This is a genomic window from Mycolicibacterium neoaurum ATCC 25795, from assembly GCF_000691525.1.
In the GTDB taxonomy this organism is placed as follows: Bacteria; Actinomycetota; Actinomycetes; order Mycobacteriales; family Mycobacteriaceae; genus Mycobacterium; species Mycobacterium neoaurum.
This window is the reverse complement of record NZ_JMDW01000010.1, coordinates 54,755-110,588: the sequence shown is the minus strand read 5'-3', so window position 1 is coordinate 110,588 and position 55,834 is coordinate 54,755. Positions and strand designations below refer to the sequence as shown.

The window sequence follows — 55,834 nt, the reverse complement described above, 5'->3', positions numbered from 1 at the left end:
CAGGTCTTGAAACCCGGATATCGGCGCCCGACGGAAAGTTCAGGGGGTGTCGTGGGCCGCCGGGTCAGGCTGCGGGCGCGAGCGAGAGGATGGGTTGCATGTCCCAGCCGTGGCCCTGCAAGCAGTCAGTCATCGACGTGCGGAGACGCGGGCGATGAGACGACGCAGTGCGCTGCATCTGTTGTGGACGGTTCCGCTTGCGACGGTGTTGTCAGCCGGTCCGCTTTACTGGGGCACGTTGGCCGTGTGCGGTGTCAGCGGATGTGGCGGTGGCGGTTTCGGTCCGTCATACGGTCCGAATCACCAGTGGGTCATCGCGTTCGTCGTGGTCGGCCTCCTCTACGCGGCAGCAGTCATTGCGGTGCCATGGGGGCGGTTCGGCATACGGCTCCTCACCGGGCTGGCCGTCGGCACAGTGATCGCTGGATACCTGATCGCGCACGCCTGGACCATGAAGTACTCACCGTGAATTACTCGCTCGTCTGACAAGGATCCCGCTTCAGATGCGCTCCAGGACGGCATCGTCGGTCCGCACCGCACCGAGGGTGGCGTGCACCGTGATCCGTTGGGTAGCGGGGGAGACCGTGGCGCAGACGATGCCGGCCTCGTGCCGATCGATCTTGCGGGCGAGAACCGGGGACCTCTGCACCAATGCCGTTGCGGTGTCGATGATGTGTGCCGAGGTCACTGACGCCACACAATCGGCCGCCGCGCCACGCCGCACCACCGACAGTAGTGCGTTCTCCACCGCACTGCGCATCGCACCGTCGGGCAATTGCGCGTTCTTCCACGCCTGCAGCGCGGCCTGCATGGCTGGGCAGTCGTCATGGCCGAGGACCACCACCAGGGGTATGCCGAGTGCGTCGACCGCGTACTCGATGCTGGCGAGCACGCTCGTATCCACCGTGTGGCCCCAGGTACTGATATCGACGAGCGATCCGGCAGATTGCCCGAACAAGGTCTCACTACTGATGCCCGCATCGGCACAACGGAAAACCGCTGCCACCGGTCCGGCTCCGTCCTGCAGCCGGCCGGCCCGTAGCCCCTGCCAGATCGCCGTCGCGCCGTTCGCGTCCATGGTCACGTCACTGCTCATCTCGGTCATTCCTTTCGTGGTGGGTTTTCAGCTGAAGTACTCGGGGCGGCTGACGAAGGTCTCTGTCACGAACAGCACGCCGGGTGAGGCGTCGAGAAGCCTGCGCAGTCCGGCCAGCAGTGCCTCGACCTTGTCATCGGGCACCACGGTGATGATCAGTTCGAGGGCCGCCTGCTGGTTGAAAAGCAGGCGTCCCTGGTGGTAGCCGTGGTGGCCCAGACCGGACACCCCGGACACACTGGTGAAACCGGTGGCGCCGACTCCGGTGATCACGTCGCGGACCGCTGCGGCGTCCTGGCCGGATACGACAACCTCGATCTTCGTCATCCGGGCGAGGGTGGTTGTCATCGAATCATCTCCTTGTCGAAAGTGGTTGCCGCGAGGGCGGTGTCATTCCAGGACCGCCAGCCGTTGCGGGTCCGGCGATGCCAGCTGTGGCGGGCGTCCTCGCGGGCAGCGAGGCACACCCAGTCGTTGTCGAACAACTGCTTCAACGACGGGTTTCGGTTGATGATCGTGTCGATCCGTGACAGCGGTGCCTGGACGACGGCGAGCAACCGCTGCGGTTCGTGGATCAGTCGGTCCGCGAATTGCACCGACTGCCGCGGCAACCCCAGCCGCAGATCACCCACATGCCCGGCCAGCACTCCGGCATCACCCACGACATTGTGGATCGTCTTGCTGCCCGCACCGAAGGTGTCGGGGGCCACCGTCGAGAAGTAGTACTGGCAGTTGATCCACTGTGCCACCACCAGGGGTGCAGTCATGATGTTCTCCAAAGCGGTCCCGTCGGCGTCGACTTCGGCCTCATAGGAATGCAGGAATACCCGGCGCTGCAGGTCGATTCCGGTAGTGATGGTCCGCGGGCCGATGATGAAGGCCGCGTTGCCTGCCAGACCCCATTCCGGATACACCTGGGCCCAGTCCAACGACCGCTTGACGACGTGCCGGGCAGCCCTGGCCGGTGAACGCCGCCGGGGTGCGCCCGGCAGACCGGCACACCGCTCAGCGGCAAAGGCCTCTCCGGCGTTCGCGAGATGTGTTTTGAGCCGGTCGATGTCGGATCGGTGCCCGGCCGGTATCAGATGCTCGTCGAGTATCGTGACGCGGTCGGTGGTGGTGTCGTGCACCGCAGCGATGACGAGAGTGTCGTCGGGGACGGTGATCCCCGACTTGCGCAACTCGGCACGAACGTCGGGATCGTTGAGGATCAGCGCGGCCGTGCGCGCGTTAGGGCCGCCGCCCTGCCCGCCGCACGCCCCGCAATCCAGCGACGCCTGATAGGGGTTGTTCTCGGTGGTGCTGTGATGACCACAGAGCACCAGCAGTCGAGCGAAGTCACCGGTCAGTCCGATCGACTGGAAGAGGGCCTGCGCGAACAGGACCCGTTCGGACAGTGGCATATCGTCGACCGCCACCATGGTCGGCGGTGTCGGCGCAACCCACTCACGCAACCGCCTGCGGATTGTGCCGCTGGCGGCCGGGGTAGCGGTTTTGGCCGCGGCAAGGGGGGCGGCCAGAAAGCCGGCGGCTTCGGCGAGGGTGAAGGACCCTGTGTGCGAGTACTTTGCGGTGTGGAAAGACGATTCGGCCGCTGCCAGGCTGGTGGCACCGGTGATATGCCGCCGCGCATCGCCTGCCGACTTCTCGGATACCTGGTGACTGGGGGAGATCAGCACCGGGCAGAGATCCATCGGGTCACCGCCGAGCAGACTCGTGAAACGGATCGCGACGGCGAAGAAGCCGGCGAAGCCGAAGGTCTGATAGCCGCCCTGGCTTTCCAGATGTCTGCGCAGCCCTTCCGAACGGGTGTCGATGCACGCGACCACCTGGGCGTGCACCGGCACGGGAGTGCCGGTCTTGGGATCATCATCATCGGCATCGATGTCGGCCAGCGTGCGCAGGAGCTGATCCTGGTAGTGGCCTTCGAAGGCCTGCTGCCACAGCATCTCTCGAGCGCCGACCGGGACCGTGGCCAGAATCCTTGCCACGGTCGACTGTTCGCCCTCGTCGACCGCCCCGGCGTGCCAGATCGCCAGCAGATGCTGCGCGCGTTCGCGCGCAGTGGGTGCCGGAGAGCGAGGTGCCTCGGCCACCGCAGTTTGCGGCAGCTGCTGCACCCACGCGGCCTCCAGGTGCAACCGGACGGCCAGATACTGCAGCAGGTCGATGCCCGATGCTCGGTCGGCTCCCCACTGGATGTGGGCCGCCCATCCCGGCAATCGGGTGAGATGTGCCTGCAGATAGATGACGCGATCCTCATCGTGGATACGCAGAACCTCCAGGGCGTTCAGGACGGCGTCGTCTGCCCGTTCCGGTGCCGCGCGTAGCTTCCGGCGCACCGCGCGGGGCAGAGTCCAGTCGTGGCGTGCCGATTTCCGCCAGGCGGTATAGAACCCGTCCGCATGGTCTGGCATGGACCAACTGCCGCCACCGAGGAAGGCCGCGCACCAGGTGGCAATGTGTGCGTCGATATCAGCAGCCAGCTCATCGGAGGTCTGCTCGGCACGGGTTGTGAAGCGCCGCTGCGGTTCCGGTGCGACGTGGCCGTGCAGCAGATCCGCCCGCAGGATGTCGATGGCTGTGAGGTTGCGTTCGGCCAGGCGGATGTCCGGTTCATCCGCCAGATTGGGGTGCCGCCTGAGCAGTACCGCGTCGAGGTCGGCGTCGCTGATCCGGCCCTGCCGATACAGCGCTCGAAAGACGTCTTCCGGCAGGTTTCCGCGCGTCCCGTACACGTCGCTCGCGCGCCGGATGGCCTGTTCGAAGGGCATGTTCTGCAGACCGGCCAGCGGATTGACCGCGATGAAGGTGCCCAGGGGATGATGGGTGGGCAGTGCCCGCGCAGCGATCCTGATGTCACTGCGGAGCTGGGCCCGCCGCGTGGCGATATCGGTCGTTGTCATCGATGTGCTCCTGTCGGATGAAGGGTTCCGGCGCTGATCGCGTGGGCGTAAAGGGCCCGTTGTATGCCGCGGGCGGGGCGCCAGGTCCGCACCGATGCCAGTGTTCCGAGCAGCGCCAGTCCGGCGACGATCACCACCCAGACCGTCATCGGTGGCGCGGTCGATTCCGGTAGCGCGGGCCCCAGATATCTGCTGACCATGCTGATCATCGCCACGTAGGCGACAGCTGCGGGGAACAGCACCGCTGTCACGCCGAGCACACCGAGCGCGGTGGGTTGCCTGTGCAGCCAACCCCACGTGGCGGCGGCGCCGGCCAGCCAGGCGAAGACCAACAGCGCGAGTTCGGCGGCATGACCTTCCTGCCAGGGCGGTACCAGCGCGACCCCGGTGGTCAACGCGCTCAGCGGGAGCAGCGCAGCGGCCGCGGCGACACCCCACGTGGCGTGGCCGGAGATCTGCGCCGGGCTTGCGAGCAGATGGTGTCGCCGATGCCGTGCGATTGCCGTGCCGGAGGACAAAAACAATGTGGCCTTGTAGAACCCGTGCCCGATCAGGTGGATCACCGCGGCTGCCCAGAGACCCAGACCGCAGGTGAGCATCATGAAACCCATCTGCGCCATGGTCGAATAGGTCAGCGCCCCTTTGATATCCGGCCGCGCGAGCATCATCAGGACGCCGTACGCCATGGACGCGATGCCGGCGGCGATGATGATCCCGGCGGCCAACGGCGTCGACAGGCCGGCGAGCTTGACCAGTAGGACTCCGCCGCCGTTGACCACTCCGGCGTGCAGAAGAGCCGACACCGGAGTGGGTGCTGCGAGAGTCGCGGGCAGCCAGCGGTGGAAGGGTATCTGGGCAGTGCGGGAGAGTGCGGCGATGGCGATCAATACCGCGGCAGCGGGTGCGAAACGGTCGGCGTCGAGATGATGCAGTCCGACAGCGCCCCATAGCGCGCTGTCGCCGAGGGCGAATGCCAATGCGGTGCGGCGAACACCGTCGCGTGCGGCGGGCAGCTCGCGATAAGTGGCCAACAGCAGGCACAGTGCCAGCCCGACTGCGGTCCATCCGATCGCCAACGCCACCATCGTGGTGGCCGTCGCCATGACCACCGACGCTGCTGTGAGAAGCGTTGCGCCGCAGGTGAACCAGTATGACCGATCATCACCTGCCAAGTAGCGTACGCCGTAACCCTGCGCGATGGCGCTCACACCGAAGACCAGTACCAACAGTGCTGCCGCGAGGTGATCGGGCGCCACCGCCACTCCCACGATGGCCCCGAGTGCACCGATGACTGCAATCGATGTACCCAACCGTGCGACGAGTGCCGGTGCGCGTCGGCCGACGGTTGCCGCCAGCGCGGCCACCGCCAGCAGCGCGATGAGCAGTGCGAGTAACGGTGGTTTCGAGGCGAGCTCCAACATGCGAAGGAAATTACGTGTATTCCATCTCGCGTGTCAAGGTTCGTAAAAAGCGGAGATTGCGCCCGCTCGGTCGCAAGTCGCCACCAGCAGGGGATATGACCGACACGAAACATGCCGATTACCGAAGTGCGTTACGCGAATCACATATGCTGTCCGGGATGCCCGTGTCCCGGAAGAGCACAGAGAAGGCGGCGGCCCCGCGCAAGGCGTCCGCCCGCGCCACCGCGCAACCCGCGGTGGCGCCGCCGCGTACCTGGACGTTTCTGACCAACCACGCCCATGTGCTGCTGTGCCTGGCGCAGGGGGAGTCGCTGACAGCGCGGGAACTGAGCGTGCTGATCGGCATCACCGAGCGCTCGGTGCAGGCAATCCTTGCCGATCTGATTGCCGACGGCTATCTGAAGAAGTCCAAGGTAGGACGACGAAATCGCTACACCGTCAACCGGGCCGGGCGCCTGCGTCACCCGCTGGAATCGGCGCACAGCGTGGGTCAGCTGATCGACGCACTCAGCTGACTCTTGCGCGCTCGATGTGCGACATCTCGACGAGGCGGCCCGCTCGACACTCCACGATTCGATGGCCGATATCCCTGGCGACGTCAAGGTCATGGGTGATGAACACCATCGCCGTGCCGTAGCGCTCCTGCAGCGCGATCAACGTGTCCAAAACGGCCGCCTGTGAGACCACGTCCAGCGCCGAGACGGCTTCGTCGAGCACCACGATGTCCGGCCTCGGAGCCAGCGCGCGGGCGATCGCGACGCGCTGACTTTGGCCCCCGGAGAGCTGACCTGGCTTTCGCGTCAGGAACTGCTCGCCGAGTCCGACCTCGGAGAGCACCTGCCGAACACGCTCCCGACGGGTGCAGGCATCCATATCGACGGCACGCCAGAGGGATTCCGCGACGATCCGCTCGACGGTCCACCGCGGGTCGAGTGCGGTGAAAGGATTCTGAGCAACCAGCTGGATCCGGCCAGTGCGTACCGAACCGCCATCGGCGCCCGCCAGCGTCAGCCTGCCGTCGTCATGAGTGGTCAGACCCACCAGAACACGGGCCAGAGTGGACTTCCCGGAGCCCGACTCACCGACGACCGCGACGGTTTCACCTCGACGCACCGTCAGTTCGGCCTCGGCCAGCGCATGGACTGCCCCGAAGCGCTTGGTCAGACCGGTGGCGTGCAGGGCGATATCGGCGCCGGACGCCAGCGGGGAACGGCGCCGCCTGCCGGGCAGGGCCGCGGCCAGTTCGCGGGCCGCATCGCTGCGCGGCGACACCAGCACCGTGTCCGCACCGCCATCCTCGACCACGCGACCACCGTCGAGGACCACGATGCGGTCAGCCCTGCTGGCCGCCACGGCGAGGTCGTGGGTGATCAGCAGCAGTCCGGCGCCGTCACGGCTGCGTCCGACGAGGGTATCCAGTACCCGCGTCGCCACGGTGGCGTCGAGCGCGCTCGTCGGTTCATCGGCCACGATCAGGGCCGGTCGGCCGGCCAGGGCGATCGCGATCAGCACCCGCTGGCGCTGTCCACCCGAGAGCTCGTGCGGATAGCGTCGAGCCAGCGAGGCGGCCGGGGCCCGCTGAGTGTCGAGTCCGACCTCGCGCAGCCTTTGCACGATCAGATCGTGGTGCGGACGGATGCCGTGCGCGCGCAAGGCCTCGGCCAACTGACTGCCCACCCGATAGACCGGGTTCAGCGAGTTCCCGGGATCCTGTGGCACGTATCCCACCCGGGGTCCGTCCGGGCGCCGGCGCCGTAAGGGTTCGCCCGCGACCTCGAGCCGGTCGGCATCGACCCGGATGTGATGTCGATGCAGACCTACCAGCGCCCGCGCGAGGGTGGTCTTCCCGCTGCCCGAACTTCCCACCACGGCGACGGTCTCACCCGCCCGCACGATCAGCGACACCCCATGCAAGACCTCAGTACCGGCGATCGTGACCCGCAGCCCCTCGATCCGCAGACTGTCTTGGCGCTCAACCGACATCATCGCCTCCAGCGCCGAACAGGTGTGAGATTCGGTATGCCGCGGTCACGACGATCGTCACCACTGCGGCCGGAACCAAAGTCAGCCACCACGAGTCGGCCAGGAACGCGCGACCGTCGGCAATCATCGCGCCCCATTCCGGAGCCGGCGGCGGGGGCCCGAAACCGAGAAAGCCCAGTGCCGCGACGGCCAGCACGGCCTGGCCGAACTCCACCGCAGCCACCGCGGCGGCCGTGGGCCACAGGTGAGGGACCAGGTGGCGGGTCACGACCAGCGGCGCGGGTAGTCCGCTGACAGTCGCCGCTTCCACGAACGGACTGGACCGCAGCTGCAGCGTCCGGGCGCGAATCACCCGCGCCACTCCGGCGACACCCGCGATCCCCACGGCGGCCCCGACCTCGACGACGCCTCCGCCGGTCGCGGCGATAACCGTCAGAGAGAGCAGCAGGCTGGGAACGGCAAGCAGCATGTCGACCAATCGCATGCCCGCCTGGTCCACCCATCGCCCGCAATAGCCCGTTGCGACACCGAGCAGACCACCGACGACGAGAGCAACGACGACCGCGATACCGGCCGATGTCATCGACGCCGCGGTCGCGTGGACCACCCGGGCATACACGTCACGGCCGAGGTTGTCGGTGCCGAACGGATGCGCCGGCCCGGGTGCCTGCAAGCGCTGGGTCGGCGACACCGCGTACGGGTCACGTGTGGTGAGCACTGAAGGGATTGTTGCGGCGACGAGCACCACGGCCACGACGACAGCGCTGGGCCACGGTCTCGACCGTCCTGCCCGGAGTCTGGACGGCGTGTCGAGGATGCTCACGAGATCTGCTGCCGTGCACGAGGATCCAGCAATGGCCCTACCACGTCAACGGCCAGAGTCAAGATCACGAAGATCGCGGCCGAGCCGACAACGGCCGCCAACAGCACCGGACCATCGTGAGCGGCCACAGCCTGCTGGGTCAGCCGCCCCACTCCGCTGCGGGAGAAGACCGTCTCCACCACGACCGCCCCGGCCAGCGCCGAACCGACCAGGACACCGGCGGCCGAAAACGCCGGCAGGGCCGCGGCACGGGTGACGTGACGCAGATGTACCACGGCGTCGGACAGACCCTTCGCCCGCGCTACATCGACGTAGGGCGCCGCGGCCGCATCGCGCATCCCCGTCGCCAAAACCTGTGCGAGGTAGCCGGCGATGGGGACTGCCAACGTGATCGCGGGCAGGATCGCCGCCTGCGGCGAGCGGTCGCCGAAACCTGGCACGAGGTGCAGTGTGAACGCAAATACCTGCAGTAGCAGCAGACCGATGGCGAAGGTCGGCATCGATACCAGTAGAGACGGAGCAGTGCCCAACAGTCGCGCGGTCCTGGTACCCGGGCGCAGGGTGGCCGCGAACGCGATGCCGAACGCGGCAGGGATGCCGATCGCGAGCGCAAGCCCCGCCAGCACCGCCGTCGACGGTAACGCCTGCCACAGTGTCGTGGTGACCGGTTGCCCGGTGACCAGTGACGTGCCCCAATTGCCCGTGATGAAGTCACCTAGCGTCGACAGATACTGCCGCCACAACGGGTCGTCCAACCGGTACTGGGCGCGCAATGCGGCAATGGTGGCCGGTGATGGCGGCGCACCGCCGCCGTCGGCATTGGCCGCCAGAGCGACGGGATCGCCGGGCAGCACCCGAAGGATCCCGAAAACCACGGTGAACACCGCCCAGACCACCACCGCACCTGCGCCCACCCGTCGAACCAGGTTCATCGGGCGGTCTCCTCGTCGAACTGCAGCCGGAGCACCCCCGAGGCGTCGAACCCGACGCCTGGATGACCCGGTGCGACCGCCGCGACCTGTGAGAGCTCTACGATCGGGATGGCGTAATCGACGCTGAGCAGCCGTGATTGGATCCGATCGACGAGCGCGAGGCGCTCCCTCCGGTCCGCGATCCCGGCCTGCGCCTCCAGCAGAGGGTCCGTCGCGGGGTCAACGGCGCGGCGTGAGAAGTTGGTTCCTTGGACACCGATGCGTGAGCGCAGGATGTCCGGGTCGGCGCGGGTGACGTTGTAGTAGACGGCGTCGAATCGGCCGTCGGCGCGACGGGTCAGGAAGTCGTCGTTGGACAGCGCCGTGATCGTCATGTCGATGCCGGAGTCACGCAACTGTTGTTGTGCGAGTTCCAGAATCGGTTTGTTGGCGTAGAACTCGGGTGAATAGATCACGTCGAACGACAGCCGCTGACCGGCCCTGATGCGGATACCGTCAGACCCCACCGCCCACCCGGCCCGGTCGAGGCCTGAGCGGGCAACGTCTGGATCGAACCCGAGCTCTGGATCCGCGCGGTATCCGGGGGTTGTCGAGGCCAGGACGCTGGTGGCCGGACGGAAACCAGCACCGAGCGCCGTGTCGACCAGGACCTGTCGGTTGAGCGATGACGAGACCGCCTGCCGAACAACGGGATCTGCCAGTACCCCGTGCGAGAGGTTGGCCTGCAGGATGTACGGCAGTCCGGGATTGGGGCGGGAAACGAACCGTGCCCCGACCGATTCCAGCGCGGCCCGGTCCTGCGGTTGCGGGTCGGCTATCGCGTCGAGTTGGCCACCGCTGATGCTGCCGGACCGTACTCCGGACTCTGGCACCACACTGAATTCGACTGTCCGGTAGCGCACTTCGGGCGAGAATCCGATCTCTGGTGCCCACCGATAGTCCTGCCGAGCTGCCAACGTGATGGACCGGTTCTGATCCCAGGCCTGGTAGGTGTAGGGGCCGCTCCCTATCACGGTTTCACCCCGGCATCGTTCGTCGAAGGTTTTCGACACGGTCGCGGCGGCGAGGATGCCCAGCTGCGTGGTGGCGGCCGCTTGCAGGAACTGCACATTGGGCTGTTTGAAGTGCACGACAGCGGTATGCGGATCCGGCGTGTCCGTGCGGTCGTATCCGAGCAGGAACCCCGATGCCTGCAGTGTGCGCGTCGAGGACGCCTGTGTGGTCAGTGCGTCGAAGTTCTGCTTCACCACCGTCGACGTGAGGGGCGTACCGTCACTGAACGTCACATCGGGCCGCAAGGTGAACGTGAAGCTACGGCCGTCGTCGGAGATGGCGTACTGCTGCGCCAACCAGCCGGTGATTTCGCCGGTACCCGGGTTCTGGTCGACGAGTGAGTCCACGACCTGTCGCGCCACGTTCACCGTTTGGTTGGTGCTGGCCTGCGCGGGATCGGCGCAACTGGGCGCCGAGGACAGGCCGTAACGCAGAGTGTCGGACGTTGTCGTCTCCGAACTGCAGGCGGTGAGGGCCAGGGTGGCGGCGGCAACCGTCGCCATGGCCGCGGCCCCCCGGAGCCCCGTCATCGCTCGGCCCCACGAGGAATCAACGCGTTGGCGATCAACCCGATGACGGCCGACACCACCAGCAGAACCGTTACCCGCAACAGTCCGGTCTGCGGATCGGCCGTGGCGAAGAGCCCGGCCGCCACCGCCGCCCCCAGGGCGCCGCCGAGGTTGTGGAAGGTCCACGATGCACCTACGGCGAAACCCGCCTCTTGCCGGTCGACCGCCGACAGGGCCGCCAGCGTGGCAGGGGCCAGGATCAGCGCCCACCCCAATCCGAAGGTCACGAAACCGACGAGCAGAACCGGCAGCGACCCCACGACTGCGCCGACGAACAGCAGAACCGCCGTTGCAGTGAATGCGGTGAAACCGCTCACCAGCGGACGGACCGGACCCGAATGATCCACCCACCGACCGACCCGCGGCGAGCTCAGTGCCATGGTGGCACTCACCAGCAACAGTGCCAGACCGGTGGAGCGGACATCGAGACCATGGCGGTATGCCAGATAGGGCGGCAGCACCAACAGCGCCGACGCGTAGAACGCGGCCAAGAGGAAATCCGAGGTCAGCGCCGCGCGGAAGCGCGGGTGCCGGAAGAGATCCAGCCTGATCAGCGGCGCGGCCGCGCGGCGCTCCACGATCACGGTGCCGACCGCTCCGACGATCACCGCGAGCACCGCCACCGCGATCGGTACGCTGACCCATCCCGTGGTCTCGGGCAGCGACGCCACCGCGGCGAGACCACCGACCGCCAGAGCGAGGAACGCCTGGCCGGGGATATCGATGGGAAGTCCGCGGCTGCGTGGGGGCGACGGAACCGCAACCCAGATCGCCAGCAGCGCAACGATTCCGAACGGCACGTTGATCCAGAAGACGGCCGCCCACCCGAAGGCGGGCACGAGCAGACCACCCAGCACGGGTCCGAGCGCCAAACCCACACCATTGACCGCATAGAGCAATCCGACGGCGCGGCCGCGACTGCCTTCCGGGAACAGTGTTTCCACCAGCGTCGTGGTACCCGTGTAGAGGATCGCGCACGCTGCGCCCTGCACGAACCGCGCGACCACCAGCCAGCCGATCGACGGGGCCAGCGCAGCGCCCACGGAAGCGAGGACGAATACTGCAATTCCCAGTACCAGGACCGGTTTTCGACCCAGTAGGTCGCCGAGACGACCCGCGGTGACCATGAACACGGCCAGTGCCGTGAGAAAGGCGCTCAAGACCAGCTGCGAGACGACCAGTGACGAGTCCAGACTGCTGGTGATCGAGGGCAGCGCCGTGGTGACGATGGTCAGGTCGACGCACCCGAGGAATGAAGCGATGGCCAGCCCGGTGAACCCGAGCGTTCGGCGACCCGTACCCGTCGATGCCGCGGTGGTGGGCGGCTTGTCGGTGACGGCGCTCATCGGGCCGACTTCCGCTTCTTGAAACGCAACGGAAGCCATGCCACATGATCGTCGTCGACGAAGAGATCCCGAGTGGCCTGCATCGCCGTCGAGATCTGCTGGGGGTAGATGACGAAGTCGTATCCCTGACTGGCCCAGAGAGGTTGGATGATGGGGCACTCTTCCAGCAGATAGGTCAGGCACCCGTGGCGCACGGCCGCTGCGTTCTCGAGGGGACCGCCACCTTCGCGGCGTGCCATGAAGCGATCGATGGTGCTGTTTATGGCGTTCCGGTACGCGGCGTCGTCGGCGTAGGCCGCTTGAACCCTGTGCAGGAAACCTGGATAGTCGGCGTGGCTGAGCGCATCGTCCCAGCGCAGGACGTCGACATCGGAACCGATGCGGTCCAGCAGCGGCCGATTGCGGTCGATCCATTGGTCACCACGGCGTCGTGAGAGCTCATAGGCGCGACCGGCGGGCAGGTCCAGATTGTGTCGCTGCAGCGTGTCTGCTACGGCGACGGTGATCTGTCCGAAGTTGCTTCGGTTGATGAGATCGATGGTGGCACCCAACTTTTCGCCCTCGTGATAATCGGCGCCGACACTGACGAGCAGAATCGCCGATGTGCCCGCGTATTCGTACTGCAGGCCTTTGAGGTCGAATGCGGCCTTGTGTGAGTGCGACGCCAGTTCGAGGTCGGGGGACAGGAGTGTCGTGGTCATATCAGCTCCACACCGCCAACGGCTCGTTTGTCCGCACGCCGATGAACAGGCCGACGGTGACACGGGGACGGTCGGCAGAAGGACGCACCGCGTGGACCCGGCGGGGGTCGATGACGATGGCCTCGCCGGTCTCGGGGGACAGCGTCAGCGCGGGTTCGCCCACCAGGTGACGATCGATACCCCAAGTTCGATCACCCGAGAGTTGTTGGTAATCGCTCTCGTCCGGGTAGGCCTCCCACAGCTCGAGTTCGCCCCCGCGGTTGGGTAAGTCGAGGTAGACGTTGACCGACAGCTGACGTGCGATGCCCAGGGTCTGGTCCGCCGGCAGGTTCCTTGCGACGTTGTCGGTGTGAGGTTCGAGGTCGACGCCGGGTTGCTGATAGCGCACGACGCCGGGCAGGAACTTTCGACTCTCCCAGGTCAGCACGGTCGCACCGGCCGGCCACACCTCGTCGAGCAGGAGTCGCAGGGTGTCGGCGGGATAGGGGTGTGGCGCGCACACCTCTCGGATATAGGCGAGATGTTCTGCCGCGGAACGGAAGTACTCTTCTTGGTCATCGACGGAGGTGGTCTCCGAGAAAGCATGCCCGATGCGGCGGAATTGTGGGTCGGTACCCAGCGGACCGTGGTCGTCGCGGTCCAGCAGCCGGTCGCGGAGCCCGGCAAGGGTGTCACCGGAGAGGACGTCGCGGATTCGAATCGCATACACCTCTCCTTTGAGGAGTCGCAGCAGGTCGTTGGCCGAGAAGTCTCGGCGGGTGGTGGTGGCGACCAGCGACGACGTTGTCGTCGTGTCGGCCAGGCTGGTGGTCATGTGGTGCCATACCTCTTCTGTCATCGTCGTATGTCGGAGAGAACGAAAGCCCGGTCAGCGGGCCATGAAGGCGGGTTTTCTCACGGGCGTCGACATGGCATGATGCGTACCTCTTTCATCGTCACTGGCATTAGCACCTTGAGGGAATCCCACGGTTGCTGCGGCGTCGTCGAGCCAATCTCTCAGCCGCTCTTGATGAAGTCGTGCCAGGCGAATGTAACGCGGAAATCGAGGGTTCAGGCCACAGGAAGATCCGCGGACCTGCAGGTGCGCAGCGTGTGGGTTTAAATCCCGGTGGCGCGATTATGCAGTGCCCGTCGCGTTCAGCGCGTGCTCGCGCTCGGGCGTCGACGCTGCCTCGTATGCTCACGATTGAAGGGCGAAGGCAAAGCCATCAAGATCGCATACGCACCGAGGAGGATCGGCACTGTGCCGTTGGACCGAACCCGACCCAGCGTCACCGTGTGCCGGGGGTGCTGCTGTGGCACGGCCAAGAAGCACCCGCGTATCGACCACGAGGCCCAGCTTGCCGAGCTTCGCGATTTGGTTCGAGACGTCGCCGACATGCGGGTGACGGATTGCCTTGGCCCGTGCGAGCGTTCGAACGTCGTAGTGGTTTCGCCGTCTAGCGGTGGACGCCGACGGGGTGGACGGGCGACCTGGCTCGGGCAGGTATTGGACGAGCAGACGGGATCGGCTATTGCCGGTTGGCTGCGCGACGGCGGGCCCGGTGTCGTCGATCTCCCACCCGGCCTGCGACGTCATCGCTTCGACAGGCCGAAGAACGCTTGAGATATCGTGTTTGACGCGCACCTAGTGTGAACCAGAGTGCCACCTGTCCCGTGAGCTAGCGAGCTTCCGCTGCCTCGGCCGCCGTCGATTGTTGATGCGGCCTCATCGCCACGCAGCTTCAGATTGCAAAAACCTGCGGTGGCCCGGCCAGGGTTGCCTTGGCCTGAAGCCCGATCGCATCGGCGATTTCGACCTCGCCGGCCTCGAGCCCGTCGAGGGCCAGCGTGACGAGGTCGGCCGGTTCGGTGACCGTTCCTTCGGGGAACTCGATCCCAGCCGAGCGGGCGAAGTCGAACAAGGTCTCGGTACCGATGAGACCGGGCATCAGTCCGACGACTTGCGTTCCCTGGCCGGCCAATTCGAGCCGTGCACCGTTGGTGAGCCCCCACTCGGCGGATTTGGCCGCGGCATAGGCGGTGTTGCCCTCGACCGTGAGCCAGGCGGCCGCCGACAGCACATTGAGGATGGCACCGCCTCCGTTTCGGGCCAGCACCGGCGCGAATGCCCGGATGACGTTCAACGTCCCGAAATAGTTCGACTCCATCACCCGCCGGATCGCATGCATATCGCCGGTCACCAGGCTGCCGCCATCGGTTTCGGCAGCATTGTTGATGAGAATGTCGACATCGCCGGCCATGGCGGCGGCCGCCTGGACCGAGTCCGGGTCGGTGATGTCCAAGCGCAACACTTCCGCTCCCGGAATATTGACGCGCTCAGGCCGTCGTGCCGTCGCGTACACCTTGGCGCCGCGACGCAGGAGTTCGGTCGCGAACGAGGTGCCGATGCCGCGGTTGGAACCGGTGACCAAAGCCGTTGCGCCTGCCAATTTCATCTGTCCTCCAAGACAATCCGAGTCAGCACCAAAATGACCGATTGGTCATCTTGTGACTGCACGATAGCCATAAAATGACCGATCGGTCAACTTGCTACGATGTGGAAATGACCTCACCTGCGCGCGCTCTACGGGCCGACGCTGCGCGCAACCGTGAGTCGCTGTTGGCCGCTGCCGAGGAAGTGTTTGCCGAGCGTGGCGCCGAGGCCTCGATCGCGGATATTGCCCAGCGCGCAGGGGTGGCCAAAGGCACGGTGTTTCGACACTTCTCCTCGAAAGAGGATCTGATGGCCTCGCTTGTCTGCGAGCACATGGTCACCCTCACCGATGCCGCAGCGCGGCTGGGGGAGGCGCACGATCCTGGTGCGGCCCTTCTGGAGTTTCTCACCATCGCCGCCGATCAACGTCGGCAGCATGATCTGACGTACCTGCAGACGTCCAGCGCCAACGATGCCAGGGTGGTGGCCATCCGCGACGATGTGCTCGCAGGCGTGGAGAACCTCGTCGCCAAAGCTCGCGCTGCGGGCGCGATCCGCCCGGACGTCACCGGGACGGATGTCTTCCTGCTGATGTGCGCACCCGTGCACGTGGCCGAAGGATTGCCCGACGCACCGCCCGACCTGTGGCGGCGCTATCTGGCGATCATCTTCGACGGGCTCCGTCCGGAAGGGGCGAGCGCCCTGCCGGAGCCCGAGCCCGAGATTCCCGGGCGCTGACTCGGACGGTCCGCGTCTCGATTCTCCCGGTATCAGACTGCTGCGTTCGCACCTTTCGGCAGGTACGGCCGCAGAGCCGCGGAGAGGGCACGGTCGACGAGGCGGTCGGGAAGCAGTCGGCTGAGCGTGAGCAGCGCGGCTTCGCGGCCGACGGTGTATCGCGTTCGTGGCTTACGGGCGGTGATTGCTTTGGCGATCACGGCGGCCGCGGCCGCGGCGGGCTGCCCGGACTTGGTCGACGCGTCGGCTTGCGCTTGCACCGCCCGGACGAGCCCGCCATATCGGCGGCGCTGCTCTGCCGTCATTGCCGAGACCGTATCGGGCGCGGCGGCGATCGCCCTTCCGAGCATCTCGGTGCGTACAGCGCCGGGTTCGATCACGATTACCTCGACCCCGTGCGGACCTACCTCGCGGCGCAGCGAGTCGCTCACGGCTTCGAGCGCGAACTTCGTACCCGCGTACGGACCGTAGGTGGCCATCGCAATTTTTCCTCCCACCGAGCTGATGTTCACCACACGCCCGCGACTGTCGATCAGGGATGGCAGCAGCGCCTGGATCACCGCGACGTGGCCGAAGAGGTTGACTTCGAACATGTCTCGCCACCGATCGATCGCAAAGGCTTCAACCGGAACGTTGGCCTGCACGGCAGCGTTGTTGACCACCGCGCGCAGTGGACGGTGGTGCGGATCCTCACGCACCCTCTCGGCGAGCGCCTGGACGTGTTCAGGATGGGTGATGTCGAGAATCAGCGGTTCGATATTCGCCGCTCGGATCTCGTCGGCATCGCGTTCCTGTCGCACCCCGGCGAGTACGTGAAACCCTCGTTGCGCCATCTCTCGGGCGGTGGCCGCGCCGATACCGGTTGAGGCGCCGGTGATCACGATGAGCTCTTTTTGAGTTGACAATGTCATCTTTTCAATCGTACGGATCGTGTTGACGTTGTCAACTAGAGTGGTCGTGTCATGAAACGCAGAGAATCGGCCGCCGCCACCCGTGGCGCCTTGATCGATCAGGCCGCCCAGCTGCTCGACGGTGGGGGCCTGGACGCGGTGACGCTTCGTGAGGTCGGCGCCCGCGCGGGTGTGAGTCGAGGTGCCCCATATCGGCACTTCGCCGACAAGGACGGCCTACTCGCGGCGGTGGCCGCCGACGGCTGGGAGCGCCTCGCGGACGAGATGGCGCAGTTGCGCGCCGATGCCGGTCTTTCACCCCTCGAGAAGATGCAGGCCGCGCTGGCCACGGTCGTCACGATGAGCCGACGCCAGCCTCACCTGTACCGCCTGATGTTCCGCCCGCCAGAGGGCGATCCGTCGGCTGTGTTCATTGCCGCGCAACGCATGTGCGACGAGTTCCAGAGCATCGTCGACGGCATTGCAGGTCGCGACCACTCCGAGCGCTACGCCGCCATGCTCCTGACGGGTGTTCATGGTGCGGTGGGAGTGGAGATGGGCGGCCTTCTGCAGACCGACAAGTGGCAGACCACGGCCGACGAACTCGTCGAGAGCCTGCTTGCCCTCGTGTATGACGCGGCTCGCCGCGGTCGCGATTGAGCCGGTCGACGCGCGCCGCCGGCTGTGCCTGGAATCCAAGTCCGGGGGAGCGGGAGGTCCCTGTGAGTCACTGGATGCACACTTGACTCGATGAGCCCCCACGAACCTCTGCTGACCCCGACCCTCGTAGCCGTCTGCGTGGTGATGGCGGTGTTGGCTGCCCTGGTGAATCGCGTGGTCTTACACGGATCGCCGTGGGCGGCACCTGTCGCGGCGCTGCGGGCTGCGGTGCAATTGGCCGCTGTGTCAGCCGTCTTGGTGGTTGCTTTGCAAAAGCTGTGGTCCTCGGTAGTGGTGCTCGCAGTGATGTTCACCGTCGCATCGTTCACCGCCGCTAGGCGCAGCCAGGCGCGGCACGGCGCGGGGTGGTTGGCCGTCGCCGTGGCAGCAGGAATGGTCGCCGTCATTCCGCTGCTACTGCTCACCGGCATGCTCCCACTTGCCGGTGTCGCCCTGGTTCCAGTGTTCGGCATCGTGCTCGGTGGCACCATGACCGCAACGGCAGTCGCGGCTCGACGTGCTCTGGATGCCTTGGGGGAGCACCACGGCGAGATCGAGGCAGCCCTCAGTCTCGGCTTCTCGGAACGCTTCTCGCGGATGATGGTGATACAACGACCCCTCTCGGATGCGCTCATCCCCAATCTCGACCAGGCCCGCACGGCCGGGTTGGTAACCCTCCCTGGCGCATTCGTCGGTGTTCTCCTGGCGACGGGGTCCGCCGCCCAGGCCGGCGCAGTACAAGTCCTCGTTCTGATTGCGCTACTGCTGGCGCAGGTCTGTGGAGTGGCAGTAGCGGGTGAGCTCGTCGCCCGCGGATCGATCACGCGATAGGACCCTGCGCCGGATGAGTGTGGCGGCCGCAATGACGCGCGGCGCATGACCGTCGTGCGTGGCATTCGAAGGTCCACGAAGGCACAGGGCATTGAGGAGCCGTCGCTTGTATAGCCAGGTCCTAATACGGCAGACGAAGAGACTTGCCAACGCGGCGAACGCGGTCACATCAGCCCAGGCGTGCACGCCGGCACCAGGCCAGGGTCACGCCCACGTCCGAGGCCACTGTCGTTCGCTGACTGGATAATCGGCGCCGCAACGGCCGGTCTTGTCTGTGAGCGCCCATCTTGACCACAAGGCTTGCCGGAAGCTACCGTTTCAATTAATACATATTAGAAACGGTGTGGGCACTGGCCTCTCACATGATTTTCGAAGGGTAGGGGCTCGTGAATAGTCGCGTGCTGAATCTGTGCGCACTCGGCGGGCCGGCCGCGGTCGTCGTCACGCTGATCGGCTGGTTGATCGCGGGCGTGCTGCCGTCGCCCCTCGGGCCAGGTGCTCCCATGCCGGAGGTGCGCGCGTTCTACCTCGAGCATCCGACCCAGACCGGTGCGGGATTCGTCATCGCATCCATGGGCATCGTTCTCTACGCCCCACTCGTTGCCACCATCAGCGTCCATCTGTTTCGGATGGAGGGGCGACGGCCAGTGCTCGCGTTTACCCAGCTGGCGACCGGAGCCGCGACGCTCCTGCTCAACCTGTTACCGATGTTGTTGTGGGCGATGGCCACTTTCCGCACCGACAGGTCCGACGACACCGTGCTATTGCTCCACGACATGGGCTGGCTCATTCTGTTCCCCGCCATCATGCTGTTCTGTTTGCAAAATATATCCATTGGTATCGCGGTGCTCAGCGATCAAACGGTCTTCCCGCGCTGGGTCGGATATGTGAACTTGTTCGTCGCCGTGTCGTTCATCCCGGATGTCTTCGCGTTCTTCTTCCATAGCGGCCCCCTCGCCTGGAACGGCGTTCTGGTGTTCTGGCTGGCGTTGACGACTTACTGCATCTTCCAGTTCACGATGGCGTGGGCATGCTTGTGCGCCAACAAATCTGACGCACGCGAGCTCATTCCCTCCTAGAATCAGCCTTGGCAACCTTGGCAACAGGGGACTAGGGGAGGGCGGCCAGGAATGAGCTCGCGGCACCCCGTGTGAGTTACGGCGTGGCCGCATATGGACGTCTTCGTATTTCTAGCTCGCTCATTCCACCTGCAAGCGAGTCTCACGAAGTTGCCCCCGCCACCGGATCCAATGCGTCCATAGGCTGTTCACAGCCGAGACCCGTGGACCGCACAGGATCGCCGGGAAGCATGAACAAGTGCCGCCCTCTCCGACGCCCACTCCGACGCCAAGTCCCGTCGAGCTCCCCAAAGATCTACTGGCGGCGAGGAACGGCATCTCGTTGCTGGAGGGTTGGTTGCCGCTGACCATCGAGATCGTCGTCGTCGTAGTACTGATCGTGGCGATCGGGTGGCGGACCAGGCGGTGGCGGTTGGTGTGGCTTCCCATGTGTGCCGCGGTGGGCGTGCTGGTGGCGCTGGCGGCCCGCAGTTATATGAACGATCAGGGCCTGGCTTCGGACCCGGCGCCGTTTGCACTGTGGGTGTGGATCGCGGTCTTCGGTCTGGCTGTCGCGGTCGGTGTGGTCGGCTGGCGTAGTGCACGATGGTGGCGACGAATCATCTCGGTGCTGGCGGTCCCGCTGACTCTGCTGACCTCAGCGATGGCCCTCAACGGGTGGGTCGGCTACTACCCGTCGCTACAGTCCGCGTGGGGTGCCCTCACCGCGGGCCCACTGCCCAACGAGGTCCAGGCTTCGGATCTGCCGTCGTTGCGCAACACCGCACCGACCACCGGCAAGCTGGTCAAGGTCGATATCTCTGACACTGCCAGTGGGTTCACACACCGAAGCGAATACGTCTACCTGCCGCCAGCGTGGTTCGCCGGCGATACGCCGCCGGCCCTGCCTGTGGTGATGATGATCGGCGGCGAGTTCAACACTCCCGCCGACTGGATACGCAGCGGCAACTTCATGCCCACGGTGGAAGGCTACGACGCAGCCCATGGCGGACAGTTGCCGATCTTCGTGTTCGTCGACACGGGCGGCAGCTTCAACAACGACACGGAGTGTGTCAACGGTCCGCGCGGTAACTCGGCGGATCATCTGACCGAGGACGTCCGGCCCTATGTCATCTCCACATTCGGGGCGTCCGCGGCCGCCGCGAACTGGGGAGTGGTCGGGTGGTCGATGGGCGGGACGTGCGCCATCGATCTGGCCGTCATGCATCCGGATCTTTTCTCGAATTTCGTCGACATCGGCGGTGACGCGGGTCCGGTGTCGGGCACCGAGGCGCAGACCGTCGAGCGACTCTACGGGGGAGACAGGGCGGCCTACGATGCGTTCGACCCGCGGACCGTGATGGCCAAACATGGCCCCTACGAGGGTGTTTCCGGGTACTTCGCGGCCACCATTAAACCGGCGAACGCCGAGGCGGTGATGAAGGACTCCTGGTCAGGCGGTCACCATTCGGGTGGTGAGGGTCTAGGCGGCCGCGATGAGATGGGGCCGCAAGGGCCCGAAGCCGAGGCGGCCGCGGACAACCTGTGCGACGCTGCCCAGAAGGTCGCCATCAGCTGCAGCGTGCACAAAACCGTCGGATTCCACTCCTGGCAGTTTGCTTCCACAGCATTCGCCGACGCGTTGCCCTGGTTGGTCGACCGTATCGACGCCACCACGCCAGCCGTCGAAGGCTCGCATGCGTGACTATCTTGCACCGCAGGGCAACTGCTGATGTTCGAGCGCGTGACCCTTGGGTCAGTATTGAAGAGGGCGACCGCCAGACCACCCGAACCAGCGGTCGATCTCGACGTGGACCGTCACCAATGGGCGGTCTCTGGCGGGATAGTCCTTACCGAGGAAGTGCTGTGAGAGCCGATCAATATCGGCGAGTCCCTCATCGGGTGAGATAGACACGACGTGTCCTTGGACCGAGATATGGGTGCCGAAATCCTCGGCAGCGAGAACGGTCAGAGATACCTGGCCGTTGTTCTGGAGGTGCTTCAGGCGGGCGCGGTCGTCATTCATGCACAGTGTGAGCAGGCCGTCATCCTCGATCAGGTACCAGGTCGCTACCGATACGGGGCGGCCGTCAGAGGTGACCGTCGCCATGACAGCGGGGTTCGGCTTGCGGAGAAATGTGAGGACGGTTTCTGGCATCGGCATATCGGACACGGAGCCCATAGCGTCGTCCACGGCTCCGATTATTCCGGGCTGCGTTTCGTGACCGCGCTGCAGCGGTCTTCTTGGCTTGCGATGTTCACGGCTGGTGTACTGAATGCGCAGCGGTCGCTGGCCGATATCGGCCGACATCGTGCGGTCAACGTGGTTGACCTCCCTCAACTCGGGTCCGCCAATGCGGGAAACATGATTGTCCTGGCGCGTCACGCGAGTGGCGGGGTGCCATTGGTCGGCGACTTCCACGTGGAGCGGCGGCAGCAACTGCAAGACTGGACGCATGAGCACCACCGCACAGTGCTGGCTGACCGATATGGATGGCGTCTTGGTCCGGGAGGAGCATGCCCTGCCGGGAGCCGCGGAGTTCCTCCAGGCGCTCAGCGACCGGCAGCGACCCTTCCTGGTACTGACCAACAACTCGATTTTCACGCCACGTGACCTGGCGGCCCGATTGGCGCGGTCAGGCCTGATCGTCCCCGAGGAGTCGATCTGGACGTCGGCCCTTGCGACGGCGGCCTTTCTGCACGACCAACTGCCGGGCGGTTCGGCCTATGTGATCGGCGAGGCCGGCCTGACGACGGCGCTGCATCACGTGGGCTACACGTTGACCGACGTCGGTCCGGACTTCGTCGTGCTGGGAGAGACGCGCACGTACTCGTTCGAGGCCATCACCAAGGCGATCCGCCTGATTCTCGGCGGGGCGCGTTTCATCGCCACCAACCCCGACGTGAGCGGCCCGTCCGCGGAGGGGCCGCTGCCTGCCACGGGTTCGGTCGCCGCGCTGATCACCAAGGCGACCGAGAGGGAGCCCTACTTCGTCGGCAAGCCGAATCCGATGATGTTCCGCAGCGCGATGAACCGCATCGATGCCCATTCGGAAGGCACCGTGATGATCGGCGACCGGATGGACACCGACGTGGTGGCGGGCATCGAGGCCGGGCTGGAGACGATCCTCGTGCTCACCGGCTCGACGACGCGCGAGGAGATCGAGCGCTATCCGTTCCGGCCAAGCCGGGTGTTCGAATCCATCGCTGACGTGATCGAACTCGTCTGACGCGACGTCCGCGGTCGCGGTGGGTTACTGGTGGGCATTCCTCGGCCTTACGCGACGAGTGAGAGCAGTTTGGGTCGCAGCGCGATGCGGAACGCTTGAGTTGACATAATGTAGATTATCGGCGAAATGATATTGCTACTGCATACAAGCGGTACGGCCCACATGCCTTAGCCGCCGCGCATCCGCACTTAACAACGGGCCGTCGAGCCAGACCGCAAGACTGCCACCGATTATTGATCCTCACTCCAGCACTAGCTGGCGAGCGACAGCCGCCCCAGACTTCTGACCGAGGCGCACCTAGCGCACCTGCCATCCTTCAAAGGACAGCTCCGTGACATTGCGCGACCGTTCGCCGCGCCTGAGCCTTGCCGGCGGCCGGACCGGCCAAAGGCGCGGCACTCACCCCTGTCCGACCGCACCCAGCCTATTCGTCACTGTGACGTTTTAGGGACGCGGGATCGGCTGCGGCGCAACGGCGCCCATCAACCGTGCATGGTTGTCTCAGCCTCTGGCGTTCCAGACGAGCGGTGCCTGGTGGATCCGCGTGGGATCATCGACGGTGTCGACGAGGAAGGCAGCAAGATCGGCACGGTTGATGCGCGAGCCTGGTTTGTCGGTTCCGCGCACCGCGGCCTGCACGGATCCACCGGCCGGCTTGTCGGTGAGCGCGACGGCCCTGACCAGAGTCCAGTCGGTGCCGGAGGCACGCACAACCTCATCGACTCCGTTGTGGTCGATGAAGCCGGCCTTGATATTCGAGATGTTCACGAAGAATCTGGCGAACGGGCTGATCCGATTCCAATCGTCGCCGGCACCCATTGAGGAGTTGACGACGATCCGGCGGATGTTCTGCTCGGTCATCACCGCCAGGACGTTACGAATCGCATCGGTCATGAACATCGGCGGGCTGACGGCTTTGGCCCACGGGTTGTCGGATGCGCGCGAGTTGTTGAGCGTGCTGATCACCGCGTCCGCACCCTGAGCGGCCTGGCGGATGTCGTCGATGTTCGACGGTGAGCCCGCGATCAGTTCGACGCCGTCCGGGGCGCGAACGGCGTCGGGATTACGCACCAGGGCCCGCACATGATGGCCACGTGTCACGGCATGCGCAAGCACACGGACGCCGGTGCGACCGCTGCCGCCGAGGACAAGCAGATTAGTCATGTGTTCTCCGTTTCGATGGGTCGCGCGCCAGTCATGCGAGACGCAGCAGCGTCCCAACCTTTTACTTAATGGACGAATGCATATGGCTGAGGTGGAGCCATATCAGGTGCTGGCCCGTGCCAGCCGCGCGGCGTTGGCGTTGAGTTGCTCGATGATCGGTCCGGCGACATACAGCGCAAGCCGTAACGCTTCTCGATCGCTCGCCGTCAATGTGGACAGAAGAACTTCGAGCTTTCCGTTGTCCTCGTCGCGTAACCGATTCAGCAGCTCTCGCGCATGATCGGTGACGGCGACGATGGTTGCGCGGCCATCGTCGGGGTCGGCTGCACGAGTTACCAACTCGCGGCGTTCGAGACGCTGAATCAGCTGCGTCATCGCCGGCTGGCTTATGCGGATGACCTCGGTGAGCACCGTGAGCCGGGTCGGGCCCTCGACGCTCAACGTGTGCAGCACCTCCATCGCGGACACGCTGAGTTCTTCGCGATTGAGCAGATGCCGAGTCGCCAACAGTGCAGACTGCCGAACGGCTTCGGCAAGCCTATCGATACCGTCTCCTGCTGCCATGTCCTCAATATACATCATGGTGCTATGTATATTCTCGTGAAGAGTGGATGGCGCGGTGATCACGCGTCCTGTCGGCGTCGAATACGCCGTGCTGTCAGCGAATTCTGATACCGGAGATGGCTCGAGAGATCACCAGCCGTTGAATTTCAGATGTGCCCTCGAAGATGGTGTAGATCTTTGCATCTCGGAACCACCGCTCCACGGGATGCTCCCGGCTATATCCGGCGCCACCGAGGATCTGCACAGCCCGTTCGGTGGCCCACACGGCCACTTCGCTGGCCTTGAGCTTCGACATCGAACCTTCACCGGCCTCGAAGGCCTTGCCGGAAGCGGCCATCCACGCGGCACGCCACACCAGCAGACGGGCGGCGTCGATCTCGGTACGCATATCGGCCAGCGCGAAGGCGATGGCCTGGTTGTCGATGATCGGACGGCCGAAGGCATTCCGCTCTTTGGCGTAGTCAAGGGCGTATTCGTAGGCGGCCCGCGCAATGCCCAGAGCTTGCGCACCGACGATGGGCCGAGTGAACTCGAAGGTGCTCAACGCGTTCTGAGTGCCGGTGCGAGAGCCTTCCCGCGCACGGGCCAGCCGCTCGTCGAGCCGATCCTTTCCGCCCAGCAGGCAACGTCCGGGCACCCGCACGTCGTCGAGGAACACATCGGCGGTATGCGAGGACCGAAGTCCCAGCTTGAGAATCTTACGGTTGCCGATCAGCCCCTTGGTGCCCTCGGGGATCACGAAGGTGGCCTGCCCGCGGGACCCCAACTCGGGATCGACTGACGCGACGACGACGTGGATCGCGGCTACTCCCCCGTTGGTGATCCACGCCTTCTGCCCATTGAGCACCCATTCATCGGTGGCTTCGTCATAACGCGCCCTGGTGCGCAGCTTCGACACATCCGAGCCGGCATCGGGCTCGGACACGCAGAACGCCCCGACCTTCGGGTCGGACTCGTCGCCGAGACACTGCGGGCCCCATTCGGCGAACTGCTCTGGAGTTCCCGCGGACAGCAGTCCCCCCAGTGCGAGGTTGGTCCCGAACAGCACCATCGCCGCGCCGGCGTCCCCCCAGAAGAGTTCCTCGGCAACCAGACACAACAGCAAACCCGTGGGGTCGGCGAAGAACTGGTTGAGCGCATCCCAGCTGTACAGTCCGATATCGGCTGCCTCTTTGAGCACCGGCCACGGAAGTTCCTCGCGCTCATCCCATTCCGCGGCGGCCGGGCGCAGCACGTCGGCGGCGAAGCCGTGCACCCACTTCTGCAGATCGCGTTGTTCCTCGGTGAGATCCAAGTTGAAGCCCATGTGCTGTTCCAATCGTCGAAGGTGGGTGGTCAGTTGGAGGCTGCCTCGTCGGCCAGCGCCTCGCGTGTGATGCGGTCGAACTGCTCGGCCATAGCCGCCGAGAGTGCTTTGGCCGCCGAGAGCGGTCGCACCATCACGGTGAAGTCGTCGATGAGACCGTCATCGTTGACGTGCAGGAAATCGCAACCGGCGATCTGTTTTCCGTCGACTACGGCGTTGAACACCAGCGCCGAGTCACGGCCGCCGGCGTCGTTGATCTCTCGGACGTAGTGAAAGTCTTCAAACACCCGCAGCACCGCGCGCAGGATCGCCGCGGTGATCGCTTTCCCCGGATACGGCGCAAAGGCGACCGGACTGGTGAACACCACATCGTCGGCGAGCAGATCCGCGATCGCCTGTTCATCGCGCGCCTCGACAGCCTGACGGAACCGCTGCATGCGGACCACCCTTCAATAGTCACCAAGTTGAGTAATCGCCCATGACAGTAACCGCACTGTCGACGAGATGTCCACAAGTGACTAATCAACTTGTTGACTATGTGCTGTAAGGTCCAGCCATGGCTCTTCGCGATGCGGTACTTGCCTCACTCCTGGAAGGTGAGGCATCGGGCTATGACTTGGCCAAACGCTTCAACCGCTCGGTGGCCAACTTCTGGACCGCGACCCCACAGCAGCTCTACCGTGAGCTGGAACGCATGGACGATCAAGGCCTGATCGAGGCACGCGTCGTCGCCGAAGGCCGCCGGCCCGCCAAGCGGCTCTACCGCCTCACCGCGGCCGGCCGCGAAGCATTTCGCTCCTTCACCCGCGACCAGCCCACGCCCATTGCGATCCGTGATGATCTGCTGGTCATGGTGCAGGGCCTGGAAGCCGGTGACGTGACGACGATCCGCGATGCCATTGCCAAGCAAATCCATTGGGCAAGCGAGAAACTCACCGTTCTACAGAGCCTCCAGGCGCGCATGCTCGGCGACCGTTCCGAGGACGACTACCTGGCGAGCACCGACGCCGCAGTGGGTCCCTATCTGACTCTGCTGCGGGGGATCACCTTCGAACAGGAGAACATTCGCTGGGCCGAACGTGCCCTGGCGGTGATCGATCGCAAGGGACTCCCCTAATTCACCGAGGCCGTCGGCAGCCACTCCCCTGGTCCGTGACCTCGAGGCGATCGTCGAGATAGTCGAAGAACCGTTGGGCTGCCAGTGCCCGCGCCATCGGCTCGCAATGACCGGCCGCCCCCTCCGCCCTGGTGAAGCGGACGAGGGTCTTCTCCCCCGCGATCATGTCGTAGAGCCGCTGGGGCTGACCGGCGAAGTAACCCTCATCATCGGGGTCGCCGATCAGCACCGGTGTGGTGATCCGCGCGGCGAGTTCGGGCGTGATGCGGTAACACGCGGCCTCGCGGAACGTATCGAAGAAGCTCCCGGAATCATAGGGTTTGGCCCGCCACGCGAAGGTGCGTCGGGCATTGGCCGGCAGCCGTTCGACCGCGGCGTCGAAGCCGGCCCGGTCACCGCGGCGCAGCAGCTCCTCCAGTTCGGGCGAGAGCATCGCGTGCCACGCTTCGGAGACGTCGACCACCCCGTCGTCGATGACGGCGGCAGCGAAGCGGTGTTCGAATGCCAGGGCGCGCGGCGCCCAGTACCCGCCCTGGCTGACCGCGTAGAGCGCGAGCCGCCGCGGGTCCACACCCGGCAATCGCAGCGTCGCGTCCACCACCGGCGACAGGACGTTCTCGAAATCTGGTCGGAACCCGATGCCTCGTTCGAAGAGCATCCGCTGCTGCCCGGGCCCGTCGAAGAGCACGACGTGGTAGCCGCGCTCAGATGCCTCGGAACCGTAACCGGGCCATAGATAACTCGCTGCTCCGTCGGCCCCGTTGACCATCACCAGGGTCGGCCTGTAGCCTCCCGGTGCCCGGAAGAACCACCCGGGCAATGTGGTGTCCTCATACGGGATCTCCAACGGCACGGGCGGATTGTCCAGTAAGCCCAGATAGCCTTCCCAGCACCGGCGGTAGGCGGCGAATGTGCGGGATCGCACCTCGTCAGGCTCCGCGCATCCGTCGGCCACCACCACGCATGTCGCGTAGTACGTCGCGGCCCGCAGCAGCGCATTCCGGCCGCTGAGTCGATGGCCCTTTCGCGCGCAATCGTCTCCGATCGCGGCGACCCGGTCGGCGGTCGCCTCCCACTCATGTGCCCACGATGCGAGGTCGCCATCGGTGATGCGGTCGACGGTCGTCAGGGTTTCGCCAGTGTCCGCCGCGCGGGTGTACACCCGTCCGAGCATTGCCCGTGTCATCGAGTTCATGACCTGGTCGGTGAAAAAGTTGGAACGCATCCCCATCTCGGGCGCCGTGTCCATATCGTCTCCGCATCGTCGTGGCCGCCCGTCCGGCAGCGCAAGAGATGTATCCATCTCTTATCCACGATAGCACTTAAGGAACGTATCCATCTCCTATACTGGCCGGGTGCCTCACCCCGGACCCACCACGCAGCGTCGGCGCGGAGCCGAACTTGAGCTGGCATTGCTGGATGCGGCGTGGGACGAGCTCGTCGAGGTGGGATTCGCAAAGTTGACCATGGAGTCCGTGGCCGCACGAGCCCGCACGGGCGTGGCGGTGCTGTACCGTCGCTGGGCCAACAAGGATGACCTGACGCTTGCCGCGCTCGCGCATCATCGCGACAGCAATCCCGTTGAACTCCCCGACACAGGCAGCCTGCGCGGGGATCTGCTGGCCGCGCTGACGGGCATGAGCCGCACTCGCGCAGCCTTTTTCGCCATGGCAGCCGCTGCGGCATTCTCCGGACTGATGGCCGCCAGCGAGCTCACCCCCGCCGAGGTGCGCGATCGAATCCTGGGCGACCAACCGAGGGAACGGATCAGGGCCATCTACCAGCAGGCCCACGATCGAGGTGAGATCGACGTGGACCAGATCCCCGCCGCATTGCTCACCATGCCTTTCGATCTGGTGCGCCACGATCTGCTCATGGATGTCGAACCCGTTGCGCACGAACGCATCCGGTCCATCGTCGACGACCTGTTTTTGCCACTCGTCGACCACTACGCGAGGTGACGTTTCTGATCAGATATCGAGCTTTCCGAGTAGCTTCTCCACCCACGCCGAGGACCGCGGCGAAATTCTTCGTCACAACGGGATCGTTGGCGTCGTATCGAGGAAGCGGCGCGGATCGCGGCCCGTCCAAGCAACCAGCCGCTCGATGACAGGAGCATCCTGCGCGATCGGGACAGCCTCCGCGAACGGTACAGTGACCTCGTCGAAACCCCGTGCCGCCGATATCTCCTTGTACCGGGCCAGGCGATTGTCCACCGGCAGCATGCCGCGCATCGCGTCGAAAGCCGCCGCCACCACCACGTCATCCCATTCGGGCCGCTGACCCGTGGCTACGGCCAGGTCCCACGTATGAACGGTCAACTCGCTGACGTAAGAGGCCAACACCTTCGCCCCAGGACCTTCGATCCACGGTAAGGCCATGTGTCGGTGGAGCGCGGCGCCGTCGATCCAGGCGCCGGTGGCTCGCTCCGCCGACACCCGCCAGGCGTCGAGCCAGCGATCATCGTCCACCGCACGATCGTTGACGGCCAGCGGATTTGCGCCGTCACCAAGTGCGGCGATTCTGTCCAGCACACCGATGAGGTGCGCCAGCAGCGCTCGCACGTCCATACCCACGCAGGGTGTCGGACTACTGATTCGCTGAGGCGGTACGTCGGCGACGACTCCCCCAGCCGTGGCAATGGCGCGGTCGAGGACGCGCCGGGGATCGATGAGGTCATTCTTGCGGGAGCTTGGGATGTTCACGGCGCCATTGTGCGGACCTAAACCGGTCATCTCATGACCGGTTTCATGTGCCATTGTGATGGCATGCGAGCTGACCGGCTGATCGCCATCCTGCTCCTGCTGCAACAACGCGAGCAGGTCACCGCAACTCAAGTCGCTCAAGAGCTGGAGGTGTCGGAACGCACCGCGCGGCGTGACCTCGAGGCGCTCTGTACGGCAGGGGTGCCCGTGTACTCCATACCGGGACGAGGTGGCGGGTGGCGCCTCGTCGGTGGCGCTCGTACCGACCTGTCCGGGCTCACCGCACCGGAGGCACGTGCGTTGTTCCTGGTGGCAGGCCCCGCCTCGACCGCCACTCCCGAAGTCAAGACCGCGCTGCGCAAGCTCGTTCGTGCCCTCCCCGAGCCCTTCCGTGAACAGGCCGAAGCGGCCGCGTCGTCGCTGATCGTCGATCCACGACAATGGGGTTCCAGCCATCCCGAGCCACGGCCACCCCGCTTCCTGGATGTGCTGCACGAGGCGGTGATCCGCGGCGTCCAAGTGCAGCTCGGTTACGTCGATCGTCGGGGCGCAGAGACCCGTCGGATCGTGCACCCGTTGGGCATCGTGGCGAAGAGGCCGACGTGGTACCTGGTGTGCGATACCGAAACCGGTCCCCGCACATTCCGCATCGACCGCGTCTGCGCTGTCGAGCTCACCGATGATCAGGTTCGGAGGCCGCCGGGATTCGACCTTGCGCAAAGCTGGCGCGACATCGCCGATGAGGTCGATCGCCGGCGGACGCCGCTGGAGGCGCACGCCCTGTGCTCGCCCGACGGGCTCGACGTACTTCGCAGGATGCTCGGGGACCGGCTGGAGGTGGGGCGTGGCACGCCCGACTGCCGGATCGAGGTGGTGATCCGCGGAGCGGATGAATACGTTCTGGCCGGTGAACTCGCCTGGCTCGGCGAGTGGCTGGAGATCATCGGTCCGCGCAGCGTTCGCAAGCACCTCGCCGGGATCGGCGCTGCGCTCGTGGCGCGGTACAGCTGACGACCGCATACCTCATGCCGCACAAGCACTCACGTCGTGTGGTAGGTGGCGATTTCGACCAGATTCCCATCCGGATCGGTGCAGTAGTACGAGGTCATGTCTCCTTGGGCGCCGATCCGGTGAACCGGGCCATCGGTGACGGGCACTCCTACGTCAGCCAGATGGGCTGCGATCTGCGACGGGGCCACATCGGCGATCACGCACAGATCCAGCGAGCCGGGGGCATCCACCGCCCCGGTTGGCCAGCCCTGCGAACCGGTGGGTCGCAGGTTGAACTTCTGGCCGCCGAACATCAATGCGGTGCGATCGCCGCGAAACACCTCGCGCCGCACGCCCAGCGCCCGCTCGTACCACTCGGCAGTGACCTCGACATCGCGACAATTGATCACTACATGGTCGATTCGATCGATGGCGAAAGTCATACCCCACGCTACAGCCGATCCCTGGATCGGTGCTGAGCAGAGTCGACGGAACGCCCTAAGTCGACTGCACTGCAACAGATGTGAGTCCGAAGCTGATCTGACGGAGCTGGGGTGTCAGCACCCCCGTAGGCTCAGCGGATGCACAACGTGACTCTGGCCAGCCCGGCGCTGGCCGCGGCGCTGACAGCAGGGCTGACGGTCTACGCGGCATTGATTCTCACCAGCATCGCGGTAGCCATCTACTACGCCCGAAGGCAACGACGACGGCCGGCGATCGCCACCGCGGTGTTGGTCGGGATCCTCACCGTGGGCGGTCTGGTCATGGCCATCGTGAGCAGCATTGCATGAGTGGCTGGTGGCGTACCGCCAGGAGAACGCTCCTGCGCAGCGGTGCGCCTACACAAATGTGTCACGGTGGGCCATCGCCCATTCGCGATAGGTGACCGCATCCCGGCCGGTGATCTCGTGGACCGCGTGCGTGACGACTGCTTGCTCGGTGGTCTCGAACTCCCACTGGGCCATGAGTAGATCGAGGTACTCCGGCGGTAGCACCTCGCCATAGAGCGCGCGCGCTTCACGCTCGGAGAGCACCGAGATGCCGATGGGCTCGCCAATCGCCTCTCCAATGAGCCTGACCTGGTCGCGCATGGTCAACGAGTCCGGGCCGGTGAGCACGGGCTTCGTACCATCGAGATCCGGTGTCGTGATCGCCCGGACGGCGACCGCGGCGGTATCCTCGTCGGCGATCGGCGCCTGCTGGGAATCGGGGAAGGGCAATCCGACCATGCGATTGTGGCGGATCTGCCGCGCCCAGAAGCGGATGGCATTGCGCGCGAAGGCACCCGGGCGCAACGAGACGGTGGTGAAGCCGCCGCCACTGATGGCGTTCTCCACGGCCAGGTGCCGTTGCTTGTTGTATTCGACGAACGACTCGTGCCGGGTGGTGTCGATGGTGGAAAGCACCACCACCTTCGTCACACCGGCCGCGCTCAGTTCGTCGACCAGTTCGGGCAGCACCTCGTGTCGGGTGAAGCTGAACAGGAACACGCAATCGACACCCGCGAGGGCCGGACGCATCGTCGCCGGTCTATCGAGATCGCTGGAAACTGTTTCTACACAAGGCATGTGACCTGATTGCGGACGGCGGCACGTCGCCCGCACCTCCACTCCGCTGCCGCGCAGCTGATTGATGATGGCAGAGCCGACCCCGCCGCTGGCACCGGTGATGAGCACTCGCATCGTGTGTCCTTTCCGTCCCGATGGATTCGACATTAAGAAGCACGCCTCATCAACGCCAATAATGATTTCTGATATGAGAGATTCATCGTGTGAATCTTTCCGGGGTCGACCTGAACTTGCTCGTCGTCTTGCACGCAGTTCTCCAAGAGCGCAGTGCGACAAAGGCGGCGACTCGGCTGCATCTGACCCAACCCGCGGTCTCGAACGCGCTGTCACGGTTGCGGGTGCTCCTCGGCGATCCGTTGGTGGTGCGCTCCGGCCGAGGCCTGACCCCCACCCCGGCGGCGCTGGCAATCCAGCCCCGACTCGACGCCGCACTGCAATTGGTGGAGGGTATCGTTCGCGACCTCGACGATTTCGATTTGACGACGACCACCCGCGAATGGGTCATCGCATTCGCCGATCTTTACGGCCCGCTGGTGCTACCTGGCCTGGACCGCCTGCTCCAACAACGGGCCCCCGGGTCCGCCATCAGGGTCGCACCACTGGACCGCATCAGTGTGGTCGATGCTCTGGCCACCGGAGAGATCGACCTCTACCTGGGTATACCCACGACGATCCCGTCGGCATGGCACTCCGAACCCGCCTTCGTCGACGACATGGTGGGCGTGATGTCCGCACACCGTCCCGATGCCGGCATCGGTATGACACTCGAACGCTTCGTCGAACTACCGCACGCACACGTGCAGATCAGCCCGGGCCGGGGTCGAGAGGTCGACGACGCCCTTGGCCGGTTGGGACACGCACGCCGCATATGCTTCACGGTCTCGCACTACAGCTCGCTGTTTCCGATTGTCGAGAACGGTCGGTGCATCGCCGTCGCGCCCCGACGCCTTGCCCGTCACCATGCGCAGCGCTCGGCGATCACGCTTTTCGACCTGCCGTTGACGCTGCCGTCCTACGAGGTGAGGTTGTTCTGGCATGAGCGGGTCGACAACGACCCAGGGATCGCAGCCCTGCGCGCAGTTGTGCGTGATGTCCTCGATGCCTTGCCGCCAGACTGAGGCAATGCGGTCAGCCTATGGAAAGTGCCCGGCTCATCTCGATGATCAGTCGCGGTGTAGATCGATGAGTTCGACGAGATGTCGGTGCACATCGTCCAAGGGCGCAGTAGAGCGTTGTGCGATGGCCATGACCACCGCCCCTTCGATGGACGCGATGGCCATGGTCGCCAGACTGGCGCGGACCTCTTCGGGAATCCCGTTGTCGCGCAGAGTTGCCGACAGCGACTGACCCCACTCAGCGAAGACCGCGGCGGCAACCTCAGCGGCCTCGGGCGAGTCGCTGCGCCCCAACGCCGCGGCGACGATGGGGCAGCCGGCCGCAAAGTCCCCGGCCACCAGCATGGCCTTCCATTGGTTCACGAACACCGAGAGCGGATCAGCGGCACCGTTGAGCGCAGCGATATAGGACCCGATGACGGCGCCGGCACGTGCGGTGGCCGCCGACACCATCTCGGCCTTTCCGCCAGGAAAGGCCAGGTAGATGGAGCGGCGGGAGACGCCGGCACGCTCGAGCACAGCGGCGATTCCCGTTCCGGCGACACCGAATCGCTGGATCAGGTGGATGGTGCTCTCGATGAGTTTGTCGCTCGCCGCCATTCGCCGCGACACCCCTTTCGTGATGACCGTCACATGTAATCGGTCGTTGTCACTATACCAATCGGTGTACTAGCGTCCGGTAAACCAATCGTTCTACCGACGGAGGCGCGACGATGCTGGATGGCCAACGATGGATCGTGGCCGTGATCGTAGGAGTCATTGCCGTCTCGGCCGCGGTGATCGGCTCGCTGAGGTTGCGCGACATCCCGGATCGCGCCATAGGTCATTCCCCTCCCCCGCATGCGGTGGCCGATCCGCGCGAGCGACTCATCGAATACCGGCTGGACGGCGATCCCGGTCGCCACGCCCTGGTGTCCTACCTCACCCCGGAAGGGCACGTCGTCGATGCCGACGTCGTCCTGCCGTGGCGCACCCAGGCACCCATCAGCACACTGACCGCCGCCGTCGGCCTGGCCGCTCAGACCAACGGCAGCCGTCTGCGCTGTGAGATCGCGGTCGACGGACAATCACGAATCCTTCGAGAGGCCACGGCAGACGCCGCCGTGGTCAACTGCTCGGTACCGGCGGCCTGAACCATGACCATTCCCAAAGTCTTTCGCGGTATCGCGGGCGAACTGCGACACCCGATACGCATGAGCGACGTCCGCACCGCCGCCGAGGATCGGCCGTGGTGGGCCCGAGCGCTGTATGGGCTCTCACTGCCCATCGTGCTCGGCTGGTTGGTCGTCGTCGGAGCCCTCAACATCGCCGTGCCGCAGTTGGAAACGGTGATCGACCAGCACGCGAAATCGTTTCTCCCCGACGAGGCATCCGCGGTGCAGGCGCTGGTCAAGATGGGCGATCACTTCGGCGGCGGCGGCAGTAACAACTTCGTGTATCTGCTCGTCGAGGGCCAACAGCCCCTCGACGGGCCGGCACGCGACTACTACGACGCGGTGGTCCACAGACTCACTGCCGATGAGCGGCACGTGAGTTCGATCATGAACCTTTGGTCGGATCCCGACCTCGCACCGGCCGCCCAGAGCGCGGACGGCAGAGCGGCCTACGGGCTGGTGAATCTCACCGGAAACATGGGCACCGCAGCCGCGATGGAGTCCACCCGCGTCGCGCGCGACATCATCGCCGCGGTGCCGGCGCCCGAGGGCGTCTCGGCACACATCACCGGTCCATCGGCCGTGGTCAACGACGAGTTGGTGGCCATCTCGGATTCGATACTGCGGCTCATCATTCTGTGCTCCGTCTTGGTGACCGCCGTGCTGCTGGCGGTCTATCGTTCGCCGGTAACAGCGTTGGTGCCGCTGATCACGGTCGCGGCCAGCCTCGGCGGCGCCCGGGCGCTGATCGCCCTCTTCAGCCAGATGGAATGGATCAGCGTGTCGATCTTCGCCGCGGCACTATCGGCCGTGGTGGTGCTGGGCGCCGGTACCAACTACGGAATCTTCCTGGTGGGGCGCTACCAGGAAGGCCGCCGCCGCGGACTGGACTCCGAGGCCGCCTTCTACGCGGCACTCAGCGGTGTCGCACACATCATCATCGCATCGGCACTCACGGTGGCCGGCGCCATGGCGTGTCTCACGCTCACCAGACTGTCGATCTTCAGCACGTCGGGACTTCCCTGCACCATCGCGATCATCGTAACGCTCTGTGCGGCATTGACATTGGGACCTGCTCTACTCGCGATACTGATCCGGATGGGATATGTCGAGCCCCGCGGCGACGGCTCCGCCCGCCGGTGGCGACGCATCGCCACGGCAGTCGTGCGATGGCCGGGGCCGGTGCTGACCGGAGCCACCGCCATCTTGCTGGTGGCGATCGCCTTCGTACCGATGTACCAGCCCAGCTACGACGAACGGCGCGCGCAGCCCACCGATTCCCCCGCCAACATGGGGTTTGCGGCGGCCGACCGCCACCTGCCGCCCAATGTCATGGCCCCGAGTGTCGTCATCATCGAAGCCGACCACGACATGCGCAATCCAGCCGACCTGATCGCCCTGGAACGGTTGACCGCCGCCATCGCCGGCCTGGACGGTATCGACGCGGTGCAAGGCATGACCAGGCCATTGAAAGCGCCGATAGCGCAGGGCACTTTGGCAAGCCAGGCCGGCTACATAGGAAGCCGGATCGAGCAGAGCGCGGCCCTGCTGAATGCTCGGTTGGGTGATATCGAGGCCGTCGAATCCGCCCTCGACGGCCTCGACGGATCGGCCCGGGCGCTCTCGAGCGCTCTGTCCCGAGGGCAGAGCGGTGCCGTCGATGTGGTCTCCGCCATGACCGTCCTGAAATCCGAAGCGGTGAACCTGACCTCGAAGCTGGCCATCGTGCAGGATGCGAGTCAGCCCGCTGTCGATGTTCTCAGGGGTCTTCCACAGTGCCAGTCGATCGAGGTCTGTCAGGGCGCGTTGACCGGGTTCTCGCTGATCGACGATGTCCGCGGACTCGACGAGCTGTCCGCCAAGGTCGAACAGGGCACCGCCGCGGCGGCCGCTGCCCTTCCGGACGCGGCGTCGCAGATCCCGGCCATCACCACGGCGATTGCCCGAGTGCGGCAGGTGATCCAACCGCTCAAGAGCAGTCTGCAAGCGCTCATCCCGCAGACCACCGAGATCACAGCATTTCTTGACGAGGTGAGCCGTTCCTACGCCGAGGGCGCACCGTCCACCGGGTTCTTCCTACCTGCCCAAGCCATCGACAGCCCGCTCTTCCGCAGCGCGGTTCCCTATTTCTTCTCCTCCGACGGCACCGTGACCCGCATGGTGGTGACGCCCGAGATAGAGGGATTCAGCCGCCAGGCAATGGATTTGAGCGAGCGTGTGATACCCGCTGCGCTCGGTGCGATCAAAGGAACCTCGTTGCAGGGTGCGACCGTGAGCATCGGTGGCCCTGGCGGGACACTGCTGAACATCGAATCCTTCGCACATGAGGACTTCATCGCCATCGCGGTCGCGGCATTCGCGTTCGTCTTCTGCGTCGTGCTGGTGTTGTTGCGCAGCCTCGTCGCCGCGGTGGTGGTGATCACGACAGTCGGGATCTCCTATCTGGCGGCGTTGGGGCTGGGCGTGTTCGTCTGGCAGACCCTCGTCGGCAACCCCCTGCACTGGGCAGTTGCGCCGGTGGCATTCTCCTTTCTGGTGGCTGTCGGTGCGGACTACAACATGTTGCTGGTGAGCAGGATGAAAGAGGAGATGGCCGCCGGTACGAGCACCGGTCTGATCCGCGCGATGGTGGGCACCGGCAGCGTGGTCACCACCGCCGGCCTCACCTTCGGGGCCACCATGTTCGCGATGCTCGGCAGTTCGGCCACCAATATCGCCCAGATCGGCACGACCGTCGCGTTCGGGTTGGTGATCGACACGCTGATCGTTCGTTCCCTGATGGTTCCGGCCATCGCGCGGTTGTGTGGCCGATGGTTCTGGTGGCCGACGGCATTCGTCAGAATGCCTGCGCACGCCGGGTCCGCATCACCCACACTGGACCCGACGAGAAATGCACGGGAGGAACGACTACACACATGACCGGCGCCGCCGAATTCGACTACGTCATCGTGGGTGCGGGCAGCGCCGGCTGCCTGCTGGCGAACAGGCTCAGCGCCAACCCTGGTCATCGTGTGCTGTTGGTCGAGGCCGGCGGCAAGGACGACTGGTTCTGGATCAAGATCCCTGTCGGTTACCTCTACACCATCGCCAACCCGCGGACCGACTGGTGCTATACCACCGAGGCCGATCCGGGCTTGGCGGACCGCAGCATCATCTATGCCCGCGGCCGAGTGATCGGCGGCTGTTCGTCGATCAATGCCATGATCCATATGCGCGGACAGGCCAGCGATTACGTCTCGTGGGCGCGGGCCACCGGTGATGACCGATGGCTGTGGGGCGGTCCGGAATCGGCGGGCCAAACCCTGTCCATCTACAAGCAGCTGGAAGACTATTTCGGCGGCGCCGACGAATGGCACGGCACCGATGGCGAGATACGCGTCGAGCGGCCGCGGGTGCGCTGGAAGATCCTGGACGCCTGGCAGGCCGCCGCCGCCCAGGTGGGAATCTCCCCGATCGAGGAGTTCAACCGTGGGGACAATGCGGGCAGCGCGTACTTCCACGTCAACCAACGCCGAGGACGGCGCTGGTCGATGGCCGACGCATTCCTCCATCCGATCGCCCACCGGTCGAATCTCACCGTCTACACCAAAACGCAAGCGGTACAGCTGTTGACGGATGAGCAGGTAGCCGACAGCCAACGACGTGGCGCCTGGACCACCGCCGCACACCGCGCCACCGGTGTGCGGATGATCAAGGATGGACGGCGCGTCGATGTGCGGGCCCGGCGCGAGGTGATCCTCAGCGCCGGTGCCATCGGTTCGCCGCACCTCATGCAGGCCTCCGGCCTCGGACCGGCCGGACTGCTCGCGGCGCACCAAATTCCGGTGCGCGTCGACCTTCCCGGCGTCGGCGAAAACCTGCAGGATCACCTCCAGCTCAGAACGGTCTACCGAGTCCAGGGCGCACGCACCGTCAACACGCTGTACCGCAACCTTTTCACCCGGGCCGGTATGGGATTGCAGTATCTGTTGAGCCGGTCGGGTCCGATGACCATGCCTCCGTCGACCCTGGGGGCCTTTGCCACCAGCGACCCCGGCCGCACGAGTCCGGATCTCGAGTGGCATGTGCAACCGCTGTCGCTGGCCAAGTTCGGCGAGCCGCTGCACCGGTTCGGCGCGATCACTCCCTCGGTGTGCAATCTGCGACCCAGCTCTCGTGGCCACGTACGGCTGAGCAGTGGCGATCCGCTGCGCTATCCGAAGATCTCGTGCAACTACCTGTCCACCGACGATGATCTTCGCACCGCCGTGCGGGGCTTGCGGATGACGCGCACGATCATGGCGGCGCCGGCGCTGGCGCCCTACCGGCCGGAAGAGTTGCTACCCGGTCCGCGACTGGTCAGCGATGACGACCTGCAGCAGGCGGCCCGGGAGCTGGGCACCACCATCTTCCATCCGGTCGGTACCTGCGCCATGGGCGCTTTCGACACCCATGGCCGACCACGGTCCAGCTCCACGGTGCTGGACACCGACTGTCGGGTGTACCGGGTCGCCGGTCTTCGTGTCGTCGATGCCTCGGCGATGCCCACCATCACATCCGGGAACACCAATGCACCGGTCATGTTGATCGCCGAACGCGCCGCGAGGGCCATCCTGGAATAAACGCTCCGGGGTCGTACTTGGCTCAAGTGTCCTCCTCCCCCGACTCTGGAGCGCTCATGAATCGACCCGTCCGCGTCGCTGTCCAGGTACAGCCCGGTGGCACACCCGACTACCGCACGTGGCGAGACGCCGTCGTGGCCGCCGACGAACTCGGTGTCGACGTGATCTTCGGCTATGACCACTTCCACCGGCCGGCAATGAAGGGCATCGTCGACGGCAAACCCGTGATGTTCGACGAGCAACCCGACGTCGCGAACTTCGAGGGCTGGACCGCACTCGCATCATGGGGCGAGATCACCTCGCATGCCGAGATCGGGCTCCTCGTCACCGGCGTTGGGTACCGCAATGCCGACCTGCTCGCGGATATGGCCCGCACCGTCGACCACATCAGCGGCGGCCGCCTCATCCTGGGGCTCGGTGCAGGTTGGTACGAAAAAGATTACGTCACATACGGATACGAGTTCGGCACGTTCGGTTCACGCTTCGACCTCTTCGACGAGAGCCTGATCCGAATCGAGCACCGATTGGAAGCCTTGGTCCCGCCACCGGTGCGTAAGCTCCCCATCCTCATCGGCGGAACAGGACCCAAGCGTTCGCTACCGGCCGTCGCTCGGCATGCCGGCATCTGGCATGCATTCCAGGACCTGGACGCCTTCCGCCGTTCCAGTGACCGTGTCGACGAACTGGCGGCAACATTCGGCCGAGACGGAGCAGAGATCGAACGCTCGACCCTGTGGCAGGACCCGGCAAGTGCCGATGCCTTTCGCGAGGCGGGGGTCACCTTGTTCCAGACCGAACTCACCGCTGATGACGGCTACGACCTGACATCGCTCAAGCAGGTGCTCGCCTGGCGCGATAACGGGTGAGCAACCGGCATGGACGTCAACGAACCCCCCGATCGCCATAGCGCCCGCCTGCGACCATGTCACTGAGTGGCTGAAGTTCGGCCAGCGCCTCGACGTCCAGTTCGACGTCCACGGCAGCCGCGTTCTGATCGAGTCGACCGGCGTTGCGCGTTCCAGGGATGGGCACAACGGACACGCCCAACCGCCGCGCTTGGGCGTGCACCCATGCCAGTGCGACTTGCGCCGGCAGGACACCGAGGCGGGCCGCGACCGCCCCGACGGTGTCGGCGATCGCTTGATTCTGTCGGCCAGCAGCGCCGTTGAATCGTGGATTGCGCGCCCGGAAATCGTTGGGATCCAGTGCCTCTCTGCGCACCGAGCCGGTGAGGAAACCGCGCCCCAACGGGGCGTAGGGCACCAATCCCACACCCAGCTCGGCCATGGTCGGAGTGACCTGCTCGACATCCCTTGTCCACAACGAGTATTCACTCTGGACGGCGGCGATCGGGTGGATGCGGTGCGCACGCCGCAACAGATCGGAGTCGACCTCGCTGAGACCGAGATACCTGACTTTGCCTTCCTGCACAAGCTCCGCCATCGCGCCGACAGTTTCCTCGATCTCGGCATTCTGCGGAGGTCGATGCAGATAGAGCAGATCGACATGGTCGACGCCCAGACGCAGCAGTGACGCCTCGCACGAGCGCTTGACGTAGGGTGCATCGCCGCGATGCACCCGCCTGTCGTCACCGCTGCTGCGATCGATCCCGAACTTGGTGGCAATCTGCACCGCATCGCGCCTACCGACGATCCCGCGCCCCAACAACACCTCGTTGTGGCCGGCCCCGTACTGATCGGCGGTGTCGAACAGCGTGACGCCCACGTCGATCGCGTGACCGATGGTCGCGAGGTTGGCATCCCAGTCGGTGGCCCCGTAGTACTCGCTCATCCCCATGCAGCCAAGGCCTTGTGCGGACACATCGAGACCACCGAGAACTGCTCTTTTCATGTCGATCCTTCCGCGGTCGCCTGTACCGACCCCAGGATCGGCCGCCGGGGGGCACCGGGACAATGGGTGCATTACACCCAGGCTCACCCACTCCCGGGCCGGTCCTGCGTACAGAAAAATGAACTCGGATGCTGGTCGGAACCCGCATCCAGCAGTTACCGTTGACGACGTGAGGACGTTGGTTCGTTGAGCGCAGGTATCGGCTCTGCTGCCAGTGAGGAACGCCGGCTTCGGACGCTCCATTCGTACGCCGTCCTCGATACACCGGCCGAACCGGCCTTCGACGACCTGACCGAGCTGGCCGCCGAGTTGTGTGCGGCCCCGACAGCACTGATCTCGCTCGTCGACTCCGATCGGCAATGGTTCAAATCTCGGCGCGGGATCGACGCCCAAGAGACCCCTCGAGGGGAATCGTTCTGTGTGCACGCGCTGGCATCCCACGAGGTGCTGGTCATTCCGGATGCGTCGCGCGATCCCCGGGTAGCCGACTATCTGTGCGTGCGGGAGGAGCCGCATTATCGCTTCTACGCCGGTGCACCGTTGATCGCCGCCGACGGTGCAGTGCTTGGCACGTTGTGTGTCGTCGACACCAAGCCGCGCGATCTCGAGGCGACCCAACGCAGACATTTGGCGGTGCTCGCGGCCCAGGTGATCGCCCAGCTGGAAATCCGTCGTCAGGCCGCCGCGCTCGCCGCGGTCGTGCGCGAGATGAGCGAAACCAAGCGGATGCTCGACGGCGTGCTACGGCACACCGATGTGCTGATCTATGCCAAGGATCTCGCCGGCCGGTATGTCATGGTCAATCCGGCGATCGTGCAGGCGACACGCGTCACCGAGGACATGATCGGACGCACCGATCACGACCTGTTCGCGCGCGAGCTCGCCGACGAGTACCGCCGTAATGACAGGCGCATCATGGCCGCGGGCCAGCGGCAGGTGTTCACCGAACGGATCGTGCACGAGGACGGAACGCACCGGAATTATCAGTCGACCAAGTTTCCCGTCTACGACGACGCCGGTGTCGTCATCGGCATGGCCGGCGTGTCGACCGATGTGACCGATCTCGAAACTGCCCGCGCGGCGCACGAAGACGCAGAAATGCGACTGCGCACCGTGGTGGAGCAGTCGCCGGTGGCGATCAGCGTCATCGCCGAGTCAGGTGTGCTCGTCTATGTGAACCCGGCGGCAGTCGCATTGTGCGGGGCGGTTCGCAACAGCGATCTGCACGGAAAACTCGCGTTGGATCTTGTGGTCTCCGATCAGCGCGACGGCATCGCAGCCCTCATCGCCTCCGTACTCGCGGGCGAGCCGACGACCAAGAGCGGCCGGACCCAGCTTCTGCGCCTGGACAATCGGATGGTGCCGGTCGAATTCACGATAAGCCGCATCCAGTACTCCGGGGTCCCCGCACTGCAGGCCGAGGTCCGCGATATCACCGCCGACCTCAGTGATCGTGAGCATCTCGAACTCGCCGCCAACACAGATGCCCTGACCCAGCTGCTGAATCGTAGAGCCTGGACACTACGTGTACAGGCAATCGTCGACGCGCGTTCAGCGGCTTCGCAATCGGGCGTGCTCGTCATCGCGATGATCGACATCGACCACTTCAAGGTCTACAACGACACGTACGGTCACCCCGCCGGGGACGATCTGCTCCGTCACATTGCGCAGGTATTCCAGGCCAACGTCCGCCCCGATGACGTCCTCGCGCGCTGGGGCGGCGAGGAATTCGTCGTTGCACTCCCCAGCCCCACCACAACCGATGCGCTCGGAGTTCTCGACCGGCTCAAGACCGCCATGCCGACACCGCAGACCTGCTCCATTGGGTACGCGGCGTGGACCGAACACGACGACCTCGACACCTGCATCAGCAGGGCAGACAAGGCCCTCTACGCCGCCAAGGATGCCGGCAGAAACTGCATCATCGGCCGGCCCGCCGAACCGGAGTCGTAGCTACCCCGTGATATCCCGGCCGATCAACCGCCGCGCAATGATCCACTGTTGCAACTCGTTGGCGCCCTCGAAGATCTCCAGGATCTTGGCATCGCGGAACATTTCCTCGAGCCGCACCGACTCGCCCGTCTCACCGACCTGCCGCGCGAAGCCGAGCGCGCCATATATCTGGATCGCCTCCCGCACGACATCGTTGGCCAAGCGCGTCCCATACGCCTTCGCCATCGCGGCCTCCGGCTCGGCGGTCCGGTCACCGCGGTCGACCAGGGTCGCTGCCTTCTGATACAGAGTTCGAGCACACTCGATTTCGGTGGCGCGCTGGGCCATGACGAACTGCCAATGCTGCATTGCACCCAGCGGAGCGCCGAACACCTGACGAGTGCGCAATCGGTCGACGGCAAGGTCCACGGCCGCCTGGGCCACCCCCACGCCCGCGGCACCGATGCCGATACGTCCTCGCACGAGCGCCGACAGCGCGACCGCCATCCCGCCACCCGCTTCACCCAGCAGATTTGATCGTGGAACGTGCACGTCGGTGAATTCGATATCGGCCGTGATCTGGCCACGGTGGCCCATCTTCAGATCCGGCGTGCCGATCCGCACCCCCGGTGACGAGAGGTCGACGAGCAGCATGGTGGCCCGATCACTGCCCTCGCCAGCCCGCACCAACACCGAGACCCAGCCCCTGGCAACACTGTTGGTGATCCACCGTTTGCGGCCGTTGACGATGAATCCGTCCGATGTCTCCTCGGCCACGGTCCGCAGGCGTGCCGCGGTCAGGTCCGAACTGGTGTCGGGTTCGGTGGTCGCGAACGCAAAAGCGACCCGGCCGCTGACCAATTCGGGTATCAGGCGGGCCCGCAACTCGGCCGAGGCGAACGCCAGCGTCTGCGGTACCAGAATGCACTGGCCATCGAAGACACCGGCCAAAGACGAAGAGTGGTAGGCGATCTCCTCGGTGACGGTGCAGGTGCCCAACATCGGATGCTGTAGGCCCATACCGAAATCCGCACCGAACGGCACCCCGAACAGACCCTCGTCGGCCAGACCCCGGAAGGCCTGCCAGGGGAAGCTCTCCGCCGACTCTTCGCGCTGTCCGATCTCGCGGGCGTAGGGCACCACGGCGCGGCCGACGGCCTCGCGCGCCATCTGGCGCACCCGCACGATCTCTTCGGGCAACCAGACGTCGTGCGTCATGCGGTCTTGAGTGCGTTCGATCACCGGATCACAATAACAGTCAGATGTGACGGTTATGAAGAGTGCGTATCCGACTGTTCCAGCAGCATCCGGACGGCCAGGTCGTTCCACAGCCGAAGGTGCGGATCGGTATCAGCGCTGCGCTCGCCGATCGAATAGGTCAGCGCCACCCCGCGCATGCTGCTGAAAAGCAGGTCACGTAGGTCGGGAAAGGCTGGATGGCTGCTGTGCACCGGCCCGAACATCGTCGCGATGACGTGTTCGATGGCTCGGCCGAGTCTGCGCTCGGCATCCGCCAATCCCGTGCGAAGTCCGGGATCGGTCCGCGCCGCGGTCCAGAGTTCCATCGCCGCCCAGAAGTATGGTTGCCGAAATGTGCTCCAGAGCAAGCTGATCGCATAGTCGATTCGCGCGGATCCACTCGCGGCACCGTCGGGAACCGCGGCGTCGAACCACCGTTCCATCTCGGCGACCCGCTCGATGGCCAGGTGCTGCGCAGCAGCGACCAGCAGGGCGTCCCTGGATGGGAAGTAATGCAGCAACCTGCCGCGGGACACCCCCGCCAACCGCTGGATGACGACCGTGGTGGCACCGCTGTATCCGTTCTCCACCAGGGCGCGCACCGCCGCGTCGAGGATCAACGCGCGACTGTCGGCGCGCCGCTCGGGGCGCGAGACACGTTCCGCCTTGGTCTGAACCACCACGACGACAGCCTAGGCGAAACCGTCAAACCTGACTGCCGCAACACGACCACAACTCAAATGAGCTTATTAACAACTTACTTGAGCTGTTAAGGTCGGACCATGGTTTCCGAAACGCCCGACGCGATCAAGGCCGGACGCCGCGAGTGGTCCGCGCTCGGGGTGCTGGTGCTCGTGGTGACGCTGCTCGCCATCGATGGCACCGTCCTCTATCTGGCAGTTCCTTCGCTGACGGCCGATATCGGGCCCAGCGCCACGGAGCTGCTGTGGATCGGGGACATCTACTCCTTCGTATTGGCCGGTCTGCTGATCACGATGGGTAACATCGCCGACCGCATCGGTCGCAAGCGGCTGCTCTTGGTCGGAGCCAGCGCTTTCGGCATCGCCTCGACACTCGCCGCCTTCGCCCCGGATGCCGGCACGCTCATCGCCGCTCGTGCCTTACTCGGCGTCGCGGGAGCCACCCTCATGCCTTCCACGCTGTCGATCGTGCGGGCCATGTTCGCCGACGCGAAACAACGCACCACCGCCATCGCGATCTGGTCGGCCGGCGCGATGGCCGGCGCCGCCGCCGGCCCGCTGGTCGGGGGCCTGCTACTGGAACACTATTGGTGGGGTTCGGTGTTTCTGGTCAATCTGCCGATCATGGCACTGGTGCTGACCGCCGGTCCCGTCCTCATCCCGGAATCACGCGGCGATGCGGCCAAGAAGATCGACGTGCGGTCTTCGTTGCTGTCGATCACGGCCATCGTGCCGATCGTGTATGCGGTCAAGCACTGGGTGGGCAGTGGCTGGGACGCAGGCGTTCCCGTGGCCGCGCTCGTCGGCATCGTCAGCGGCTGGCTTTTCATCCGTCGCCAGCGGAAACTGCCCCATCCGCTACTCGATATCACGCTGTTCCGGGTTCCGGCGTTCACCGGTGCCGTCGCCTCCAACGGGCTGGCCATCTTCGCGTTCATCGGGCTTCTCTACTTCTATTCGCAGTACCTGCAACTCGTTCGAGAGTTCAGTCCGCTACAGGCCGGTGTGGCAGAACTGCCCGGCACGCTGGCATCGATCGCGGTGATCGCCGTCGTCGGCGCCGTGAGCACGCGGTTCGGTGTGGGACGCGCGATCGGGTTCGGGCTGGCAATCGGCGCGCTCGGATTGACGGGCATCGGCGTAAGCGTCTTCCACGCCGACTACTGGCCCTTGGCTCTTGCTCTCGTTGTCATCGGATTCGGCATCGGCATTGCCATGACCTTGTCTACCGATGCGGTGGTGTCCGCGGTCCCGAAGGAGCGAGCGGGGGCAGCATCGGCGATAGCCGAGACCGCCTACGAACTGGGTACAGCCCTCGGCATCGCGGCGCTCGGTTCACTGCACTTCCTGATGTACCGGAGCCATCTGGACCTGCCGGCCGAAACTGCCGCCAACGATGCCGTGACCGCGAATGCCTCGCTTGCCGAGACGATCACGACGGTTGCGGACCCCGTGGTCGTCGAGCACGCACGCGACGCTTTTGCCACCGCGGTCCAGACGACGTCCTTCACCGCGGCGGGTCTGCTGGTCCTTGCCGCCGTGGCAGCATGGCGGATGATCCCGTCGGATCGCCCCGGTCTGCGAAAGGAAAGTCATGGTGGCCACTGAGCCGACGGTCACCCGCGACAAGGAGCGGACCCGACGCGCGATACTCGCTTCAGCCGAAAAGATGTTCGCCGATCGCGGATCCAAAGCCAGTCTCGCCGATATCGCGACGGCGGCCGGAGTAACCCAGAGCGGGCTGCGACACCATTTCCACAGCAGGGAAGCACTGCTCTTCGGCGTGGCCGAAGACATCGTGCAGCGATACTGGACCGAGATCCACAACATGGTCGATCTCTCCGAAAATCGTCCGGGGAAGCTGATGCGCGCGTACATCCGCGCACTGACCGGTGCCGATGATCTGCTCTCGACGCTCCTGGACCCCACCGCCCTCAGCGCCGCCCTCGGGCACCCGAAGATCTTCGAGGATCTCTTCATCTGGGACGCCGAACGTTGGCGAACCGCGCTGGCCGCCGATGGTTTGCCGATGGATGTGGTCCTGGTCATCCAACATGCCGCCGAGGGCCTGGCCATGGCCAGGAAGAGTCCGTACCTGACCGAGGACGACCTGATATCGGCCCGAAACAAATTGCTCGCGATGACCGAAGATGTCTGACCATTCTCGGCTGCTCAGGTAACGGGCGGCTAATGTCATCCTCGCCCTGACCCCCACCGACGAACACGACGGATGACTGACCCAACCGAGCTACCGCTGGCCGAGCCCGGCCACACGCCGCGCAGAGTCATGACCATCGCCGGTTCCGATTCCGGCGGAAGCGCGGGCCTGCAGGCCGATATGCGCACCTTCGCCATGCTCGGTGTGCACGGGTGTGCGGCGGTGACCGCCGTGACGGTGCAGAACACCCTCGGCGTGAGCTCATTCCACGAAGTGCCCACCGATGTCGTCGCCGGACAGATCACCGCGGTGGCCGGTGATATCGGGATCGAGGCGGCCAAGACCGGGATGCTGGCCTCGACCGAGATCATCGAGGCAGTCGTGTCGACATGGCGCAGCGCAGGCCTCACCGGGTCGATCCCATTCCTGGTCGACCCCGTGTGTGCATCCAATGTGGGCGAACCCCTGCTGCATCCCAGCGCACTGGACGCCATGCGTACCGAACTCATCCCCACCGCGACGCTGATCACGCCCAACCTGGACGAGGTTCGGCTTCTCGTCGGCATCGACGTCGTCGACGATGCCACCCAACGCGAGGCCGCACGCGCGCTACACGCCCTCGGCCCGCAATGGACCCTGGTCAAAGGCGGTCACCTGCGCACCTCGCGGATCAGTTCCGACCTGCTGTTCGACGGGGCCGACTTCCACGAGTACGCCGCGACGCGGATCGACACCCGCGATGACCACGGCGCCGGGGACACGCTCGCCGCCGCGATCACCGCAGCATTGGCGCACGGCCGCACGGTCCCCGAGGCCGTCGGCTTCGCCAAACGATGGGTCACCGACTGCATCCGAGCCGCCTATCCACTCGGTCACGGCCTCGGAACGGTCAACGGGCTGGCAAGGCTGCTGGGCAACGTCGGCGCTTAAGAACCGGACAAACCGGGTAAATCACCGACGCCAATTTCGCTGGGCTCGACATCTGATCCCGCCCAGCGGCCGTACTAGCAGAATCGAGCCGTCAGATGACCGTCCTTCGAATCGCCCGGACTCTCCCGCTTGCGGCCGCCGTGTCGGGCGCAGTCCTCTTCGGCGGATTGACCGCCTGTAGTTCCGACAGCGAGTCACCGGACACCACGACAACCACCTCGACCACCGAATCGACGATGTCGACGACGCCATCGACCGGCGCGGCCACCACCACCCTCGCGCCGTCCTCCCCCATGCCGCCGGCCGGCGGCGGCGCCGATGCAGGCCCGGGCGGCGCAACCGCCAGCGTGCCGGGAGCCAGCGCGGGCGCGGGACCCGGCGGGGCCAACGCCGGCGTTCCCGGAGCAGGAGCCGAGGCCGGGCCGGGTGGCGCATCGGTCGGCGTGCCGGGTGCCGGAGCCGAAGCAGGTCCCGGTGGCGCCTCGGCAGGTGTTCCCGGTGCCGGAGCGGGCGCGGGCCCCGGTGGAGCCGGAGCGTGCGTCGGTTCGGTCTGCGTCGGCACCCCGTAGTGTGATCGAAACGTGGCGGCCTACGGGCCGCCACGTTTCGAATGTTTGTGCGATGGGCATTCGGTGTCCATGAGCGAGCACACCACATCAGCACCGCAGGAAAACGCCGAAAAGGACACCTCGGAATGGGTCACCGGGGATGAGCCGATGACCGGTCCGCAGCGCAGCTATCTGCAGACCCTGGCCCAGGAGGCGGGAGTCGAGGTTCCCGACGACGCCACCAAAGCCCAGGCATCTGACCTCATCGAGGAACTCCAGGCCAAGACCGGGCGTGGATGACAGCAATCGAGATGAATGTGCTCCACCACCGTCCGGTGGTGGAGCACATTCGTCGACACCTCAGGACGACGCGACCTCGGTCGCCAGTCGTGACAGTGTGTCATCGAGCTGACCCTGAGTGACCAGCGGGAACTTCACCTTTTCCAACAGCTTCTTGTCCGTCACCTTCGACCAGTCATAGGTGTGGCGCACCAACGTCTCGTTCGGGCCCTGAGATTCCAACTCCCACAACCATTCCCAGCCAGGCGGCTCGGTACCTGCCGGTGCGGTCTGCCAGGCGAGCAGCTTGTCCTTGGCATATCCGGTGACGTGATTGTCGGTCTGGTACTCCCCGCCCATGTGATCACCCTGCATGTTCATCGTGAACACTTCACCGACCTTCTGAATCCGGTCGGCATGATCCACGCTGCGCACGAATCCCGAACCATCGAGAGCGGGATGACGGTGCGGATTGGACAACACATCGAAGACCGCCGACACCGGGGCAGCGATGGTTCTTTCCACAGTGACTTTATCGTTGTCGGTCATAACTTCACACTGCCCAAACTCGATCCATCGGAAACGCCGGATCGAGGTAGTCGGTGCAAAAGCCGACGGATCACCGCCGTTTCGCGTGTCCGACGCGGGTGAGTTGTACTGTGCTGGCCATGCGCACACCCAGGAATCCAGACGGTGATGCACCGCTGTGGAAGCGACTGGCGTTCGAGCTCAAATGCGCCGTCAAACGACGGATTGCCCCGAAAGGGGTGCCCGTCACCCCGCCGGACGACCCCTACCTGATCGTCGCGATCCTCGGCCAATCCAACGCCTATGGAATGGGTCTGCCGCTCGACCGTGACGGCGCAGACCGGCCTCACCCGCGTGTGCACCAGTGGGCCAACAGCGGTCCGTCGAAGAACACGGTCGTGCTCGGCGTCGATCCCTTGTTCCACGAAACACCGGCTCGGCGAGTCGGTTTCGGAGTCACCTTCGGCAAGGCGCTCGCCGACGCGACCGACAGGACCGTGCTGCTGGTTCCGTGTGCCCGCGGCGACACGTCATTTCATCCGAAGAACGGTTACACCTGGGACATCACCGACACCTCCACCCGACGAAACCTGTACCGCGAGGCGGTGCGCTCCATCGACGCCGCGCTGGCCCATCGCCCCGGCAGCACGGTCGCGGCGGTGCTCTGGCACCAGGGTGAATCCGATGTGCCCCTGATATCGGCCTCGGAGTACCAGCAGCACCTGGATGCGCTGTTCGACGATCTGCGCGCCAGGTACGGCAAGGACACCCCCATCATCCTCGGCGGCATGGTTCCCGAGGAGATGGAACGCAGCGGTAAGGACTATCCACCGATCGACGCCGTACACCGCGACACGCCCAACCGCATACCACGGACGGCTTTCGTGCCTGGCAATCGCGACATGTTCAACAGCGATATCGACCGGCACTACAACGCCGTCGGAATTCGCGCCATGGGTCAAGACATGTGGCTGGCTTACCAGCGCATCGCCACCGACGCGCTCGCCGAATACCGTCGCTGAGTCATCACGGGGGCTCCGGCACCGCCCGCTGCCAGCGGTCACGGCGCTGCTCGGGCGACTGCTCCCACCACGGCGGCTGACCTCGTTCGCCCAACGCCACCTTGGCCGCCTGCACGCCCGCCCGCGAGGCGGCTTCCGCCTCGGTGCCTTTGGTCCGGCGCACCTCCCGACGCCACGCCATCAAGATCGAGACCAGTTCGGACCGTCGATCCTCCGGTATCGCCGGATCTGTTGCCCGCCATCGTCGCCCGTTGATGACCACATGGTGTCCGTCCGCGGTGGTCTCCGACTCCCCCATCACCCGATGGTAGAAAAGCCGGGCGCGAGTGTGAATCCCCGACGGCCACGATGCCTTGCGGCCGCCGAGGATTCACATCCAGCTGAGGACGGGATCAGTCCAGATCGAACCGGTCGTTGTTCATGACCTTCACCCACGCCTTGACGAAGTCCTCGACGAACTTCGCCTGGTTGTCCTGCTGGGCGTACACCTCAGCGATCGCCCGCAGCACAGAATTCGAGCCGAACACCAGATCGTTGGCGGTCGCCGTCCACTTCACCTCACCGGTCGCGCGGTCGTATCCGGTGTAGACGTTCTCGGCGGACTCCGAACCCTTCCACTCGGTGCCCATGTCGAGCAGGTTGACGAAGAAATCCGTCGTCAACGCCCCCGGCCGGCTGGTGAACACGCCGTGCTTGGTCCCGCCGTGATTCGCTCCGATGGTGCGCAGACCACCGATCAGCACAGTCATCTCCGGGGCGGTCAGATCCAGGAAGTAGGCCTTGTCGACCAACAACTGCTCCAGTGCGGTCTTCTCCCCCGGCCGAACGAAGTTGCGGAAGCCGTCGGCCTGCGGCTCCAACACCGCAAACGATTCCACATCGGTGTTCTCCTGGGTTGCGTCGGTACGACCGGGCGCGAAATCCACCGTCACGTCGAACCCGCCGTCCCTGGCCGCCTTCTCGATGGCGGCCGAGCCGGCCAGCACGATGAGATCGGCCAGCGAAATCTTCTTGCCTCCATCGGCAGAGCCGTTGAAGTCCTGCTGGATTTTCTCCAATACCGGCAACACCTTGTCCAGTTCGGAAGGCTCGTTTGCCTCCCAGTTGCGTTGTGGCTCAAGTCGGATGCGGGCACCATTGGCACCACCGCGCTTATCGGTGCCGCGGAAGCTCGAGGCAGCGCCCCACGCGGTCTTCACCAGCTGGGGAACCGACAGCCCGGATTCGAGCACCTTGCCCTTCAAGGTCGCGATATCGGACTCGTCGACCAGCGGATGGTCGACGGCGGGTACCGGGTCCTGCCACAACTGCGGCTCGGCAATCCACGGGCCGAGATAGCGGCTCACCGGGCCCATATCGCGATGCAGCAGCTTGTACCACGCCTTGGCGAACGCGGCGTTCATCTCCTCCGGATGGTCCAGCCAACGCCTGGTGATCTGGCCGTAGATGGGGTCGACCCGCATCGACACATCGGTGACCAACATCGTGGGCTTGCGGGGAGGCCCTCCGAACGGGTCGGGAATGGTGGCTTCGGCATCCTTGGCCTCGAACTGCCACGCACCGGCGGGACTCTTGGTCAACTCCCATTCGTTGCCGTACAGGATCTCCAGGTAACCATTGCTCCACTGGGTTGGGGTCGCCGTCCACACCACCTCTAGTCCACTGGTCACCGTGTCGTTGGCATTGCCGGAACCGAAGGGGCACTTCCAGCCGAGTCCCTGCTGTTCGATGGGCGCGCCCTCGGGTTCCGGGCCGACGTTGACATCGGCCGCACCGTGGGTCTTGCCCAGCGTGTGACCGCCGACGATCAGCGCCGCGGTCTCCTCGTCGTTCATCGCCATCCGGCCGAATGTCTCACGGATGTCGTGAGCCGCCGCCAATGGATCGGGCTTACCCTCGGGACCCTCGGGGTTGACGTAGATGAGGCCCATAGTGGTGGCACCGAACGGCTCGGCCAGGTTGCGATCGCTGTCGTTGCTTCCGCCATAACGCTTGTCGGTGCCCAGCCAGGTGTCCTCCTGCCCGTAGAGCACCTCCTCGGGCTCCCAGATGTCCTCACGGCCGAACCCGAAACCGAAGGTCTCGAAACCGGCCGACTCAAGCGCGACGTTCCCGGCGTACACGATCAGATCGGCCCAGGACAGCGCATTGCCGTACTTCTGCTTGATCGGCCACAGCAGTCGCCGTGCCTTGTCCAGGTTGGCATTGTCGGGCCAGCTGTTCAGCGGTGCGAAGCGTTGTGCACCCTGGCCACCGCCGCCGCGCCCGTCGTAGATGCGGTACGTACCTGCCGCATGCCAGCTCATCCGGATGAACAGCCCCGCGTAGCTGCCGTAGTCAGCGGGCCACCAATCCTGCGATGAGGTCATCAACGCCAGCATGTCGGCGCGCAGTGCCTCGAGGTCGAGCGTTGCGAACGCCTCGCTGTAGGAGAAGTCGGTGCCGAGCGGATTGCCTTTGGGGTTCTGCTTGTGCAGCACCGAGACATCCACCTGCCCTGGCCACCAGTCCTGGTTGGTCAGCGGTGCATGGGATTTCGGTTTGGGCGAGTCGATGACGGGATTCTCGGATTCACTGCCGCTGTGGGTCTTGGTGTCGGAGTGCGGAGGCCGGGCATCAGAGGTATCGGACATGGATTCGCCTTTCGTCGGTTTTCGTGCGGGCTGCACAACGTCGTCGCATCGATCAGGAAGATCGCATTCGTACACACTCGGGACAGAGACCCCAGTAGATGACCTCGGCCTCGTCGATCTCGAACCCGAGATCATCGGAGGCCGAGAGGCATGCCGCCTCGCCGACCGCACAGTCGACGTCGGCGATGGTCCCGCAGGACCGGCACACCAGATGATGGTGGTTGTCGCCAACCCTGGACTCGTACCGGGCGGTCGCGCCTGCCGGTTGAATTCGGCGCACCATCCCCACGGTGGTCAGCGCACCGAGGGCGTCGTAGACGGTCTGACGGGATATGTCGGAAAGGACGCGGCGGGCGGCATGGAAAATCGCGTCCGTATCGGCGTGCGGGTTCTCTTGCACAGCGTCCATGACCACCAGCCGGGGCCGCGTGACGCGAAGTCCGGCCGCCCGCAGCATCGTCGCGCATTCTCCAGGCTCAGCCATCATGTTTCAGTGTGACCCCTTATGTGGAAGCAATCAAGAAATCGGCGAAAAACGTTGCCATTCCTGCTGAGATAGATTTTCGGTCAAGACACTGAACGAACACACAGGTCCGGGCGGCGACCATCATGGTGACGGTCGCCGCCCGGCATGAGTTGACTAAACCGCTGTCCGATAAGGATTTTCGCGGCTCATCAGTCAGTGCACCTGCGGGTCGGGCGGGTTGTCCGCGGCACGTCCGGTAGCCGCATCGCGAATATGGTCCATGGTCGCGGTCACCATTCCGACCATCTTGAGAACACCCGCGCTCGGTGGGGTGTCGGGATGCGGCCGGGTCGGGGCGATCTTCTTCGCCCGCTCCAGTTTCTCTCCCAGTTCCACGAGCCGCTCATGCGTGACAGCGGCTTCGAACCTGGGCCACACCACTTCCTGCTCGAACGCGATGTGCTCACGACCGAGGGCTACGAACTTCTGCAACGCATCCTGATACTCGGGATCGCCGGGCGCCCCATCCTCCAATTGCTGGAGTAGCTGCTTACCCTCTTGCTCCTGTTTCACGGCGCGGTCGGCCAACTCGTCGCCGTCCTCGAGGACCTCACGAACCGCCGGCCAGAAGAACTGCTCTTCGATCGCCTCGTGCTGGGATTCGGCAATGACCAGGTTGGTCACCATCGTCTCCAGGCCACTGCGCTGCGCCCCCTCGCCGGAGGGCGCGCCGTCGAGCACCTCCAGCATGCCGAGCACGCTCTTGTGGTCCTCGCGCAGAAATGTCAAGGCATCCATGTCCGCTCCTTGTCGATCGGTGGCTCAGCTCGTGGCGGCGTGCTGCTCGTGGGTGAACGGCTTGTCACCCTCGACTGCGGGTTGGCCATCTGGGTTACGTTCGGCACCGGTGTTGCCGCGCAGCGATGTTCCCAACCACTGCCGCTCGGGGTCTTCGACGTAATCCCACTCGATCCCCTCGGGCCATGGACCCTGACCTTCGTTCCACGGTCCGCGCACGGATCCGTCGCCGTTGCTCATGTTGAAGGCGACGTTCTGGAACCGCGGATCGCCCGGCAGCTGACCTGGCGGGAAGTTCACCGGCAATTCGTTGAGCGCGGCAGTGAACTGCTGATAGTGCGCGATCTCTCGGGTCATCAGGAACGTCAACGTGTCCTGGACACCGGGATCGTCGGTGAACTGCTTCAGGTACTCGTAGACGACCTTGGCCCTGGACTCGGCTGCGAGGTTGTTGCGCAGATCCACGGTGGGATCTCCGTTGGCGTCGATGAACGCCCCGGTCCAGTTGTTGCCCGCGGAATCCTTGACATCCGGCCCACCCCCGCTGAGCACGAGGAACATCGGATTGACAGCAACCTGGTGGATGGCCTGTTCTTTGCCCGTCTTGCTGGCCACCGCGGGCATCCAGTCACAGCGCTCGTGGGCAACCTTGAGATTGTCGTTCAGGCCGTCGAGCAGCATGGTGATGGTGGTACCGACTATCTCCAGGTGACTGAGTTCCTCGGTCGCGATGTCCATGAACAGGTCGTACATCTTCGGATTCTTCTCGCGCAGGACGAATGCCTGCGTGAAGTACTGCAGCGCGGCGGTGAGTTCACCGTTGGCGCCACCGAACTGCTCCATGAGCAACGACGCAAAACGCGGATCCGGCTCGCTGACCCGGACTTCGAACTGCAGATCTTTGTTGTGGGTGAACATATCGCCTCCCGGCACGGTCGATCGCGATCCGTGACCGAGGCAGGGCGGTCACGGATATCACTGGTTGACTGGGCCACAGATCCAACTGGGCTGTAGATCGCGGTAGCCGGGTGTACCCGAGGCCAGGATGCCCAAACACCGACGTTGAAGCGATCAGCGCCTGAATTCAAAAACGTTGTGCGCCAAGTACTTGGCCCACGTTGCGAACGGAGGCCGTCGAAGAATACTGTGATCCACGTGCATTCTTGGCACGGCGGCAGGCTCAGTCGGCGGCAGGCCGAATTGGTCGAGTACTGGCTGTCCCAACCGCGCGTGATCGCCGATATGAGCTGGGATGAGCACGCAACGGTCGTACTCGATGTACAGAGTCCGCAGGGCCGGCTGGTGATCAAGGCCGCCGGACCCGCCGACCACCACATCGACCGCGAGATCACGGCTTACCGCACCGCGACAGGTGCGCTGTCTCGCTCCGGGCATGCGCCGCGATTGCGCTACCGAGACAGTGCCGAAAAACTGATCGTCATCGACCACCTACCGGGAGAACTCGTGCAAGGATCGGCGGCCGAGTCCGCTGCCGGTACCTATCACCGAGCCGGTCGGCTCCTGCGCGCCCTCCACGATGTGGGACACCTCGTCGACCCGGACTGGGAGCGGGCCGAGGTGGCGAAATCGCTTGCCTGGTTGAACAAGCCGCACCGCATATCAGCACGCACCGAATCGGTGCTGAGGACAATCCTGGGCGAATACCGCTGTCGACCCGTGACGGTGGTGCCCACCCACGGTGACTGGCAACCCAGGAACTGGCTGATCGACTCCGGCGTCGTGCGGGTCATCGACTTCGGCCGATTCGCCTGGAGACCGGCTGCCACCGACTTCTGCCGGCTCGCCGCGCAG

Annotated in this window: 57 protein-coding genes and 1 riboswitch (1 of these 58 only partly in view); of the genes, 25 read left to right on the top strand and 32 right to left on the bottom strand. The window is 65.1% G+C overall.

All coding sequences use genetic code 11. From position 1 onward, the window contains the following. Window positions 1-154 precede the first annotated feature (154 nt). Window positions 155-469, top strand: coding sequence for a hypothetical protein (locus IC40_RS0114420; protein ID WP_030135413.1), 315 nt, complete (start codon window positions 155-157; stop codon window positions 467-469). A 30-nt stretch (window positions 470-499) separates the two neighbouring features. Here the strand turns inward: IC40_RS0114420 and IC40_RS0114415 are convergent, their stop codons facing one another. Genes IC40_RS0114415 through IC40_RS0114400 form a run of 4 tightly spaced genes read right to left on the bottom strand, consistent with a single transcriptional unit; the run spans window position 500 to window position 5,423 of the window. After that, on the bottom strand, window positions 500-1,096 hold the full coding sequence (locus IC40_RS0114415; protein ID WP_157837324.1) for a carbonic anhydrase: 597 nt from the start codon (window positions 1,094-1,096) through the stop codon (window positions 500-502). Window positions 1,097-1,123: 27 nt separating this feature from the next. Next, window positions 1,124-1,444, bottom strand: coding sequence for a P-II family nitrogen regulator (locus IC40_RS0114410; RefSeq protein WP_030135411.1), 321 nt, complete (start codon window positions 1,442-1,444; stop codon window positions 1,124-1,126). Beyond that, window positions 1,441-4,002, bottom strand: a complete 2,562-nt coding sequence (locus IC40_RS0114405; RefSeq protein ID WP_030135410.1) for a DUF2309 domain-containing protein — start codon at window positions 4,000-4,002, stop codon at window positions 1,441-1,443. The genes IC40_RS0114410 and IC40_RS0114405 overlap by 4 nt, the downstream gene beginning before the upstream one ends. After that, entirely contained in the window at window positions 3,999-5,423 is a 1,425-nt protein-coding gene (locus tag IC40_RS0114400; protein ID WP_051644345.1) for a proton-conducting transporter transmembrane domain-containing protein, read from the bottom strand. The genes IC40_RS0114405 and IC40_RS0114400 overlap by 4 nt, the downstream gene beginning before the upstream one ends. Window positions 5,424-5,581: 158 nt before the next feature. Here IC40_RS0114400 and IC40_RS0114395 point away from each other — a divergent pair, with 158 nt between their 5' ends. After that, window positions 5,582-5,938, top strand: a complete 357-nt coding sequence (locus tag IC40_RS0114395) for a helix-turn-helix transcriptional regulator (RefSeq protein WP_030135408.1) — start codon at window positions 5,582-5,584, stop codon at window positions 5,936-5,938. On the opposite strand, the gene IC40_RS0114390 is transcribed toward IC40_RS0114395, so the two are convergent. The 8 genes from IC40_RS0114390 to IC40_RS0114355 form a co-directional block, all read right to left on the bottom strand. Continuing rightward, window positions 5,931-7,406 (bottom strand): ABC transporter ATP-binding protein, encoded by a 1,476-nt coding sequence (locus tag IC40_RS0114390; protein WP_036470062.1) that lies wholly within the window; start codon window positions 7,404-7,406, stop codon window positions 5,931-5,933. The two genes, IC40_RS0114395 and IC40_RS0114390, sit on opposite strands and share 8 nt — an antisense overlap. Next, on the bottom strand, window positions 7,396-8,124 hold the full coding sequence (locus IC40_RS0114385; RefSeq protein ID WP_234411587.1) for an ABC transporter permease: 729 nt from the start codon (window positions 8,122-8,124) through the stop codon (window positions 7,396-7,398). Before IC40_RS0114385 ends, IC40_RS0114390 begins: the two co-directional genes overlap by 11 nt. A 101-nt stretch (window positions 8,125-8,225) precedes the next feature. Further along, window positions 8,226-9,161: an ABC transporter permease gene (locus IC40_RS0114380; protein ID WP_030135405.1), complete on the bottom strand. Its 936-nt coding sequence runs from the start codon at window positions 9,159-9,161 to the stop codon at window positions 8,226-8,228. Further along, entirely contained in the window at window positions 9,158-10,744 is a 1,587-nt protein-coding gene (locus tag IC40_RS0114375) for an ABC transporter substrate-binding protein (protein ID WP_030135404.1), read from the bottom strand. Before IC40_RS0114375 ends, IC40_RS0114380 begins: the two co-directional genes overlap by 4 nt. After that, the gene (locus tag IC40_RS0114370; RefSeq protein WP_030135403.1) at window positions 10,741-12,129 is read right to left on the bottom strand and encodes an MFS transporter; all 1,389 of its coding nucleotides are present in this window, start codon (window positions 12,127-12,129) and stop codon (window positions 10,741-10,743) included. Before IC40_RS0114370 ends, IC40_RS0114375 begins: the two co-directional genes overlap by 4 nt. After that, complete coding sequence (locus IC40_RS0114365) at window positions 12,126-12,830, bottom strand: hypothetical protein (protein WP_030135402.1); 705 nt, start codon at window positions 12,828-12,830, stop codon at window positions 12,126-12,128. The genes IC40_RS0114370 and IC40_RS0114365 overlap by 4 nt, the downstream gene beginning before the upstream one ends. A gap of 1 nt (window position 12,831) precedes the next feature. Then, window positions 12,832-13,644, bottom strand: a complete 813-nt coding sequence (locus tag IC40_RS0114360; protein WP_030135401.1) for a 2OG-Fe(II) oxygenase — start codon at window positions 13,642-13,644, stop codon at window positions 12,832-12,834. Between the two features lie 112 nt (window positions 13,645-13,756). Continuing rightward, window positions 13,757-13,846: riboswitch (SAM riboswitch) on the bottom strand. A gap of 708 nt (window positions 13,847-14,554) precedes the next feature. Next, window positions 14,555-15,268 carry an SDR family NAD(P)-dependent oxidoreductase gene (locus IC40_RS0114355; RefSeq protein ID WP_030135400.1) on the bottom strand — a complete coding sequence of 238 codons (714 nt, stop codon included), beginning with the start codon at window positions 15,266-15,268 and terminating at the stop codon, window positions 14,555-14,557. Between the two features lie 107 nt (window positions 15,269-15,375). Here IC40_RS0114355 and IC40_RS0114350 point away from each other — a divergent pair, with 107 nt between their 5' ends. Further along, window positions 15,376-15,984: a TetR/AcrR family transcriptional regulator gene (locus IC40_RS0114350; protein WP_030135399.1), complete on the top strand. Its 609-nt coding sequence runs from the start codon at window positions 15,376-15,378 to the stop codon at window positions 15,982-15,984. A gap of 32 nt (window positions 15,985-16,016) precedes the next feature. Here IC40_RS0114350 and IC40_RS0114345 read toward each other — a convergent pair whose 3' ends face one another. Then, window positions 16,017-16,865, bottom strand: a complete 849-nt coding sequence (locus IC40_RS0114345) for an SDR family NAD(P)-dependent oxidoreductase (protein ID WP_199900920.1) — start codon at window positions 16,863-16,865, stop codon at window positions 16,017-16,019. An 81-nt stretch (window positions 16,866-16,946) separates the two neighbouring features. On the opposite strand from IC40_RS0114345, the gene IC40_RS0114340 reads away from it, so the two are divergent. From IC40_RS0114340 to IC40_RS0114325, 4 genes are all read left to right on the top strand, one after another. After that, window positions 16,947-17,534, top strand: coding sequence for a TetR/AcrR family transcriptional regulator (locus IC40_RS0114340; RefSeq protein ID WP_030135397.1), 588 nt, complete (start codon window positions 16,947-16,949; stop codon window positions 17,532-17,534). Between the two features lie 90 nt (window positions 17,535-17,624). Next, window positions 17,625-18,365, top strand: a complete 741-nt coding sequence (locus tag IC40_RS0114335) for an ABC transporter permease (protein WP_042509723.1) — start codon at window positions 17,625-17,627, stop codon at window positions 18,363-18,365. Between the two features lie 386 nt (window positions 18,366-18,751). Beyond that, window positions 18,752-19,444 carry a hypothetical protein gene (locus tag IC40_RS0114330; RefSeq protein WP_234411588.1) on the top strand — a complete coding sequence of 231 codons (693 nt, stop codon included), beginning with the start codon at window positions 18,752-18,754 and terminating at the stop codon, window positions 19,442-19,444. Between the two features lie 238 nt (window positions 19,445-19,682). Further along, entirely contained in the window at window positions 19,683-21,128 is a 1,446-nt protein-coding gene (locus IC40_RS0114325) for an alpha/beta hydrolase (RefSeq protein WP_191293431.1), read from the top strand. Window positions 21,129-21,179: 51 nt separating this feature from the next. Here IC40_RS0114325 and IC40_RS28260 read toward each other — a convergent pair whose 3' ends face one another. After that, window positions 21,180-21,881 (bottom strand): pyridoxamine 5'-phosphate oxidase family protein, encoded by a 702-nt coding sequence (locus IC40_RS28260; protein WP_234411589.1) that lies wholly within the window; start codon window positions 21,879-21,881, stop codon window positions 21,180-21,182. On the opposite strand from IC40_RS28260, the gene IC40_RS0114315 reads away from it, so the two are divergent. Beyond that, entirely contained in the window at window positions 21,880-22,653 is a 774-nt protein-coding gene (locus tag IC40_RS0114315; RefSeq protein ID WP_030135392.1) for an HAD-IIA family hydrolase, read from the top strand. The genes IC40_RS28260 and IC40_RS0114315 overlap by 2 nt on opposite strands. Before the next feature lie 501 nt (window positions 22,654-23,154). On the opposite strand, the gene IC40_RS0114310 is transcribed toward IC40_RS0114315, so the two are convergent. From IC40_RS0114310 to IC40_RS0114295, 4 genes are all read right to left on the bottom strand, one after another. Beyond that, window positions 23,155-23,817 carry an NAD(P)-dependent oxidoreductase gene (locus IC40_RS0114310; RefSeq protein ID WP_030135391.1) on the bottom strand — a complete coding sequence of 221 codons (663 nt, stop codon included), beginning with the start codon at window positions 23,815-23,817 and terminating at the stop codon, window positions 23,155-23,157. Between the two features lie 102 nt (window positions 23,818-23,919). Continuing rightward, window positions 23,920-24,381: a MarR family winged helix-turn-helix transcriptional regulator gene (locus IC40_RS0114305; protein WP_030135390.1), complete on the bottom strand. Its 462-nt coding sequence runs from the start codon at window positions 24,379-24,381 to the stop codon at window positions 23,920-23,922. Between the two features lie 94 nt (window positions 24,382-24,475). After that, entirely contained in the window at window positions 24,476-25,687 is a 1,212-nt protein-coding gene (locus IC40_RS0114300) for an acyl-CoA dehydrogenase family protein (protein WP_030135389.1), read from the bottom strand. 29 nt (window positions 25,688-25,716) lie between these two features. Further along, window positions 25,717-26,124 (bottom strand): nuclear transport factor 2 family protein, encoded by a 408-nt coding sequence (locus IC40_RS0114295; RefSeq protein ID WP_030135388.1) that lies wholly within the window; start codon window positions 26,122-26,124, stop codon window positions 25,717-25,719. A 119-nt stretch (window positions 26,125-26,243) separates the two neighbouring features. On the opposite strand from IC40_RS0114295, the gene IC40_RS0114290 reads away from it, so the two are divergent. After that, on the top strand, window positions 26,244-26,804 hold the full coding sequence (locus IC40_RS0114290) for a PadR family transcriptional regulator (protein WP_030135387.1): 561 nt from the start codon (window positions 26,244-26,246) through the stop codon (window positions 26,802-26,804). A 1-nt stretch (window position 26,805) separates the two neighbouring features. On the opposite strand, the gene IC40_RS0114285 is transcribed toward IC40_RS0114290, so the two are convergent. After that, on the bottom strand, window positions 26,806-28,053 hold the full coding sequence (locus IC40_RS0114285) for an alpha/beta hydrolase family protein (RefSeq protein ID WP_199900921.1): 1,248 nt from the start codon (window positions 28,051-28,053) through the stop codon (window positions 26,806-26,808). A gap of 106 nt (window positions 28,054-28,159) precedes the next feature. On the opposite strand from IC40_RS0114285, the gene IC40_RS0114280 reads away from it, so the two are divergent. Next, the gene (locus IC40_RS0114280; RefSeq protein ID WP_030135385.1) at window positions 28,160-28,765 is read left to right on the top strand and encodes a TetR/AcrR family transcriptional regulator; all 606 of its coding nucleotides are present in this window, start codon (window positions 28,160-28,162) and stop codon (window positions 28,763-28,765) included. A gap of 72 nt (window positions 28,766-28,837) precedes the next feature. Here IC40_RS0114280 and IC40_RS26535 read toward each other — a convergent pair whose 3' ends face one another. After that, the gene (locus IC40_RS26535; RefSeq protein WP_234882645.1) at window positions 28,838-29,563 is read right to left on the bottom strand and encodes a TIGR03086 family metal-binding protein; all 726 of its coding nucleotides are present in this window, start codon (window positions 29,561-29,563) and stop codon (window positions 28,838-28,840) included. A gap of 9 nt (window positions 29,564-29,572) precedes the next feature. Here IC40_RS26535 and IC40_RS0114270 point away from each other — a divergent pair, with 9 nt between their 5' ends. Continuing rightward, window positions 29,573-30,520, top strand: a complete 948-nt coding sequence (locus IC40_RS0114270; RefSeq protein ID WP_030135383.1) for a helix-turn-helix transcriptional regulator — start codon at window positions 29,573-29,575, stop codon at window positions 30,518-30,520. Between the two features lie 29 nt (window positions 30,521-30,549). On the opposite strand, the gene IC40_RS0114265 is transcribed toward IC40_RS0114270, so the two are convergent. After that, on the bottom strand, window positions 30,550-30,942 hold the full coding sequence (locus tag IC40_RS0114265; protein WP_030135382.1) for a VOC family protein: 393 nt from the start codon (window positions 30,940-30,942) through the stop codon (window positions 30,550-30,552). Between the two features lie 138 nt (window positions 30,943-31,080). On the opposite strand from IC40_RS0114265, the gene IC40_RS0114260 reads away from it, so the two are divergent. Beyond that, on the top strand, window positions 31,081-31,290 hold the full coding sequence (locus IC40_RS0114260; protein ID WP_030135381.1) for a membrane protein: 210 nt from the start codon (window positions 31,081-31,083) through the stop codon (window positions 31,288-31,290). A gap of 48 nt (window positions 31,291-31,338) precedes the next feature. Here IC40_RS0114260 and IC40_RS0114255 read toward each other — a convergent pair whose 3' ends face one another. After that, window positions 31,339-32,181 carry an SDR family oxidoreductase gene (locus tag IC40_RS0114255; protein ID WP_081843443.1) on the bottom strand — a complete coding sequence of 281 codons (843 nt, stop codon included), beginning with the start codon at window positions 32,179-32,181 and terminating at the stop codon, window positions 31,339-31,341. Window positions 32,182-32,270: 89 nt separating this feature from the next. On the opposite strand from IC40_RS0114255, the gene IC40_RS0114250 reads away from it, so the two are divergent. After that, window positions 32,271-33,185 carry a LysR family transcriptional regulator gene (locus IC40_RS0114250; protein ID WP_030135379.1) on the top strand — a complete coding sequence of 305 codons (915 nt, stop codon included), beginning with the start codon at window positions 32,271-32,273 and terminating at the stop codon, window positions 33,183-33,185. 45 nt (window positions 33,186-33,230) lie between these two features. On the opposite strand, the gene IC40_RS0114245 is transcribed toward IC40_RS0114250, so the two are convergent. Further along, on the bottom strand, window positions 33,231-33,782 hold the full coding sequence (locus IC40_RS0114245) for a TetR/AcrR family transcriptional regulator (protein WP_030135378.1): 552 nt from the start codon (window positions 33,780-33,782) through the stop codon (window positions 33,231-33,233). A 137-nt stretch (window positions 33,783-33,919) separates the two neighbouring features. Between IC40_RS0114245 and IC40_RS0114240 the strand changes: the two genes are divergently transcribed. From IC40_RS0114240 to IC40_RS0114225, 4 genes are read left to right on the top strand one after another with little or no spacing between them, the layout of a single operon-like run. Continuing rightward, a complete protein-coding gene (locus IC40_RS0114240) occupies window positions 33,920-34,315 on the top strand; it encodes an MmpS family transport accessory protein (protein WP_157837323.1) in 396 nt (131 codons plus the stop codon). A gap of 60 nt (window positions 34,316-34,375) precedes the next feature. After that, window positions 34,376-37,255 (top strand): MMPL/RND family transporter, encoded by a 2,880-nt coding sequence (locus IC40_RS0114235; RefSeq protein ID WP_234411591.1) that lies wholly within the window; start codon window positions 34,376-34,378, stop codon window positions 37,253-37,255. Continuing rightward, on the top strand, window positions 37,252-38,937 hold the full coding sequence (locus tag IC40_RS0114230; protein ID WP_030135375.1) for a GMC family oxidoreductase: 1,686 nt from the start codon (window positions 37,252-37,254) through the stop codon (window positions 38,935-38,937). The genes IC40_RS0114235 and IC40_RS0114230 overlap by 4 nt, the downstream gene beginning before the upstream one ends. A 56-nt stretch (window positions 38,938-38,993) precedes the next feature. Then, on the top strand, window positions 38,994-39,803 hold the full coding sequence (locus IC40_RS0114225) for an LLM class F420-dependent oxidoreductase (protein ID WP_030135374.1): 810 nt from the start codon (window positions 38,994-38,996) through the stop codon (window positions 39,801-39,803). Between the two features lie 16 nt (window positions 39,804-39,819). On the opposite strand, the gene IC40_RS0114220 is transcribed toward IC40_RS0114225, so the two are convergent. After that, complete coding sequence (locus IC40_RS0114220) at window positions 39,820-40,788, bottom strand: aldo/keto reductase (RefSeq protein ID WP_030135373.1); 969 nt, start codon at window positions 40,786-40,788, stop codon at window positions 39,820-39,822. A gap of 186 nt (window positions 40,789-40,974) precedes the next feature. Here IC40_RS0114220 and IC40_RS0114215 point away from each other — a divergent pair, with 186 nt between their 5' ends. Beyond that, entirely contained in the window at window positions 40,975-42,741 is a 1,767-nt protein-coding gene (locus IC40_RS0114215; RefSeq protein ID WP_030135372.1) for a sensor domain-containing diguanylate cyclase, read from the top strand. On the opposite strand, the gene IC40_RS0114210 is transcribed toward IC40_RS0114215, so the two are convergent. Both IC40_RS0114210 and IC40_RS0114205 read right to left on the bottom strand, forming a co-directional pair. Then, window positions 42,742-43,938 carry an acyl-CoA dehydrogenase family protein gene (locus IC40_RS0114210; protein ID WP_030135371.1) on the bottom strand — a complete coding sequence of 399 codons (1,197 nt, stop codon included), beginning with the start codon at window positions 43,936-43,938 and terminating at the stop codon, window positions 42,742-42,744. 53 nt (window positions 43,939-43,991) lie between these two features. Further along, window positions 43,992-44,642: a TetR/AcrR family transcriptional regulator gene (locus IC40_RS0114205; protein WP_030135370.1), complete on the bottom strand. Its 651-nt coding sequence runs from the start codon at window positions 44,640-44,642 to the stop codon at window positions 43,992-43,994. Between the two features lie 99 nt (window positions 44,643-44,741). Here IC40_RS0114205 and IC40_RS0114200 point away from each other — a divergent pair, with 99 nt between their 5' ends. The 5 genes from IC40_RS0114200 (at window position 44,742) to IC40_RS0114180 (ending at window position 48,596) form a co-directional block, all read left to right on the top strand. Beyond that, on the top strand, window positions 44,742-46,268 hold the full coding sequence (locus IC40_RS0114200; RefSeq protein WP_030135369.1) for an MFS transporter: 1,527 nt from the start codon (window positions 44,742-44,744) through the stop codon (window positions 46,266-46,268). Continuing rightward, window positions 46,255-46,818 (top strand): TetR/AcrR family transcriptional regulator, encoded by a 564-nt coding sequence (locus IC40_RS0114195; RefSeq protein ID WP_030135368.1) that lies wholly within the window; start codon window positions 46,255-46,257, stop codon window positions 46,816-46,818. Before IC40_RS0114200 ends, IC40_RS0114195 begins: the two co-directional genes overlap by 14 nt. Window positions 46,819-46,890: 72 nt before the next feature. After that, complete coding sequence (gene thiD / locus IC40_RS0114190; protein ID WP_030135367.1) at window positions 46,891-47,748, top strand: bifunctional hydroxymethylpyrimidine kinase/phosphomethylpyrimidine kinase; 858 nt, start codon at window positions 46,891-46,893, stop codon at window positions 47,746-47,748. Between the two features lie 95 nt (window positions 47,749-47,843). Beyond that, window positions 47,844-48,317 carry a hypothetical protein gene (locus IC40_RS27860; protein ID WP_157837322.1) on the top strand — a complete coding sequence of 158 codons (474 nt, stop codon included), beginning with the start codon at window positions 47,844-47,846 and terminating at the stop codon, window positions 48,315-48,317. A gap of 69 nt (window positions 48,318-48,386) precedes the next feature. Next, on the top strand, window positions 48,387-48,596 hold the full coding sequence (locus IC40_RS0114180; RefSeq protein ID WP_030135365.1) for a DUF3072 domain-containing protein: 210 nt from the start codon (window positions 48,387-48,389) through the stop codon (window positions 48,594-48,596). Window positions 48,597-48,656: 60 nt separating this feature from the next. Here IC40_RS0114180 and IC40_RS0114175 read toward each other — a convergent pair whose 3' ends face one another. Then, entirely contained in the window at window positions 48,657-49,124 is a 468-nt protein-coding gene (locus IC40_RS0114175; protein WP_030135364.1) for an SRPBCC family protein, read from the bottom strand. A gap of 119 nt (window positions 49,125-49,243) precedes the next feature. On the opposite strand from IC40_RS0114175, the gene IC40_RS0114170 reads away from it, so the two are divergent. Further along, complete coding sequence (locus tag IC40_RS0114170; protein ID WP_030135363.1) at window positions 49,244-50,125, top strand: sialate O-acetylesterase; 882 nt, start codon at window positions 49,244-49,246, stop codon at window positions 50,123-50,125. Window positions 50,126-50,129: 4 nt separating this feature from the next. Here IC40_RS0114170 and IC40_RS0114165 read toward each other — a convergent pair whose 3' ends face one another. From IC40_RS0114165 to IC40_RS0114145, 5 genes are all read right to left on the bottom strand, one after another. Next, window positions 50,130-50,423 carry a hypothetical protein gene (locus tag IC40_RS0114165; RefSeq protein ID WP_030135362.1) on the bottom strand — a complete coding sequence of 98 codons (294 nt, stop codon included), beginning with the start codon at window positions 50,421-50,423 and terminating at the stop codon, window positions 50,130-50,132. Between the two features lie 94 nt (window positions 50,424-50,517). Beyond that, window positions 50,518-52,758, bottom strand: a complete 2,241-nt coding sequence (katG, locus tag IC40_RS0114160; RefSeq protein WP_030135361.1) for a catalase/peroxidase HPI — start codon at window positions 52,756-52,758, stop codon at window positions 50,518-50,520. A 52-nt stretch (window positions 52,759-52,810) separates the two neighbouring features. Continuing rightward, the gene (locus IC40_RS0114155) at window positions 52,811-53,242 is read right to left on the bottom strand and encodes a Fur family transcriptional regulator (RefSeq protein ID WP_030135360.1); all 432 of its coding nucleotides are present in this window, start codon (window positions 53,240-53,242) and stop codon (window positions 52,811-52,813) included. 195 nt (window positions 53,243-53,437) lie between these two features. Continuing rightward, window positions 53,438-54,022, bottom strand: a complete 585-nt coding sequence (locus IC40_RS0114150; protein ID WP_030135359.1) for a hemerythrin domain-containing protein — start codon at window positions 54,020-54,022, stop codon at window positions 53,438-53,440. 24 nt (window positions 54,023-54,046) lie between these two features. Further along, window positions 54,047-54,940: a manganese catalase family protein gene (locus IC40_RS0114145; RefSeq protein WP_030135358.1), complete on the bottom strand. Its 894-nt coding sequence runs from the start codon at window positions 54,938-54,940 to the stop codon at window positions 54,047-54,049. A 237-nt stretch (window positions 54,941-55,177) separates the two neighbouring features. Here IC40_RS0114145 and IC40_RS0114140 point away from each other — a divergent pair, with 237 nt between their 5' ends. Beyond that, a protein-coding gene (locus IC40_RS0114140) for a phosphotransferase (RefSeq protein WP_030135357.1) crosses the window boundary here: on the top strand, window positions 55,178-55,834 show its 5' portion. 195 nt of this gene lie beyond the right edge of the window; only the first 657 of its 852 coding nucleotides appear in the window; it begins with the start codon at window positions 55,178-55,180; the stop codon falls past the right edge of the window.

Bases quoted from the DNA above. Each gene is read 5' to 3' on its own strand.
- IC40_RS0114420 (WP_030135413.1), top strand. From the start codon at position 155: ATGAGACGACGCAGTGCGCTGCATCTGTTGTGGACGGTTCCGCTTGCG.
- IC40_RS0114415 (WP_157837324.1), bottom strand. From the start codon at position 1,096: ATGAGCAGTGACGTGACCATGGACGCGAACGGCGCGACGGCGATCTGG.
- IC40_RS0114410 (WP_030135411.1), bottom strand. From the start codon at position 1,444: ATGACAACCACCCTCGCCCGGATGACGAAGATCGAGGTTGTCGTATCC.
- IC40_RS0114405 (WP_030135410.1), bottom strand. From the start codon at position 4,002: ATGACAACGACCGATATCGCCACGCGGCGGGCCCAGCTCCGCAGTGAC.
- IC40_RS0114400 (WP_051644345.1), bottom strand. From the start codon at position 5,423: ATGTTGGAGCTCGCCTCGAAACCACCGTTACTCGCACTGCTCATCGCG.
- IC40_RS0114395 (WP_030135408.1), top strand. From the start codon at position 5,582: ATGCCCGTGTCCCGGAAGAGCACAGAGAAGGCGGCGGCCCCGCGCAAG.
- IC40_RS0114390 (WP_036470062.1), bottom strand. From the start codon at position 7,406: ATGTCGGTTGAGCGCCAAGACAGTCTGCGGATCGAGGGGCTGCGGGTC.
- IC40_RS0114380 (WP_030135405.1), bottom strand. From the start codon at position 9,161: ATGAACCTGGTTCGACGGGTGGGCGCAGGTGCGGTGGTGGTCTGGGCG.
- IC40_RS0114375 (WP_030135404.1), bottom strand. From the start codon at position 10,744: ATGACGGGGCTCCGGGGGGCCGCGGCCATGGCGACGGTTGCCGCCGCC.
- IC40_RS0114370 (WP_030135403.1), bottom strand. From the start codon at position 12,129: ATGAGCGCCGTCACCGACAAGCCGCCCACCACCGCGGCATCGACGGGT.
- IC40_RS0114365 (WP_030135402.1), bottom strand. From the start codon at position 12,830: ATGACCACGACACTCCTGTCCCCCGACCTCGAACTGGCGTCGCACTCA.
- IC40_RS0114360 (WP_030135401.1), bottom strand. From the start codon at position 13,644: ATGACCACCAGCCTGGCCGACACGACGACAACGTCGTCGCTGGTCGCC.
- IC40_RS0114355 (WP_030135400.1), bottom strand. From the start codon at position 15,268: ATGAAATTGGCAGGCGCAACGGCTTTGGTCACCGGTTCCAACCGCGGC.
- IC40_RS0114350 (WP_030135399.1), top strand. From the start codon at position 15,376: ATGACCTCACCTGCGCGCGCTCTACGGGCCGACGCTGCGCGCAACCGT.
- IC40_RS0114340 (WP_030135397.1), top strand. From the start codon at position 16,947: ATGAAACGCAGAGAATCGGCCGCCGCCACCCGTGGCGCCTTGATCGAT.
- IC40_RS0114335 (WP_042509723.1), top strand. From the start codon at position 17,625: ATGAGCCCCCACGAACCTCTGCTGACCCCGACCCTCGTAGCCGTCTGC.
- IC40_RS0114315 (WP_030135392.1), top strand. From the start codon at position 21,880: ATGAGCACCACCGCACAGTGCTGGCTGACCGATATGGATGGCGTCTTG.
- IC40_RS28260 (WP_234411589.1), bottom strand. From the start codon at position 21,881: ATGCGTCCAGTCTTGCAGTTGCTGCCGCCGCTCCACGTGGAAGTCGCC.
- IC40_RS0114310 (WP_030135391.1), bottom strand. From the start codon at position 23,817: ATGACTAATCTGCTTGTCCTCGGCGGCAGCGGTCGCACCGGCGTCCGT.
- IC40_RS0114305 (WP_030135390.1), bottom strand. From the start codon at position 24,381: ATGGCAGCAGGAGACGGTATCGATAGGCTTGCCGAAGCCGTTCGGCAG.
- IC40_RS0114300 (WP_030135389.1), bottom strand. From the start codon at position 25,687: ATGGGCTTCAACTTGGATCTCACCGAGGAACAACGCGATCTGCAGAAG.
- IC40_RS0114295 (WP_030135388.1), bottom strand. From the start codon at position 26,124: ATGCAGCGGTTCCGTCAGGCTGTCGAGGCGCGCGATGAACAGGCGATC.
- IC40_RS0114290 (WP_030135387.1), top strand. From the start codon at position 26,244: ATGGCTCTTCGCGATGCGGTACTTGCCTCACTCCTGGAAGGTGAGGCA.
- IC40_RS0114285 (WP_199900921.1), bottom strand. From the start codon at position 28,053: ATGGACACGGCGCCCGAGATGGGGATGCGTTCCAACTTTTTCACCGAC.
- IC40_RS26535 (WP_234882645.1), bottom strand. From the start codon at position 29,563: ATGGCACATGAAACCGGTCATGAGATGACCGGTTTAGGTCCGCACAAT.
- IC40_RS0114270 (WP_030135383.1), top strand. From the start codon at position 29,573: ATGCGAGCTGACCGGCTGATCGCCATCCTGCTCCTGCTGCAACAACGC.
- IC40_RS0114265 (WP_030135382.1), bottom strand. From the start codon at position 30,942: ATGACTTTCGCCATCGATCGAATCGACCATGTAGTGATCAATTGTCGC.
- IC40_RS0114260 (WP_030135381.1), top strand. From the start codon at position 31,081: ATGCACAACGTGACTCTGGCCAGCCCGGCGCTGGCCGCGGCGCTGACA.
- IC40_RS0114255 (WP_081843443.1), bottom strand. From the start codon at position 32,181: ATGCGAGTGCTCATCACCGGTGCCAGCGGCGGGGTCGGCTCTGCCATC.
- IC40_RS0114245 (WP_030135378.1), bottom strand. From the start codon at position 33,782: ATGGCGGCGAGCGACAAACTCATCGAGAGCACCATCCACCTGATCCAG.
- IC40_RS0114235 (WP_234411591.1), top strand. From the start codon at position 34,376: ATGAGCGACGTCCGCACCGCCGCCGAGGATCGGCCGTGGTGGGCCCGA.
- IC40_RS0114230 (WP_030135375.1), top strand. From the start codon at position 37,252: ATGACCGGCGCCGCCGAATTCGACTACGTCATCGTGGGTGCGGGCAGC.
- IC40_RS0114225 (WP_030135374.1), top strand. From the start codon at position 38,994: ATGAATCGACCCGTCCGCGTCGCTGTCCAGGTACAGCCCGGTGGCACA.
- IC40_RS0114220 (WP_030135373.1), bottom strand. From the start codon at position 40,788: ATGAAAAGAGCAGTTCTCGGTGGTCTCGATGTGTCCGCACAAGGCCTT.
- IC40_RS0114210 (WP_030135371.1), bottom strand. From the start codon at position 43,938: ATGACGCACGACGTCTGGTTGCCCGAAGAGATCGTGCGGGTGCGCCAG.
- IC40_RS0114200 (WP_030135369.1), top strand. From the start codon at position 44,742: ATGGTTTCCGAAACGCCCGACGCGATCAAGGCCGGACGCCGCGAGTGG.
- IC40_RS0114195 (WP_030135368.1), top strand. From the start codon at position 46,255: ATGGTGGCCACTGAGCCGACGGTCACCCGCGACAAGGAGCGGACCCGA.
- thiD (WP_030135367.1), top strand. From the start codon at position 46,891: ATGACTGACCCAACCGAGCTACCGCTGGCCGAGCCCGGCCACACGCCG.
- IC40_RS27860 (WP_157837322.1), top strand. From the start codon at position 47,844: ATGACCGTCCTTCGAATCGCCCGGACTCTCCCGCTTGCGGCCGCCGTG.
- IC40_RS0114180 (WP_030135365.1), top strand. From the start codon at position 48,387: ATGAGCGAGCACACCACATCAGCACCGCAGGAAAACGCCGAAAAGGAC.
- IC40_RS0114175 (WP_030135364.1), bottom strand. From the start codon at position 49,124: ATGACCGACAACGATAAAGTCACTGTGGAAAGAACCATCGCTGCCCCG.
- IC40_RS0114170 (WP_030135363.1), top strand. From the start codon at position 49,244: ATGCGCACACCCAGGAATCCAGACGGTGATGCACCGCTGTGGAAGCGA.
- IC40_RS0114165 (WP_030135362.1), bottom strand. From the start codon at position 50,423: ATGGGGGAGTCGGAGACCACCGCGGACGGACACCATGTGGTCATCAAC.
- katG (WP_030135361.1), bottom strand. From the start codon at position 52,758: ATGTCCGATACCTCTGATGCCCGGCCTCCGCACTCCGACACCAAGACC.
- IC40_RS0114155 (WP_030135360.1), bottom strand. From the start codon at position 53,242: ATGGCTGAGCCTGGAGAATGCGCGACGATGCTGCGGGCGGCCGGACTT.
- IC40_RS0114150 (WP_030135359.1), bottom strand. From the start codon at position 54,022: ATGGATGCCTTGACATTTCTGCGCGAGGACCACAAGAGCGTGCTCGGC.
- IC40_RS0114145 (WP_030135358.1), bottom strand. From the start codon at position 54,940: ATGTTCACCCACAACAAAGATCTGCAGTTCGAAGTCCGGGTCAGCGAG.